At 63.7% G+C, this 55,655-nt stretch carries 55 protein-coding genes, 1 tRNA gene and 2 pseudogenes; 25 read left to right on the plus strand and 33 right to left on the minus strand.

The annotated features are described in order from the left end of the window. Positions 1-177: 177 nt before the first annotated feature. Both ACP96_RS04325 and ACP96_RS04330 read left to right on the plus strand, forming a co-directional pair. A complete protein-coding gene (locus ACP96_RS04325) occupies positions 178-519 on the plus strand; it encodes a DUF5827 family protein (protein ID WP_050032377.1) in 342 nt (113 codons plus the stop codon). After that, on the plus strand, positions 516-1,460 hold the full coding sequence (locus tag ACP96_RS04330) for an ATPase (RefSeq protein WP_050032378.1): 945 nt from the start codon (positions 516-518) through the stop codon (positions 1,458-1,460). The genes ACP96_RS04325 and ACP96_RS04330 overlap by 4 nt, the downstream gene beginning before the upstream one ends. Positions 1,461-1,519: 59 nt before the next feature. Here the strand turns inward: ACP96_RS04330 and ACP96_RS04335 are convergent, their stop codons facing one another. Beyond that, positions 1,520-2,008, minus strand: a complete 489-nt coding sequence (locus tag ACP96_RS04335) for a hypothetical protein (protein ID WP_050032379.1) — start codon at positions 2,006-2,008, stop codon at positions 1,520-1,522. 97 nt (positions 2,009-2,105) lie between these two features. Further along, positions 2,106-2,453, minus strand: a complete 348-nt coding sequence (locus ACP96_RS04340; protein ID WP_050032380.1) for a 4a-hydroxytetrahydrobiopterin dehydratase — start codon at positions 2,451-2,453, stop codon at positions 2,106-2,108. Between the two features lie 263 nt (positions 2,454-2,716). Here ACP96_RS04340 and ACP96_RS04345 point away from each other — a divergent pair, with 263 nt between their 5' ends. The 3 genes from ACP96_RS04345 (at position 2,717) to ACP96_RS18500 (ending at position 6,883) form a co-directional block, all read left to right on the plus strand. Continuing rightward, complete coding sequence (locus ACP96_RS04345; RefSeq protein WP_050032381.1) at positions 2,717-3,718, plus strand: tyrosine-type recombinase/integrase; 1,002 nt, start codon at positions 2,717-2,719, stop codon at positions 3,716-3,718. Positions 3,719-3,978: 260 nt separating this feature from the next. Beyond that, positions 3,979-5,598 carry a hypothetical protein gene (locus ACP96_RS04350; RefSeq protein WP_202593913.1) on the plus strand — a complete coding sequence of 540 codons (1,620 nt, stop codon included), beginning with the start codon at positions 3,979-3,981 and terminating at the stop codon, positions 5,596-5,598. Positions 5,599-5,824: 226 nt separating this feature from the next. Continuing rightward, positions 5,825-6,883, plus strand: coding sequence for a hypothetical protein (locus tag ACP96_RS18500; protein WP_154020402.1), 1,059 nt, complete (start codon positions 5,825-5,827; stop codon positions 6,881-6,883). A 1,197-nt stretch (positions 6,884-8,080) separates the two neighbouring features. Here ACP96_RS18500 and ACP96_RS04355 read toward each other — a convergent pair. Continuing rightward, positions 8,081-8,155, minus strand: a tRNA-Val gene (locus ACP96_RS04355). 169 nt (positions 8,156-8,324) lie between these two features. On the opposite strand from ACP96_RS04355, the gene ACP96_RS04360 reads away from it, so the two are divergent. Beyond that, complete coding sequence (locus tag ACP96_RS04360; RefSeq protein ID WP_050032382.1) at positions 8,325-9,446, plus strand: M24 family metallopeptidase; 1,122 nt, start codon at positions 8,325-8,327, stop codon at positions 9,444-9,446. A 36-nt stretch (positions 9,447-9,482) separates the two neighbouring features. On the opposite strand, the gene ACP96_RS04365 is transcribed toward ACP96_RS04360, so the two are convergent. Next, positions 9,483-10,871 (minus strand): NAD(P)/FAD-dependent oxidoreductase, encoded by a 1,389-nt coding sequence (locus ACP96_RS04365; protein ID WP_050032383.1) that lies wholly within the window; start codon positions 10,869-10,871, stop codon positions 9,483-9,485. 211 nt (positions 10,872-11,082) lie between these two features. Here ACP96_RS04365 and ACP96_RS04370 point away from each other — a divergent pair, with 211 nt between their 5' ends. Beyond that, positions 11,083-12,438: a sodium-dependent transporter gene (locus ACP96_RS04370; RefSeq protein ID WP_050032384.1), complete on the plus strand. Its 1,356-nt coding sequence runs from the start codon at positions 11,083-11,085 to the stop codon at positions 12,436-12,438. Between the two features lie 262 nt (positions 12,439-12,700). On the opposite strand, the gene ACP96_RS04375 is transcribed toward ACP96_RS04370, so the two are convergent. Then, a complete protein-coding gene (locus ACP96_RS04375; RefSeq protein WP_050025868.1) occupies positions 12,701-13,357 on the minus strand; it encodes an AIM24 family protein in 657 nt (218 codons plus the stop codon). Positions 13,358-13,551: 194 nt separating this feature from the next. Here ACP96_RS04375 and ACP96_RS04380 point away from each other — a divergent pair, with 194 nt between their 5' ends. Further along, entirely contained in the window at positions 13,552-13,878 is a 327-nt protein-coding gene (locus tag ACP96_RS04380; protein WP_050032385.1) for an ATP-binding protein, read from the plus strand. Between the two features lie 85 nt (positions 13,879-13,963). Then, a complete protein-coding gene (locus ACP96_RS04385) occupies positions 13,964-14,449 on the plus strand; it encodes a universal stress protein (protein ID WP_050032386.1) in 486 nt (161 codons plus the stop codon). A gap of 9 nt (positions 14,450-14,458) precedes the next feature. On the opposite strand, the gene ACP96_RS04390 is transcribed toward ACP96_RS04385, so the two are convergent. The 3 genes from ACP96_RS04390 to ACP96_RS04400 all read right to left on the minus strand — a co-directional run bounded on the left by ACP96_RS04390 (position 14,459) and on the right by ACP96_RS04400 (position 16,528). After that, positions 14,459-15,148 carry a DJ-1/PfpI family protein gene (locus tag ACP96_RS04390; RefSeq protein WP_050032387.1) on the minus strand — a complete coding sequence of 230 codons (690 nt, stop codon included), beginning with the start codon at positions 15,146-15,148 and terminating at the stop codon, positions 14,459-14,461. Between the two features lie 65 nt (positions 15,149-15,213). Continuing rightward, positions 15,214-15,915 (minus strand): SCO family protein, encoded by a 702-nt coding sequence (locus ACP96_RS04395; RefSeq protein ID WP_050032388.1) that lies wholly within the window; start codon positions 15,913-15,915, stop codon positions 15,214-15,216. A gap of 109 nt (positions 15,916-16,024) precedes the next feature. After that, positions 16,025-16,528: a winged helix-turn-helix transcriptional regulator gene (locus ACP96_RS04400; protein WP_050032389.1), complete on the minus strand. Its 504-nt coding sequence runs from the start codon at positions 16,526-16,528 to the stop codon at positions 16,025-16,027. Positions 16,529-16,642: 114 nt separating this feature from the next. Between ACP96_RS04400 and ACP96_RS04405 the strand changes: the two genes are divergently transcribed. Then, complete coding sequence (locus ACP96_RS04405; RefSeq protein WP_050032390.1) at positions 16,643-16,990, plus strand: DUF7471 family protein; 348 nt, start codon at positions 16,643-16,645, stop codon at positions 16,988-16,990. Positions 16,991-17,014: 24 nt separating this feature from the next. Here the strand turns inward: ACP96_RS04405 and ACP96_RS04410 are convergent, their stop codons facing one another. The 3 genes from ACP96_RS04410 to ACP96_RS04420 are packed head-to-tail and all read right to left on the minus strand — an operon-like array spanning position 17,015 to position 20,764. Next, the gene (locus ACP96_RS04410) at positions 17,015-17,878 is read right to left on the minus strand and encodes an ABC transporter permease subunit (protein ID WP_050032391.1); all 864 of its coding nucleotides are present in this window, start codon (positions 17,876-17,878) and stop codon (positions 17,015-17,017) included. Beyond that, positions 17,875-18,669, minus strand: a complete 795-nt coding sequence (locus ACP96_RS04415; RefSeq protein WP_050032392.1) for an ABC transporter ATP-binding protein — start codon at positions 18,667-18,669, stop codon at positions 17,875-17,877. The genes ACP96_RS04410 and ACP96_RS04415 overlap by 4 nt, the downstream gene beginning before the upstream one ends. Then, positions 18,662-20,764 carry a NosD domain-containing protein gene (locus tag ACP96_RS04420; protein ID WP_050032393.1) on the minus strand — a complete coding sequence of 701 codons (2,103 nt, stop codon included), beginning with the start codon at positions 20,762-20,764 and terminating at the stop codon, positions 18,662-18,664. The genes ACP96_RS04415 and ACP96_RS04420 overlap by 8 nt, the downstream gene beginning before the upstream one ends. Positions 20,765-20,870: 106 nt before the next feature. Between ACP96_RS04420 and ACP96_RS04425 the strand changes: the two genes are divergently transcribed. Then, the gene (locus ACP96_RS04425; RefSeq protein ID WP_050032395.1) at positions 20,871-21,440 is read left to right on the plus strand and encodes a nitrous oxide reductase accessory protein NosL; all 570 of its coding nucleotides are present in this window, start codon (positions 20,871-20,873) and stop codon (positions 21,438-21,440) included. 3 nt (positions 21,441-21,443) lie between these two features. Here the strand turns inward: ACP96_RS04425 and carB are convergent, their stop codons facing one another. Further along, a complete protein-coding gene (gene carB / locus ACP96_RS04430; RefSeq protein WP_050032396.1) occupies positions 21,444-24,668 on the minus strand; it encodes a carbamoyl-phosphate synthase large subunit in 3,225 nt (1,074 codons plus the stop codon). 234 nt (positions 24,669-24,902) lie between these two features. Between carB and ACP96_RS04435 the strand changes: the two genes are divergently transcribed. Continuing rightward, positions 24,903-25,913, plus strand: a complete 1,011-nt coding sequence (locus tag ACP96_RS04435; protein WP_050032397.1) for a hypothetical protein — start codon at positions 24,903-24,905, stop codon at positions 25,911-25,913. Between the two features lie 80 nt (positions 25,914-25,993). Here the strand turns inward: ACP96_RS04435 and ACP96_RS04440 are convergent, their stop codons facing one another. Then, a complete protein-coding gene (locus ACP96_RS04440) occupies positions 25,994-26,209 on the minus strand; it encodes a hypothetical protein (protein WP_050025325.1) in 216 nt (71 codons plus the stop codon). Between the two features lie 723 nt (positions 26,210-26,932). Here ACP96_RS04440 and ACP96_RS04445 point away from each other — a divergent pair. Then, entirely contained in the window at positions 26,933-28,324 is a 1,392-nt protein-coding gene (locus tag ACP96_RS04445) for an NAD-dependent succinate-semialdehyde dehydrogenase (RefSeq protein ID WP_050025323.1), read from the plus strand. Next, positions 28,321-29,895: an acetolactate synthase large subunit gene (locus ACP96_RS04450; protein ID WP_050032398.1), complete on the plus strand. Its 1,575-nt coding sequence runs from the start codon at positions 28,321-28,323 to the stop codon at positions 29,893-29,895. Before ACP96_RS04445 ends, ACP96_RS04450 begins: the two co-directional genes overlap by 4 nt. Before the next feature lie 26 nt (positions 29,896-29,921). Here the strand turns inward: ACP96_RS04450 and ACP96_RS04455 are convergent, their stop codons facing one another. The 8 genes and pseudogenes from ACP96_RS04455 to ACP96_RS04490 all read right to left on the minus strand — a co-directional run bounded on the left by ACP96_RS04455 (position 29,922) and on the right by ACP96_RS04490 (position 35,938). Beyond that, entirely contained in the window at positions 29,922-30,968 is a 1,047-nt protein-coding gene (locus ACP96_RS04455; protein WP_050032399.1) for an AI-2E family transporter, read from the minus strand. Between the two features lie 83 nt (positions 30,969-31,051). Continuing rightward, a complete protein-coding gene (locus tag ACP96_RS04460; protein ID WP_050032400.1) occupies positions 31,052-31,324 on the minus strand; it encodes a HalOD1 output domain-containing protein in 273 nt (90 codons plus the stop codon). 55 nt (positions 31,325-31,379) lie between these two features. Then, complete coding sequence (locus ACP96_RS04465; protein ID WP_050032401.1) at positions 31,380-31,736, minus strand: DUF7344 domain-containing protein; 357 nt, start codon at positions 31,734-31,736, stop codon at positions 31,380-31,382. Between the two features lie 169 nt (positions 31,737-31,905). Next, positions 31,906-32,421 (minus strand): Lrp/AsnC family transcriptional regulator, encoded by a 516-nt coding sequence (locus ACP96_RS04470; protein WP_050032402.1) that lies wholly within the window; start codon positions 32,419-32,421, stop codon positions 31,906-31,908. A 419-nt stretch (positions 32,422-32,840) separates the two neighbouring features. Further along, a complete protein-coding gene (locus tag ACP96_RS04475; protein ID WP_050032403.1) occupies positions 32,841-33,197 on the minus strand; it encodes a four-helix bundle copper-binding protein in 357 nt (118 codons plus the stop codon). 263 nt (positions 33,198-33,460) lie between these two features. Continuing rightward, positions 33,461-34,285 (minus strand): IS5-like element ISHalh2 family transposase, encoded by an 825-nt coding sequence (locus ACP96_RS04480; RefSeq protein WP_050032404.1) that lies wholly within the window; start codon positions 34,283-34,285, stop codon positions 33,461-33,463. Between the two features lie 74 nt (positions 34,286-34,359). Next, positions 34,360-34,785: pseudogene (locus ACP96_RS04485) on the minus strand (ferritin-like domain-containing protein); the annotation flags it as partial. Positions 34,786-34,924: 139 nt separating this feature from the next. After that, positions 34,925-35,938, minus strand: coding sequence for a hypothetical protein (locus ACP96_RS04490; RefSeq protein ID WP_050032405.1), 1,014 nt, complete (start codon positions 35,936-35,938; stop codon positions 34,925-34,927). Between the two features lie 440 nt (positions 35,939-36,378). Between ACP96_RS04490 and ACP96_RS04495 the strand changes: the two genes are divergently transcribed. The 5 genes from ACP96_RS04495 to ACP96_RS04515 all read left to right on the plus strand — a co-directional run bounded on the left by ACP96_RS04495 (position 36,379) and on the right by ACP96_RS04515 (position 42,976). Continuing rightward, positions 36,379-37,272 carry a mechanosensitive ion channel family protein gene (locus tag ACP96_RS04495; protein ID WP_050032406.1) on the plus strand — a complete coding sequence of 298 codons (894 nt, stop codon included), beginning with the start codon at positions 36,379-36,381 and terminating at the stop codon, positions 37,270-37,272. 156 nt (positions 37,273-37,428) lie between these two features. Next, entirely contained in the window at positions 37,429-39,336 is a 1,908-nt protein-coding gene (locus ACP96_RS04500) for a PAS domain-containing sensor histidine kinase (RefSeq protein ID WP_082222466.1), read from the plus strand. Next, a complete protein-coding gene (locus ACP96_RS19865; protein WP_050032407.1) occupies positions 39,323-39,796 on the plus strand; it encodes a response regulator in 474 nt (157 codons plus the stop codon). Before ACP96_RS04500 ends, ACP96_RS19865 begins: the two co-directional genes overlap by 14 nt. After that, a complete protein-coding gene (locus tag ACP96_RS04510; RefSeq protein WP_050032408.1) occupies positions 39,789-41,495 on the plus strand; it encodes a bacterio-opsin activator domain-containing protein in 1,707 nt (568 codons plus the stop codon). The genes ACP96_RS19865 and ACP96_RS04510 overlap by 8 nt, the downstream gene beginning before the upstream one ends. A gap of 569 nt (positions 41,496-42,064) precedes the next feature. Continuing rightward, positions 42,065-42,976, plus strand: a complete 912-nt coding sequence (locus ACP96_RS04515; RefSeq protein ID WP_050025310.1) for a diacylglycerol/lipid kinase family protein — start codon at positions 42,065-42,067, stop codon at positions 42,974-42,976. Between the two features lie 121 nt (positions 42,977-43,097). On the opposite strand, the gene ACP96_RS04520 is transcribed toward ACP96_RS04515, so the two are convergent. From ACP96_RS04520 to ACP96_RS04550, 7 genes are all read right to left on the minus strand, one after another. Further along, positions 43,098-43,628: a hypothetical protein gene (locus ACP96_RS04520; RefSeq protein ID WP_050032409.1), complete on the minus strand. Its 531-nt coding sequence runs from the start codon at positions 43,626-43,628 to the stop codon at positions 43,098-43,100. 115 nt (positions 43,629-43,743) lie between these two features. Beyond that, positions 43,744-43,947, minus strand: coding sequence for a hypothetical protein (locus ACP96_RS04525; protein ID WP_050032410.1), 204 nt, complete (start codon positions 43,945-43,947; stop codon positions 43,744-43,746). A gap of 4 nt (positions 43,948-43,951) precedes the next feature. Continuing rightward, positions 43,952-44,308 (minus strand): hypothetical protein, encoded by a 357-nt coding sequence (locus ACP96_RS04530; protein WP_050032411.1) that lies wholly within the window; start codon positions 44,306-44,308, stop codon positions 43,952-43,954. A 97-nt stretch (positions 44,309-44,405) separates the two neighbouring features. Further along, positions 44,406-45,644 carry a hypothetical protein gene (locus ACP96_RS04535; protein ID WP_237561612.1) on the minus strand — a complete coding sequence of 413 codons (1,239 nt, stop codon included), beginning with the start codon at positions 45,642-45,644 and terminating at the stop codon, positions 44,406-44,408. 16 nt (positions 45,645-45,660) lie between these two features. Then, entirely contained in the window at positions 45,661-46,410 is a 750-nt protein-coding gene (locus ACP96_RS04540; protein ID WP_050032412.1) for a GNAT family N-acetyltransferase, read from the minus strand. A gap of 117 nt (positions 46,411-46,527) precedes the next feature. Next, positions 46,528-46,770 carry a PRC-barrel domain-containing protein gene (locus ACP96_RS04545; protein WP_050025305.1) on the minus strand — a complete coding sequence of 81 codons (243 nt, stop codon included), beginning with the start codon at positions 46,768-46,770 and terminating at the stop codon, positions 46,528-46,530. Between the two features lie 178 nt (positions 46,771-46,948). Further along, on the minus strand, positions 46,949-47,278 hold the full coding sequence (locus ACP96_RS04550; protein WP_050032413.1) for a DUF5789 family protein: 330 nt from the start codon (positions 47,276-47,278) through the stop codon (positions 46,949-46,951). 148 nt (positions 47,279-47,426) lie between these two features. Here ACP96_RS04550 and ACP96_RS04555 point away from each other — a divergent pair, with 148 nt between their 5' ends. The 6 genes from ACP96_RS04555 to ACP96_RS04575 all read left to right on the plus strand — a co-directional run bounded on the left by ACP96_RS04555 (position 47,427) and on the right by ACP96_RS04575 (position 52,424). Further along, positions 47,427-47,726 carry a DUF7130 family rubredoxin-like protein gene (locus ACP96_RS04555; protein ID WP_050032414.1) on the plus strand — a complete coding sequence of 100 codons (300 nt, stop codon included), beginning with the start codon at positions 47,427-47,429 and terminating at the stop codon, positions 47,724-47,726. Positions 47,727-47,887: 161 nt separating this feature from the next. Continuing rightward, positions 47,888-48,880, plus strand: a complete 993-nt coding sequence (locus ACP96_RS04560) for a hypothetical protein (protein WP_050032415.1) — start codon at positions 47,888-47,890, stop codon at positions 48,878-48,880. Positions 48,881-49,169: 289 nt separating this feature from the next. Further along, on the plus strand, positions 49,170-49,301 hold the full coding sequence (locus ACP96_RS19710) for a hypothetical protein (RefSeq protein ID WP_272913217.1): 132 nt from the start codon (positions 49,170-49,172) through the stop codon (positions 49,299-49,301). Between the two features lie 2 nt (positions 49,302-49,303). Then, positions 49,304-50,404: a glutamate-cysteine ligase family protein gene (locus ACP96_RS04565; protein ID WP_050032416.1), complete on the plus strand. Its 1,101-nt coding sequence runs from the start codon at positions 49,304-49,306 to the stop codon at positions 50,402-50,404. Positions 50,405-50,795: 391 nt separating this feature from the next. Beyond that, a complete protein-coding gene (locus ACP96_RS04570) occupies positions 50,796-51,461 on the plus strand; it encodes a helix-turn-helix domain-containing protein (RefSeq protein WP_050032417.1) in 666 nt (221 codons plus the stop codon). 177 nt (positions 51,462-51,638) lie between these two features. Then, positions 51,639-52,424, plus strand: coding sequence for a YihY/virulence factor BrkB family protein (locus ACP96_RS04575; protein WP_161785350.1), 786 nt, complete (start codon positions 51,639-51,641; stop codon positions 52,422-52,424). Positions 52,425-52,447: 23 nt separating this feature from the next. Here the strand turns inward: ACP96_RS04575 and ACP96_RS04580 are convergent, their stop codons facing one another. From ACP96_RS04580 to ACP96_RS04600, 5 genes and pseudogenes are all read right to left on the minus strand, one after another. Next, positions 52,448-52,717, minus strand: coding sequence for a HalOD1 output domain-containing protein (locus ACP96_RS04580; RefSeq protein WP_050032419.1), 270 nt, complete (start codon positions 52,715-52,717; stop codon positions 52,448-52,450). Between the two features lie 250 nt (positions 52,718-52,967). Further along, positions 52,968-53,507 carry a metal-dependent hydrolase gene (locus tag ACP96_RS04585; RefSeq protein WP_050032420.1) on the minus strand — a complete coding sequence of 180 codons (540 nt, stop codon included), beginning with the start codon at positions 53,505-53,507 and terminating at the stop codon, positions 52,968-52,970. Positions 53,508-53,553: 46 nt separating this feature from the next. Continuing rightward, positions 53,554-54,135: a 20S proteasome subunit A/B gene (locus ACP96_RS04590; RefSeq protein ID WP_050032421.1), complete on the minus strand. Its 582-nt coding sequence runs from the start codon at positions 54,133-54,135 to the stop codon at positions 53,554-53,556. A 137-nt stretch (positions 54,136-54,272) separates the two neighbouring features. Next, positions 54,273-55,086 (minus strand): annotated as a pseudogene (locus tag ACP96_RS04595) (manganese catalase family protein). A 179-nt stretch (positions 55,087-55,265) separates the two neighbouring features. Then, complete coding sequence (locus ACP96_RS04600; protein ID WP_050032422.1) at positions 55,266-55,508, minus strand: hypothetical protein; 243 nt, start codon at positions 55,506-55,508, stop codon at positions 55,266-55,268. Between the last annotated feature and the right edge of the window lie 147 nt (positions 55,509-55,655).

The raw sequence follows: 55,655 nt of genomic DNA on the forward strand, positions 1-55,655 counted from the left end.
CCGTCGAGCTCTTCGAGTAACGTCTCACACCCGAACGCGCCGCGGCACGCGCGTCGAGATCCGCATTTTTTTCGCACCGCCGACCGCAAACCGACAGCCTCGTCTCTCGAAGCGAGGTGGATGCTCGGTGCCGCCCGTATCGGCAGCGTTTACGGACGCGACGCCGTACCGCCGGTCATGCCCGAGCCGAAGTCGACGTTCGACGCGACCTATCCGTGTGACTTCTACGAGCCCGCGGAGCTGTTCGAACCGGACCAGATGTACACGATTCCCGAAATCGCCCGGCTCCTTCAAGAGCTAGAGCCGGACGCCGAGGTCGACCCGGACACCGAGGCGGTGCTGATCGACTGGGCGATCCCGTGGGTGATGACCCACGCCGAGGACCTCGTGATCGCGGAGCCGCTGGAGGACGACGGTCCCGGCTACTACGGGGTCGCCCCGCACGCGGTCGAGGGTGAGGCGGGAGAAGGAGCGGCCGAAGAGGGGAGCGAAGACGCCGACTCGCACGACGGAGCGTGAGCCGGGAGCGATCCGACGCGCCGGTGGTCCTCGTCGCCGGCGGCGCCCGCGTCGACGCCGGCAAGACGACGTTCTCGACCGGGCTGGTCGCGAGCCTCGCCGCCCGCACCGGCGACGCGGTCGGGGTCAAACCCCGCGCCGGCAACGACTACTGGTACGACCACGACGACTACCGGATCGCGAGCGACTCCGGGCGGCTCTACGGCAAGGACGCGCGGCGCCTCGCGGCCGCGAGCAAGCGACCGCTCCCGGCCGTCGGCGGTCCGAAGGAGCGGGAGCCGACGGCCGGCGATCGGGGACGACGAGGTCGTCCCGGAGCGATCACCCCGGAGTCGATCAACTCCGTTCACCGGCTTTGGCGGCCGACGCCCGGCCGAACCGGCATGCTGGGCGACACGGACCGGACGTTCCTCTGCGACCGAGTGACGACCGAGGACGGCTCCCGGTTCGTCGTCAACGGGGCGGCCGAGGCGGCGGGACTGCTCCCCGACGGACTCGCCGACCGGCTCCCGCTCGCGGAGGCGACCCGCGTCGACGACGTGGCCGCGTTCAACGACGTGATGGCGGCCGACTACCTCCCCGCCTTCGACCGGGTCGCGGCGCGGGTCGCCGCGGCGTCGGTGCCCGTCGTCGTCGAGTCGTACGCGGACGTCGCCGGACCGCTCCCGAGAGACGGGCCAGTTGAGCCCGACGCGGTGGCGGTCGTCGACCCCGGCCGTGCGCGGATATACGCCGGCGACCGCTACGCGAAGGCGCGCTCGGTCGCGTCCGGCAGCCCGCGCGAGGGGACGATGGAAGAGCACACCGGAACCGTGACGGAGATGATCGAGCCGCTGGCGACCGTCGATCTGCCGGCGCTCTCGGGCGACGAGCGCGGCGATCCGAACCGCGTCGCGGAGCGCTACGGCCCCGCCTACGAGACGCTACTCGACGCGGTCTAGCGGGCAGTCGAAGTCGACCGGCGCGAGAAGGAAGTCGGAGAGAAACGAAGAGAACGCGCTTAGGCGTCGGCGTTCCGCTTCGAGTAGTGGTCGATGGCGGACTCGATCGAGGACAGCTCGGCGTTCACCCGGCTGTCGGCGACGCGCATGAAGCCGGGGGTGTACGACTTGGAGTAGTCGAAGATGGCGTTGACCGCGCGCTTCGGGGCGGCGACGGCCGTGAAGTCGGTGACCGTGTACACGCGCGTCGTGGGGAACGCGGTCCAGAAGGTGCTGGAGACCCAGCGGTCCTCGTCCTCGAAGGCCGTCCCGACGCGACCGGTGGCGAGGTACTCGTCGTCGTGGTAGAAGAGGAGGAGGTCGCCCTCCTCCATCCGCTCGAACGTCGAGCCGTTTCCGCTGTCGTCGTCGACGGCCCACAGACGGGCCTCGTCGAGGTCGGCGAGGGTGCCCGGGCGGTCGTCGTACTCGGTGAGGTCGACCGCGGACCGGACCGTTCGATCGAAGTTCTCCGGGTCGATCGGGACCAGGAAGACGTTCGCGCTCATTACCCCTATTTCCATCGGGAGGGGTTTAAAGCCGTTCGTTGCCTCGCCGGTCCTTCGGTGACCGCTCGGCGGGAGCCCGGTTCCGACTGGTCCCGGCTCAGTCGTCGTCCCCGTCGTAGATCCGGTCCATCCGCGCGGCCATCACGAAGTCGGACACGTGGAGCCCGCCGATATCGTGGCTCCACATCTCGACGCCCACCTCGCCCCACGAGAGGTGGATGTCGGGGTGGTGCCACTCTTTCTCGGCCAGCTCGCCGATCTCGTTCGTGAACGCCAGCGCGTCCGCGAAGTCGTCGAACTCGTAGGTCGCTTCGAGGTGGTGGTCGTCGACGACCTCCCACGCCGGGCCGAGTTCGGCGAGGTACTCTGCGTACTCGTCGTCGGTTAACGGCTCGGTCCCCTCGTCGGCCGGCTCGACCGGCTCGTCCGCGAGCGGTGATGACATATCGCACCTTTGGGCGACGAGCGGCTTGTACCTTCCGCGGGTCGCTTTCGGAGAACGAATACGTCTCTCACGCCGATCGGCGAAAATACGGGCGACTAACGGATTGAAGCTGAGGCAGAAGTGGGTTGGGGCGGATTTGAACCGCCGGCCTCCTCAGCGCCTCTCGTGCCCGCCTGCGGCGAATTCGGCGCTCCAGCCGAGTCAAGATCTGCGGTATAACGCCGCGCACGTACCACACAGGGTCGGGCGATTCGGAAACACCGATGACCCGACAAATCGAACCCGGACACGCAGTAGAACGGTATCTAAACGAACGCCGGGCAGACATTTCCGAGTCCACCTATTACAACCACTCATCCCTCCTGTCACAGTTCATTGAGTGGTGTGAGGCCGAAGATCTGGACTACGTCAACGAACTCGACGGGTTCCATATCTCCGACTTTAAGATCCACCGCCGGGACGAGGACGGTATCAACAAAGTCACACTCTACAACCAGATGACTGTCCTCCGCGTCTTTCTCCGATGGTGTGAATCACGCAGTCTGGTTGAAGGCCTCGCGGAGAACATCCTAATGCCGGTTCCCGAAGAGGACTCTCGGGACACGATGATCGACTCGGAGACGGCGGCACAGATCCTCCAGTACCTCCAGAAGTACGAACACGGGACGTTGAAACATACGGTGTTCTCGCTCCTATGGGACACGGGGTTCCGTGTAGGAACTCTCCGAGCGATCGATCTCGAAGACTACCACTCAGAGGAACAGTTCATTGAGGTGGAGCATCGTGCGGAGACTGGTACACCGCTCAAGAACAAGTACGGAGCCGAACGTGAAGTGAACCTCCACGAGTGGGTGTGCGACGTGATCGACGACTACGTCGAGATGTACAGGCACGACGTAACCGATGATCACGGACGAGAACCGCTGATCACTACGCAACAAGGTCGACCCGTTCGATCGAACATTCGCGGCCACATCAACTCGATGACGCGGCCCTGCGTGTACGCGGACAGCTGTCCTCACGATAGAGATCCGGATAGTTGCGAAGCCGCACAGCGACGGGACGCGGCGGCACAGTGTCCCGTTTCGGTTCCGCCTCACGCAATTCGTCGTTCTGCGATCACGGCATGGCTCAACGACGGCCACACGAAGGAACTCCTCTCCGATAGGATGAACGTCTCCGTAAAGACGCTGGAGAAGCACTACGACGCTCGGACGGAGAGCGAAAAGCGGGAACTTCGCCGCGAGGAGTTCGGGATGGGTTAGAGGAGTCGTTTCTCCAAGCACATCCTGCCCGCAACTCCGGGGGTTTGACCATCCAAGATCCCCCTTTAGAAATTGTACATAATCCACGCCATCATGCGAATTTCGGTATCTATTTCCCCTTGGACGTTGTCTGAAGAGTGAAGGCAGAATTCTCGCGGGAATCTCAACTTACGAGTCGCAACTATCGGGTTCCTCTCGGTGTATCAACGCATTGAGGGGGAGAGGATAACGAACCGCTGAGAGCTTCAGTACATCCTATAATGGCTATTGACGTATCTACGCGCACGACAGCGAATAGTGGCAAGACACCTGTTACTGGCTGGTTCAAGACGGCTCATCCGAATACGACACCACTCGTTCGGTATGGGTTTCCACGGGACGAGGGCGGCCAGACGCAAGAACTGAAACTCCGGTCGCTGTATGAGCCTGTTCCTGAGGGGGCAATTACATCGAGCGCGATCTACTTCGTCACGGACGACCAACTCGCTCGGCTGGAGAAATTCGCTGACTCCCCCTACGCAATCAAAGGGAGTGTGAACATCGTCAAGGAAATCCAAGGCGAATGTGAGGACGCTGGCCGCGTCCGTTATCCTGTCTATGCCGAGAGTGACGCTCGCGATGACGGCGTCGCCTTCCCTACGATGGTCGAGTGGATTCGGGAGTTCGTGGGGGACGAACTGAGTGTTTCTCCCGCTGAGTGTACGTTCTGGTACTCGGGTAGTCGGTCGATTCACGTTCATATCCCGAAATTCCTCACACATACGCAGTTGACGGAAATTCGGGGGAGAGCCGAACAGTTCTGTGAGGAGACTGGTGCGGAACTCGACACGGGTATCTACAAGCCGAAACAGCAATTCCGACTCCCCGGAGCAACCCACCGAAAAAGTGCTGGCGAGTTCCAAAAGGTGCGAATCGATCCGACATGGGAGAACGACCGGATCATCCGAACTGCTGGTGAAGACCACGAGTATCCCGAGTCGTACCTCGATATGATCGAAACGACGTTCTCTCCACAAGTGGACGGGGAAGAGTTCGCGCTCACTCTGGACAGTCCTGAGGACGACATTGAGACTCCACTCATTGAGCAGAGGGAATATCCCGAGAATACCTACGATGTACCAGAGTGGTCGATGTACAACGCGAAGGAGTTCTCGCCGTACGCACACGCAGGAAGAAATCCCCGGAGTCTTGCGGTAGTGGAGGTAAAGGGTGGAGTATTCGTTCAAGAGGATCGTCGCTCCCGTGCGCCGATGGTGCCAGTTCGGTTCATCGAGGCGGTTGGTTGTGATGAGAGCTTCACGAAAGAGTCAGAACACGGCCCACTCCAGCTTTCAGAGGGAACGGGAAAGGACTACGAGAAGTGGATCAACGGCGATTATCGAACTGGTGATTACGTCGTAATTCACGGTGGTCGAAGTCGAAGTTCCATCATCCACTCAGTCACGAAGATCGAGGCGCTAAAGGCAGGCTTTCACCTTAGCCGTGAAGACGGAGGCCGTGATGCCGCTCGTAAGTACCTCTCTGACCAAGGGTACGACGTTGGTGCGTCTGGTTCAGAAACGACGGTCACGTCGAGCGTAGGATCATCTACCAGCGAATCCAAGGAGATCTGGCCGGCGAGAAAGAACTCGGGCAATCCGGCTGAAGACCTCCAACGAAAGGCCGAACTGGATGACATTGAGTCACTTACGCATCAAGAACGGATACGTGTAGCCTGTCGTCACCTCCTCCAAGGTTGGCAACCGACGTGGGACTGGTTTGAGGAACAGTATGGGTCGGACTTCAAGCCGAATGTTACATGGGAGTTCCTCCGAGGGATCGTAGAGGAACCGGAGTTCAACGAATACGAAGACGTTGATGTTCCAGACAAACCCATCTAACCTCCTGTACACACAACACACACATCCAACAACCACTAAGTTATGTTGCGAAACCGCTGTACTGCGTCGGGGTGTGTCTCTCTGTTGTTGCTATCACTTATAAAAGAACAAGAGACTTCCAGCGGATAACGTCCAAACAGAGAATGACTCACCTGTCTGGTTGCTTCGTCTACAATATTTAAGTACAGTATCGCACACATGTAGGATAACGAACCCAACCTGAGAGATGACTGGAAAACAACCGAGTTCAGACAGGAGGTCGTTCGGAAGAGGAGTTCTTACAGTCGCCGGAGCAGGAGCAATAGCAGGTTGTACCGGAAATACCGGTTCCACTGAAGAGGGGGAAAGTAGTGAGCCGCGAGAATCCGACACAGATCCTGCTGGCAATGGTTCAGATACAGGTGAGTCCGAAGCTGGAGGAAACAGTTCTGAGCCAGAGGAAGGACGGGACGAACAAGAGCAGACACCTCAGTGGGAGAAGAATACTCGCAACGGAATACCACTGAACGGTCTTGGGGCCTACACCGATCAGATGCTCGAAGCGGGACCTGTATCGGCAGCAAAAGCAGGAACAATTAACAACGCACTGAAAGGAGCGGAAACCGTAGAAGAGGAAAGAGACGCACTGGCACAGACACTCACACCAGGAAACTACACACTCCTCATGTCAGAATACCACAGACAAAGAGGAGAACAAGGAAACACAGAAAACCAAGTCGTAGTCAACCAAAACTGGAGCTTCACCAGCGACAGCGAACCAATATTAGAACTATACAAAGTAGAAAACGGCAACCTACAAAGCCAACCAGTAATCGTAGACGCAAACCACAAATACCAGAGACAAACCAACAAACCTGGAAGCGGAGAACCCCCGTATTTAGCAGGACTGAGAAACCAAGAAAATGATGTACGTTTTACATCACAGGCATATCAATCAATTCAGAATAAAATAGAAGAAGGAATAAAAGAAGAGAATGTCTCAGAGATTAATGTTAAACAATTCAGGTACAATTTTCTTCAAGACTGGAGCCGTGTAATGTTTGGGGTTGATGATGAGCCGGATGTAAGACCTTATGATGTAGAGACGGCAGATATTGTTTTTGAAGCAATGTACGGTGATGGAGATGGAGGAATACTGGCCGACTTATCAAATAAGATCTATGAGGAGGATTACGATACAGATACGCTGGTAGAAGTGGAATTTAGAAATAGTGAATGGAATTTCCACACACCAAAAAATAGGGATATGGGAGATCCCCTTGTCGGGGAAAAAGAGAGATTCTGAACTCGCGTTTAATTATTAAATTTATTTACTAACTAAAGCCACTTTTTGTCAACTTCTATGTCGGGAGAGTTCACTGCCGACGTTGGGAGGTTGTTGAATACTGAGTCGGTGGATACCGTTCCTATGTTCTGGCTGTGTTCCCTATTTAGATATTTCGTCGGTTACATTCTTTCAGACCATTCAATTCTACGGTAGGAAAATCATAGTAGATTCATATTGTTTGAAGTTTGATTTGTAATGCTGGTATCAAAACACAAAATTAAATTCGGTATAACCTACCGAGTTTCAAACCTTTGAGTCGCAGTAGTTTCCCTCAATGTATCTTCATTCCGCAGAATCAGATCTCTTCCAATGTATCCGTCACCCCTACTGTTTCCATCATACACACACACCTCCCCTAACTAAGTTATGTTGCGAGAACCGCAGTAAGGCAGAGGGGTTCTCTCTTCTATCGTCAGATCTGCTTATAAACAAATAGGAGGCTTTCAGCGGCCATCTTCCCTCAGAGAGAATGGTAGTCACTACGCGCCAACAGAAGGCTACTCACACCGTCTAAATGCTCCACGATGCTTCCCTGGTGGCACGTCATGGGAACTGCGTGAGAGGAAAGCAGAGAGCTGTCACGAGCTTCCATGCTCCCCGTTTCGATTATCTCCTATACGGGGAGTAATGACGCACTCAGTAGCCCAAATTCCAGACTCCAGACGAGAAATTGCTCGGAGAGACTTACTCTATAACTTGATGATACATCCGGGTAGTGTTCTATCCGGTGGGTCGATTCATTGAGTCGGAGTAGATGCCACACGTTTCGTCGGGTTTCCCTCTACTCTTAGTATGGATCTACAACTCCCATATCCACACAACACACACCCCACAACCTCACTAAGTTATGTTGCGAGAATCGCAGTAAGGCAGAGGGATAGCAAAATATAGAGAAAATATTGCTTATAAAAGAACACACTCAGATGCGGCTTGTCGAACGTGGTCGGTTGGCTGTGAGGAGATCGTCAATAATCACCCTCAATGCGCACTTATCGGCAGTTTATTAACAGTATCGCGTCTCCTTGATAGTGAATCGCTGTACGGCCCTGTGGTGAGACGTGAAGCGTTGCTCCGCAGTTCAATTGAGAACGCTGGAAGGAACAAACCCCGGTACGGCGCGGGGATTGTCTCCTTGAGAAACGCGCGCAGCGCAAGTGGGTTGGGGCGGATTTGAACCGCCGGCCTCCTCCATGTCAAGGAGGTGTCATAACCGGACTAGACTACCAACCCGCAGGGGCTTACTGACGCATTTCCTCGTATCCCGGGGATACAATTGAACCTTTCGTTTCGGTCGCCGACGCGGGGGTGCGGTCGGCCGATTCGCCGGTTTCGCTTCGCTATTTCCCGCGGACCGGTGCGGTTTCGACCGGTTTTACTGGCTCCGGGAAAGTCGTCGGATATGGTCGATCTCGCCGCCCGCACCGAGAGGCTCGACGCGTACCTCGACGAGCGCGGGCTCGAAGCGGTCTGGTTCGCCAAGCCGAACGGGTTCGCGTGGCTCACCGGCGGCGACAACGTCGTCGACGCCGACGCCGACCTCGGGGTCGCCGCCGCCGGCTACGACGGCGAACTCCGAGTGATCACCGACGACATCGAGGCGGGCCGACTCGCCGACGAGGAGCTCCCCGACGCCGTCGCCGTCGAGTCGTTCCCGTGGTACGCGAACTCGCTGGTCGAAGCGGTCGCCGAGCGCTCGCCCGCGCCCGCGGCCGCCGACTTTGACGTGCCGAGCTTCGAGCGCGTCGACGGGAGCCGTCTCCGCCAGCCGCTCACCGACGACGACGTGGAGCGCTACCGCGAACTCGGCCGGGAGACGGCCGCCGCCCTCGAGACTGTCTGCCGCAACCTCGAACCGGAGGACCCGGAGTACGAGGTCGCCGCAGGCGTCGACATCTCGCTCGCGTCCCGCGATGTCGACACCCCGGTCGTGCTCGTCGGCGGCGCGGGGCGCGCCCAGAAGTACCGCCACTACACCCCGAGCGACGCGACGCTCGGCGACTACGCCCTCGTCTCCGTCACCGCCGAGCGCGGCGGGCTGTACGCCTCCCTCACCCGCACCGTCGCGTTCGACGCCCCAGACTGGCTGGAAGAGCGTCACCGCGCGGCCGCCCGCGTGGAGGCGACCGCGCTCGCCGCGACCGAGGCCGCCGCGGCCGGGGACCTCGCTGACTCCGACGCCACCGACACCGCGGGCGACGTGTTCGACGCGATCCGCGAGGCGTACGACGCCGTCGGCTTCGCGGGGGAGTGGCGCGAGCACCACCAGGGCGGCGCGGCGGGGTTCTCTGGTCGCGAGTGGCTCGCGACGCCGGAGAGCGACGAGCCGGTCCGGTGGCCGATGGGCTATGCGTGGAACCCGACCGTGCAGGGAGCCAAAAGCGAGGACACCCACCTCGTGACGCCCGACCGGACCGAGACGCTGACGAAGACGGGTCAGTGGCCGACCCACGAGGTGGAGCCGGTCGACGTCGACGGGATCGCGACCGACCCGCGGGAGCTGTCCGCGCCGGTCATCCGGTAGGCCGCCCCGACGGCCGCAAAAAGCGACCGCACCGCGTCAGTAGACGTACTCGCTCTCGTCGATACCGACGTAGTCCTTCTTCACGCGGCGCTTGTTCCACTTATAGCCGAGCAGCAGCTTCACCGACTCCCAGCCGGAGCGATACGGCTGCGAGAGGAGCCCGCCGCCGGAATCGGCCGCGAGCATCGCGTCGGCCGCGCCGATGATCCGGTTCCAGTCGTCGGGGTCGTAGTCGGCGACCATGTCCGCCATCGTCACGTTCCGGACGATCTCGTCGCCGATCGCTTCCTTCCACCGCCGGTTGTAGGGGGCCATGTCGCCCGCGGCGGCGAGCTCCCCCGCGATCGCGCCGGTGCGGACCGCGACGTGGTCGCCGCCCTCGTGGAAGGCCGAGGTGGTGCCCATCGCGCCGCCGGTGACCGCGATCCCGGCCTTGGTCGGCGAGTCGATGGGGCGCGTTGAGGAGATCGGGTACGTCTCGGTCCCGTTCCGCTTGCCGGCGTCCTCGACAATCGGGAACTCCTCCTCGACGTCGTACTCGTCGCCGTACTGCCACTCGAGGAGGCGGCGGACGTACTCGCCGCCCTGGGGGATCGACTCGTCGTCGGCGTCGAGCAGCGCGTAGTCGTCGCGGTCGAACTCGTCGATGTCGAGCCCGATCGGCATCGTCAGCCCGATCCGGCAGACGCGGTCGTCGTTCGGGAAGATCCACGGGTACGCGGTCTCGCCGGGCATCACGCCCCACCAGAAGACGAGCGCGTCGTTCACATCCTCGTAGACTTCCTCGGGGACGCGGCGGTACTCCTGGTACGCGATGTGGTTCGCCGTCCGGGATGCGAGCCGGTCGGAGGCGGCCGCGTCCGCGGGGAGGTACTCGTCGAGCACCTTGTTCGTCACCGTTCGCTGGGGGCCGTCCGCGAGCACGACGAACTCCGCGCCGACCGTCTCACCGGAGGCGAGCTCGACGCGGTGGCGGGGCTCGTCGCTCCCGGGCGATATCGCGGGGTCGGTGTCGACGCCGCGGACCGACACGCCGGCGCGGTACTCGGCGCCGGCGTCCTCGGCACGGTCGCGGAGCCAGTCGTCGAAGCGGGCGCGGTGGAAAGTGTAGCCGAACTCGTCGTACGAGGAGTCGATCCCGGTGCTCGTAAGCGTCGCCGACTCGTCCGGGCCGCGGAACTCCGCACGGCTCAGTTCGCGCTGGACCACCCCGTCGTCGAACTCGTCGGGATGGATCCCCATGATGTCGACCCAGTAGTCGAGGATGCCCGCGGCGTCGGTCGAGTCCGGACCGAGTCGGCCCCGGTCGGCGCGGGGAACCCCCTTTTCGAGCACGATCGCGTCGGCGCCGCCGGTCGCGGCCGCGTGCGCTGCGGCAGACCCGGCCGGACCGCCACCTACGATCGCGACGTCTACGCGTTCCATACCCGGTGAGGTTGCCGTCCGGCTATTAAATTCACGGTCCCCGACGGGACTCGAACGCCACTTCGTCTCGACGGCGCCGCGCCACGCCGAACCGCTACTGCAACCCCACCGGTACCGCACGGGTGACCAATTGATCATGTTTGATGATTATCGGTTACAGCGCCGGAGAGACACGTTTTTAGGGAGTCCCGAGTTTCGATCCTGCACACCAATGGCACGCGAGACATGGGCCACGCGGATGGGATTTATCCTCGCCGCGGTCGGCAGCGCGGTGGGGCTCGGGAACATCTGGCGGTTCCCCTTCATCACCGGCCAGTACGGCGGGTCGTCGTTTCTGATCACCTACCTGGCGTTCGTCGCGCTGATCGGCTTTCCGGCGATCCTCGTCGAGTTCGTGATCGGGCGGTACACCAACCTCAACCCGGTCGGCGCGATACGGGAACTCGGCAGCGGGGCGTGGAACTACCTCGGCTGGCTGTTCGTCGCGATCGGCTTCGTCATCCTCTCGTACTACAGCGTCGTCGCCGGCTGGTTCCTCCGGTACACTCTGATCGGAGTCATCGACGGGTACACGCTCGCGGGGCCTGAGGAGGCCGGTCAGCTGTTCGGCACCGTCACAACGGGACTCGACTCCCTGCTCTTCCACGCCGTGTTCATGGCGCTCGTCATCGGGATCATCGCCGCCGGTGTGCGGAAAGGTATCGAGGTCGGCGTGAAGGTGATGGTGCCGGCGATCATCGCCCTGCTCGTCGGGCTCGCGGCGTACGCGTTCACGCTCGACGCCTCCGGGGCGGCGTACAGCTACTACCTCTCGCCGGACTTCGAGTACCTCCTCGCGAACTGGACGAGCATCCTGCCGGCCGCCGCCGGACAGGCCTTCTTCACGCTCTCGCTCGGGATGGGCGTGATGATCACCTACGCCTCCTACCTCGGCGAGGACCGGAACCTCGCGTCCGACGCCGGCGTGATCGTCGCGCTCGACACGCTCATCGCCGTGATCGTCGGCTTCGTCGTCTTCCCGTTCCTCTTCGCGGCCGGGATCGAGCCCGGCGGCCCCGGCGCAAGCGCTATCTTCGTGAGCCTCACGTCGGCGTTCTCTACCATCCCCGGCGGTCGGCTCATCGGGATCGTGTTCTTCGCGATGGTCGGGATCGCGGCGCTGTCGTCCGCGATCAGCATCCTCGAAGTCCTCGTCTCGTACCTGATCGACGAGGCCGGCGTCTCGCGCGTTCCCGCCGCGACGGCCATCGGCGTCGCCGTCTTCCTGCTCGGCGTCCCGGTGACGGTCGACCTGATCTTCCTCGACCTGTACGACAAGCTGGCCGACGGTATCCTGCTCGTGCTCGGCTCGCTGCTGCTCGCGCTGTTCGTCGGCTGGGTGATCCCCGACATCGCCCGCGAGGAACTGCAGAAGGGGATCGGCGACCTCGGCGGGCTCGGGACCGCGTGGATCTGGATCGTCCGGGTCCCGATCGTGATCGTCGTCGTCGTCTCGCTGTACCTCGGGATCGTCGACTACGCCGACTTCCTCACCGGAAGCTTCGCCGAGTGGCTGGCGGCGCGGTAGGCTGACCGAGGTATCCCCGTTCTTTCCGTTTTCGGCTTTTTCCGACGACCGAGTAGTCCGTGATCACGCCGTCGACGCCGGCCGCCGCGAGCCGATCGGCTTGGTAACCACATCTCGACCGTCCAGGCGTTCACCGCGCGCCCGGCGTCGCGCGCGATCCCGACCACGTCGGCGTCACCGAACCGCGACGCGTCGAAGAACGGCGTCTCTCGGACCGGTCGATCGGCGGCTCGGTGCCTCGAGGAAAAAAGATGACCGTCGGTCAGACGTGCTCCTCACGCGGCTGGACCACGACGAACCCGTCCGGTCCGTCGAACCGCATCTGGTAGCGCTCGCCCGACTCCTGGCCGATCATGTCCGAGAGGCTCCGGTTCACCTCGATGTCGGGCGAAGTGCCACCCCACGCGACGGTCGCGCTCGGATCGGTCGCGACCGGCGGCTCCAAGACGATCGGGTCGCCGTGAGTGGTGAGCGCCACGTAGCCCGGGCCCTCGAGGTAGACGTTGCTGAACCCGCCCGCGAGCGCCCCGGCGAGGCTGTCGATGGTGCTGATCTCGTAGGAGAGCGACTCCTCGAACGCGAGCACGTCCTCGCCGTTGACCGTGATCGACTCGCCGGCGCCGAGTTCGACGACCTGTACCTTCTTGCCGTCGTCCGCGAAGTAGACGTGACCGTCGCCCTCGACGGCCATGATGGGCGTTCCCTCGCCCGTCGTCGCCTCTTTGAGGAAGCCCTTGAGTCCGCCTTCGGCCGAGGCCTTCCCGGTGAACGAGACGTCGCCCGTGTACGCGATCATCGACCCGGCCTTCGCCATCACGGTGCCGTCGACGTCGACGTCTAAGGTGTAGCTGTTTTCGCGTTGGAACGACTCGTCGCTCGCTGTCGGCGCGTTTTCGGCGGTGAACTGATCGAGATTCATGTTGCGGGGACCGAACGCGTCGGTTCGGCCGGCCGGTAGTTCCACGCCGTCGATTATGAATATGGGGATCGGCCGGTTTCCGGCAAGGAGTCATATGCCTGGAGAAGTGACAGTACCCGCATGATCCCGTCGTCAGAGTCGCTTTCCCTTCGCGAACGGTTGGATATACTGGCCAATCGGCGGGGGACATCACTATGCTTCACGTCGACGACGAGTCGGAGTTCGCGGAGCTCGTGTCCATCGACCTCGAACGCGACGGCGAGGCGCTGGAGGTCGTCACCGAGACCAGCGTCGAGGCCGGACTCGACCGGATCGAGACGGAGGCCGTCGACTGTATCGTCACCGATTACTCGACGAAAGTGACCGACGGCGGGTTCGGGATGGCGAGCGTCCGCCAACTGGTGCTCGCACACGGCTGGGAGATCACGGCGGCCGAGGGGGAGGCGGGCGGCGCCCGCTTCGAGGTAACGGACGCCGACATCGAGCCCGAGGGCGGAGTCGCGCTTCCGGCGGACGAGTAAACCCGTCCGAATGCGGTGGCCCCGATTCTCAATCTCGTCACTCGCACCGACAGCGTATTTATCCCCCGCATGCAACCGTAGAGACATGACCCTCGTCGTGGTGCCGGTCCGGTTCCCGCCGTCGTCCCACTCCGCGGCGACGCTGCGGGAGGCCGTCCGCGTCGCCGAGGAGCGGGACGCCGACCTCACGATCCTCCACGTCGATCTGTACCAGAACTCGGGCGGCGTCTCCCGCAGCGACCTGAAACGCGCCGTCGAGGAGCGGATCGGTCGGCTGGACCGCGCGCGGTACGTCGTCCGTCGGGGCTTCCTCGTCGAGGAGACCATCCTCGAGGAGATCGTCGCCGAGGGCGCCGACGTGGTCGTCATCGGCTCGAAGCAGGCCGGTCGCTGGCGGCGCATGGTCCAGAAGCTCCTCTCCGATCCCGACATCGACTCGTTCCTCCGCGACGAGCTCGACTGCACCGTGATCACGGTCGACGCCGAGGGCGACGTGACGACCAACGAGACCACCGAAACCGCCGAGACCGACGACGACGCACCGCTGCCCGAGGACGGCGCGAACGACTGACTGACGAACTCAGGCGCTTCCGTCGCCGGCGACCTCGTACCGACGCTCGTACTCGATGACAGTCGCGACGCGATCGGCGATCGTCTCACCGAACTCCCGCTCGACGAGATAGAGAGCGAGGTCGATTCCGGAGGTCACGCCGCCCGCGGTGAGCAGGTCCCCGTCGTCGACGACGCGCGCGTCCACGACCTCGGCGCCCGACTCGCGGAGCTCGTCGATCGCGGAGGCGTGGGTGACCGCGCGTCGCCCCTCGGTGACGCCGGCCTCTGCGAGCAGCATCGCTCCGGTACAGACCGCGGCGGTCCGGACGCCCGCGGTGTGATACTCGCCGAGCGCGCGCGGCACGTCGCCCTTCTGCGCCTCCGCCCACGCGCTCGCGCCTTCGTCGCGCGCGGTCCAGCCCCCGCCGGGGACGACGAGCAGGTCCGGGGCCTCGTCGCTATCCGGGTCCGGGAGCACGCCGTCGACGCCGACGCGCGTGCCGTGGCTCGCGGTCACCCAGTCGCGCTCGTCGAGGGTGACGTACCGGACGCGCCCCGGTCGGTCGACGGACTCGTCGGTCGCGTCGTCGCCCGATCCGTCCGTCCCTCCCTCTCTCGCCTCTTCCGCGGCGTAGCCGAGCGCGTAGTCGAACACCTCGTACGGGCCGATTCCGTCCAGTTCGTCGAACCCGTCGTACAGCAGAATGTCAACGTCCATTGCCGGAACCGTACGCGCTCGGTCGTGATGTGCGTTCCCCCGGCGACGGTGCGTTCCGCCGAGCCTCACTCGTCTGCGAACCCCTCGACGACCGTCTCGACGTCGCCGGCGACGCGGTCGCGATCGATCGTCTCGCCTCGGTAGGCGCGCTCGACGACGCCGTCCGGGTTGACGAGCAGGGTGAGAACGGTGTGCGTGAAGTCGTACCCCTGCAGCCGGTCGCTCTCGGTCGTTCGCTCGAACCCGATTCCGAGCCGGTCCTCCACGACGGCTTTCGCTCGCTCCGGAGTCTCCGGCCGGAGGTAGCGCCAGTTCCCCGCGTCGAGATCGACCCCTACCGACTCAGCGTTGTCGCGGAGCGCCGCCTCGTCGTCGCGCTCGGGATCGAACGTGATCGGAAGGAACTGGGTCTCGTCGGTTAGTCCCGCGTCGGCGACGCGTCTCTGCACCGCGACCAGTCGTCGGAGGAGGATTCCGCACTCCGCGGGACAGAAGGTGAACACCCCGGTTACGATCGCGGTCCGGTCGATGGCCTCGCTGTCGACGGTGACCCCGGCGATCGGGTCCCGTAGTTCGAACGGCGGTAGCGGCTCGCCGTACGCGGGGTACCCGAGGTCCTCGCTGTCCGCGATCTGGTCCTCCTGCGGGTCGAGCACGACGCCCTCCGGCTCGCCGCCGATGACCGACGTGCATCCGGCGGTCGCGCCGATCGTCGCCGCGCCGATCACCGCCTCGCTGATCCCGCCGAGCAGCGCTCGTCGTCGCATACCGAAACCGACGGCTTACGGGCGCATAACCGGTCTGGTGCGGGCGTCGAACGGTACGGTCGTCGAACGGTGCGGCGACGAGAGGGGGCGGCGGACGAGAGAGACCCGGTCACTCGAACAGGCTGTCGACGGTGCGGACGAACCGGTCGACGATCCGGTCCGGGAGCGACGCCGACACCTCGTCGAGGAGCGCTGCGGTCCGCTTGGGACGTGCGAGCGAGAGGCGCATGGGCCGGTCGTCGGATTTCTCGACGATCCCGCTCTCGACGAGGTTCGAGACGTGCCACGAGACGGTGCTGCGCGCGAGGTCCAACTCGTCGGCGAGCTCGGCCGGCCGGGTCGGGCCGGCGGCGTGGAGTCGGACGAGAATCCCGCGGGCAGTCTCCCGCCGCAGGAAGGCGAGCGCTCGCCGCTCCCACGGGTCGAACGTCGGGTCGAAGTAGTGGGCTCGGCCACCGATCCGCTCCACCGCGACTTCGTCGTCGCGGACGAGCCGGCGGAGGTGGTACTGCGCCTGTCCGGTGGCGATGTCGAGGTCGCGGCTCACCCGGTTGAAGTGAACGCCCGGCGTGTCCCGGACGTGCCGGCGGACGCGGGTTCTGGTGTCCGGCATGGGTACTTGCCGTCACCTACCGGATCGGTATTTAAAACGGTCGCGGGCGTTCCCTCCGCGCGGGAGCGGTCGGGGCGTGTATTCTTGTCGCCCGCGACACTACGACTCGGTAGCGTGATTCCGATTTCCGCGAGCGCGACCGTCGACGGGTGGGGCGTAGAGGGGTCGCTGCCGCTACTCGCCGTCGTGTTCGTCGCCGGCGTCGGCACCGGACTCCTCTTTCTCGTCAGTCTCGTCGCGTACCGCCGCCGCCGGAGCGCGCAGTACGGGCTTATCAGCGTCGCCGTCGGCGCGCTCCTCGCCCGCTCGGTCGTGGGCGCGGGCACCGTCTTCGGCGTCGTGCCGATGCCGGTCCACCACTTCCTCGAACACAGTCTCGACTTCCTGATCGCCGCGGTCGTCCTCTACGCGGTGTACGCGCACGCTCCGGGGTCCGTCGGCGACGACTCGGCGTCGGACTGAGCGGGGAGCGGATCGGTCAGCGTCTCAGCCGCCGAAACCGCCGCGGATCTCCTCGATGGCCGCGTCGACGCGACGGCCGTACGCCAGCGCCGAACCCGAGACGACGGCGCCGAGGAGCGTCCAGACGATCAGCGAGGCGACCGCGCGCCCCGTCGCGACGAACTCCCCCTCCGGCGCGAACGCGACGGCGATCACGTGCTCGAAGACGAGCCCGCGGAACGCCCCGTTCGGCGTGAGCGCGATCGACTCCGGGATCGCCGTCGGCGACCCCCCGGCCGCGAGCGATCGGAGCAACGCGAGGTCGCCGCCGAGCACCCCCGCGACGAGCGCGAGGACCCCGAGCGCGATCGCGCTGCGGCGGCTCGCGGCGAGCGCGGAGACGGCCGCCGCGAGCGACACGTACGCCGCGCCCAAGAGGAGGACGAACGCGAGGAATCGGACGAACAGCGCCGGCGAGTCGACGCCGGTGTGGGTCGCGAAGATCCCCGTGTCCGGCGCGGCGGTCAGCCAGACGACGCCGCCGACCAGCGCGTACGGGACGCCCACCACGGCGACCAGCGCGACCGTCCGCGCCAGCAACACCCCCGCGACATACTCGCCGACGCGCACCGGATACGTCCGGATCACCGCCAGCTCCCCGCTCTCGGCGTCGGAAAGCAGCGCGCGGTAGCCCAACACCACCGCGACGAGCGGGACGAGCACCTCCGTCGGGAGGAGCAGATCGACGACCGCCGGCACGAACCCGGTCGCACCGCCGCCGCCCGCCGCGAGGAGGCCGGCGACGACGAGGAGCAGCCCGACCGCGAGCACGCCGTATCCGGGCGTCCGGACCACCGTCGCGAGCTCGCGCCGGAACACGGTCGCGACCCCGGAGAGCGAACCGGTCATCGGTCCGACACTCCCGTGACGTGGACCGCCGGCTCCGTCTCGTCGCCGTCGTCGTCGCTTCCGCTCCCGTCGCTCCCGTCTCCTTCGTCCCGAGCCAGCGCACTCGTTTCGCCGACCACGACGCGGTACAGCTCCCTCGCGTCGGCGGCGTCGTGCTCGTCGAGCAGCCGGTCCAGCGGGCCCGCGACGGCGACCTCCCCGCGGTGGAGGAGCACGACGCGGTCGGCGTGCTCGTCGACGAGGTCGAGCGCGTGCGAGCAGACGACGACCGCCGTGTCGGCGTCGGCCCGCTCGGCGGCCGCGCGGAACGCGCGCTCGCGCATCCCCGGGTCGAGACCGCTCGCCGGCTCGTCTAAGGCGACGAGCGAGGGGTCGCCGAGGACCGACTGCGCGATGCCGAGCAGTCGCCGCATCCCGCCCGAGAGCGCCTCGACCCGCCTGTCGCCGGCGTCGCCGAGGCCGACCCGTTCGAGCGCCGCATCCGGGTCGTCGCCGACGAGCCGGGCGTAGAACGCGAGCGTCTCGCGGGCGGTGAACCCCTCGCGGAACGGCACCCGCTGCGGGAGGTACCCGATCGGCTTCGGGCCGGTCGCGCCGGGGAGCGTCACCTCGCCTCCGGTCGGCTCCGTCGCGCCGACGAGGACCCTGAGCAGGGTCGACTTCCCGGAGCCGTTCGGGCCGACGACGGCGGTGACGCCGGGGTCGACCGAGAGCGACACCGATTCGAGCACCGACACGCCGCCGTACGTTCGGGAGACCCCCGAGAGGGCCGCGACGGGCTCGTCAGACATCCGCGACGCCTCCCGCCGTCGGCGCGGTCGTCTCCTCGCCCGGTCGCGCTCGCGGATCGATACTCCCGTCCGTCGCGTTCTCATCGCGTGTGTCCATCGTCGTGGCCTCGGTGTCCTCGTCTAGTTCTGCTCGCCAGTCGGCGCCCACCGGCCCCGCGTCCGGACCGAGCGCGGCCGCCACCCGGTCCGGCGAATACGGCTCCGCCGCCGGCGCCGGGTCGATGATGCTCCCCGAGCGCGCCCCGGGGACGGTTCCGCGGAGGCGGTCGAGGAGCGCGACCGCGGGCGACTCGCGCACGGCGACCGCGGCGACCTCGCGGTGGAGCGCGGCGTCGACCGGCGAGGTCGGGCGGTAGGCGCGCTCGCCGGGCTCGTGGGTCCCGACGTTCGCCCCCTCCCAGTAGTTCCCGCGGTCGCCGTCGGCCCAGATCCGGAGCGCGCCCGCCCCGGCGGACGCGTGGTCGGCGTTGCCGACGAAGTCGTTCGCGACGATCCGGCTCGACGGAACGACCGTGGTCGCGCGGGCGCCCAGTTCGTTTTCGGCGGCCACGTTGCGCTCGTACAGCGATCCCCGCGAACTGGTCGAGAAGCCGAGCTCGTTTCCGACGAGGGTGTTGTACCCGACGTACGACCGGGTGCCCGACGCCTGGATCCCTGCGCTGGAGTTCCGCACGTCGTTGCCGACGATCGCGTTGCCCGAGGGACGCGTCATCACGGTGACCCCGCCGAACAGCTCGTTTCGGAACGCGTTGTCGGCGACCAGCGCGTCGCCCGTGTACATGAGGTGCGCCCCGTACCGGTTGTCCGCGAACGTCGAGTTCCGGACGACCGAGCCGTCGGCGCGGTGGAGGTAGATCCCGTCGCGGCCCCCCTCGAAGACGCTGTCGGTCACCGTCACGCGCGACCCCATCCCCGTTATCCCCATGAACCCGTCCTGCCACTCGTCCGTCCCGTCGACCCGGAGGTCCCGAATCACCGCGTGGGATCCCTCCCGCAAGAGCAGGCCGCTCGCGTTCGCCTCGACCGTCACGTCGTCGACGACGAGCCCCGGCGCGTCGATCGCCCGAATCCCCGCGTCGCCGTGGCCGTAGCCGAGCTGGATGTTGGTGTCCCACACCTCGCCGGCGTCCGACTCGCCGTTTCCGCCACCGCCCTCGCGACCCTCGCGCGCCGCGTCCGGGTCGCGCGTCTGTCCCCCGCTCCCGTCCACGGTGAGCCCAGTGATCGCCACGTCCCGCGCCCGCACCGTGATCACCGACCCGTCGCCGTCGCCGCGAATCCGCGCGTCCTCTCCGGCGATCGTGACCGACTCGTTCACCGTCAGGGTTTCTTCGTAGGTCCCCGGCGGGACGACGACGGTCGTGTTCGCCGGCGCGGTCGCGGCCGCGGCCTCGACCGTCGGCGCGTCCTCCCCGACGACGACCGAGACCGGCCTGTCGGCGCGGCGCTCGGCGGCCGCGATCCGGTCGTCGGCCGCGGCCCACCGCTCGGGAGCCATCGCGCGCACCGTCGCCGCGGGGTCGGCGTCGAACGACCGGCTCCGGACCGCCTCCCAGTCGACCGCCCGCCCGCCGTGCTCGGCGACGAACGCCTCGGCGGCGTCGCGCTCGCGGAACGGGACGACCGTCTCGCCGGCTGGGCTCCGCGCATCGCTGCCGACGACGTACACCGCCTCTTCCGCCGGCGTCCACTCCCCGGCGAGTTCCGACTCGAACAGCCCTGCGTCGGTGGTCCCCGGCCGGGCGGCGTCGAACGTCTCGACGTAGACGGCGATCGGGTAGCCGAACTGGCGCTCGATTCGGTCGTCGCCGACCGTCGCCGCGAAGGACTCGACGCCGTTGTAGCCGACGACGTACTGGAGCTGCGAGTAGAACACCTGCGTCCGCGGCACCCTAGCCGTCCCGGCCATCAGCGCGTCCGTCTCCGAGGAGAGCCCGAGCTCGACCACGTCGTCGTAGGCGACCGGCGACGGCGCGGCCGACCCGGGGTCGGCCGCGAACGCCCCCGCGGTCGCGACGGCAGCGACGAGGAGGAACGCGACGAGCGCGAGCCGGACCGCGAGCGACGGGTCGTCGTAGGGATCGAAACGCGCCACGGACGGTCTTCGATGGCGTGGGGTTTATCGGATCTGGTTCGTTCCTCGAACGGCCGCCTGAATCGGTTCCGAGGGCCTAAGGCGGCCGTGTCCGAACTGACGATCGATGACTCAACTCGAACGGCCGTCGGCATCGCGTCGGCATCTGCTCGCCGGCGTCGGCGCGGGCCTCTCGCTCGCGGCCGCCGGCTGTCTGGGCGACGAGAGCGCGTCGATCACTCCGGTCTCGCTCGACGGCGAGCGGGCCTGCGACCAGTGCGGCATGATCGTCGAAGACCACCCTGGCCCGGTCGGACAGCTCCACTTCGAGGACGACGAGCCGGAGGGGGGCCGACCGGGGCAGTTCTGCAGCAGCGTCTGCACGTACACCTACCGGTTCGACGCCGAGGACGCGGGACGGACCGTGCGGGCAACGTTCCTCACCGACTACTCGCTCGTCGATCAGGAGGTGTTCGAGGAGGGATCAGACACCATGTTCTCCTCGCACGTCGAGAGCGAGGCGTTCTCGCGGACGACCGACCTCACCGTCGTCGCGCGCAGCGAGGTCATCGGCTCCATGGGACCGGACCTGATCCCGTTCGGCGACGACGGGGACGTGGAGTCGTTCGTCGAGGAGTACGGCGGCGAGCCGATGTCGGCCGAGGACGTGGACCGGGGAACGCTGGAAGCCCTGTGAGCGCTACTCGCTCGCGCCCCAGTTCTCGACGCGCTTCGGCCGGTCGGAGACCGCCATCACGTCGATGTCGTCGGCCTTGTGCTCGATGGCCTCTAAGGCCGCCTTCGCGGAGGCGTGCGTCGAGAAGTAGGTGATCTCCTCCTCGACGGCGACCTCCAACAGGTCGCGCTGGCGCGAGACGATGAGGTCGATCTCGCCGCGCTTCGCGGCCTCGATCAGGTCCGTCGCCTCGCTCAGATCGAAGTGCTCGGCGTACCCCGTGACGAGGGCCTCGCCGGCCTCGGTGTCCGGGTCCGGGAACTCGTCGGCCGAGAGGTCGACGACGGCGGTGCCGGCCTCGGGGATCGGCTTGTTCGTCGCGTCCTGCGCCTTGTCGTACGCCTTCCCGAACGAGCGGGCCGTCCCCATCACCTCGCCGGTCGACTTCATCTCCGGGCCGAGCCGCGGGTCGGAGCCCGGCAGGCGGTCGAACGGGAGGACGACCTCCTTCACGCTGCGGTGCTCCGGGATCTGCTCGTCGACGTCGAGGTCGTCGAGCGAGAGATCGTCGGTCATCACCTTCGCCGCGAGCTTCGCGATGGGGACGCCCGTCGCCTTCGAGACGAAGGGGACGGTCCGCGAGGAGCGCGGGTTCGCCTCCAGCACGTACACCTCGCTTTCGGCGTCGTCGTCGCCCACGCCCGTCACCGCGAGCTGGACGTTGAGGAGGCCGACCGTGTCGAGCGCGCGGGCGATGTCCTCAGTGACCTCGCGGACCCGGCCGAGCGTCTCGTCGTCGAGCGAGCGCGGCGGGATCATGCACGCGGAGTCGCCCGAGTGGACGCCCGCGCTCTCGACGTGTTCCATCACCCCGCCGAGCAGCACGTCCTCACCGTCGGCGACGGCGTCGACGTCCAGTTCGACCGCGTCGTCGAGGAACTGGTCGACGAGGATCGGCTTGTCCGGTGAGACCCGGACCGCCTCCTCGATGTACTCCTCCAGCTCCGCGTCGTTCTCGACGACGCGCATCGCGCGTCCGCCCAGCACGTAGGAGGGGCGCACGAGGACGGGGTAGCCGATGTCGTGAGCCAGCTCCAGCGCCTCGCTCTCGCTCGTCGCGGTGCCGCCCTCGGGTTGGGCGACGCCCATCTCGTCCATCAGGACGTTGAACCGGTCGCGGTCCTCCGCGAGGTCCATCGCCTCGACGCTCGTACCCAGTATCTCGCAGTCGAGCCCGCGGCGCTCGAGCTCCGCCTCGAGCGGTTCGCCGATGTTGACCGAGGTCTGCCCGCCGAACTGGACCATCACGCCGTCGGCGCCGGTCGCCTCGGCCACGTCGGCGACCTCCTCGGCGGTGATCGGGTCGAAGAAGAGCCCGTCGGAGGTGTCGTAGTCGGTCGAGACGGTCTCGGGGTTGTTGTTGACGACGTGCGCCTCGATGCCGAGCTCGCGGAGCGCCTGGATCGCGTGGACCGAGCAGTAGTCGAACTCGACGCCCTGCCCGATCCGGATCGGACCGCCGCCGACGACGACCACGCTGTCGACGCTCTTGTCGACGACGAGCTCGCCCGCCGCGGCGTCGCCCTTCAGCGGTCCGCGCTCGAACTCCGACTGACGCGCGGAGTAGTAGTACGGGGTCTCGGCGGCGAACTCGCCGGCGCAGGTGTCGACCTGCTTGTACGTCCGGCCGGGCACGTCCGCCTCCACGGCGTCGACGTCGGTCCCGCCGCCGGCGAGGGCGGCGATCTCGGCGTTCGTGTGGCCCGCGGTGGCCGCCTGCGCGAACTCGCCGTTCTGGGCGGCCTGCGCCGAGTCGCTGACGCGTTTGAACCGCTCGAGGTACCACGGCTTGATCCCGGTCAGATCCTCGATGTCCGCGACGGTGTAGCCGCGATCGAACGCCTCGAAGATCGCGTACGGGCGGTCCGGCGTGGGGCGTTCGAGGTACTCGGTCTCGAGGGCGTCGTCGCCGACCGTCTCCCACTCGACCGCCGGGTCGTACTCGGAGGAGCGGAGCGACTTCAGCAGGCTCTCCTCGAAGTTCCGGCCGATGGACATCGCCTCTCCAGTCGACTTCATCGCCGTGCCGAGCTCGAAGTCCACGTCGTCGAACTTGTCGATGGGCCACCGAGGCACCTTCGTCACCACGTAGTCGATGGCGGGCTCGAAGGCGGCGGTGGTCTCGCCGGTGATCTCGTTGTCGATCTCGTGAAGCCGCTTGCCGAGCGCGACCTTCGCGGTGACGCGGGCGATCGGGTAGCCGGTCGCCTTCGACGCGAGCGCGGAGGAGCGCGACACGCGCGGGTTCACTTCCACCACGCGGTACTCGCCGCCCGGGGTGCCGTCGTCGTGCCACGCGAACTGGATGTTACAGCCGCCCTCGATACCCAGGTCGCGGATCACCTCGAGCGCCGCGTCGCGCATCTCCTGGTGCCCGTCGTCGGGGATCACCTGTGATGGGGTGACGACCGTCGACTCCCCGGTGTGGATCCCCATCGGGTCGATGTTCTCCATGTTGCAGATGATGATACAGGAGTCGTCGGCGTCCCGCATCACCTCGTACTCCAGTTCCACCCAGCCCGCGATGGACTCGGTGATGAGCACCTCGCTGTTCCGCGAGAGGCGGAGCCCCTTGCGGACGCGCTCGACGAGCTCCTCGAAGTCGTCGACGACCCCCGAGCCGGAGCCCCCGAGGGTGTACGTCGTTCGGGCGATGACGGGGAGCCCGCCGACCGAGTCGACCGCCTCCTGGACACGCCCGCGGAGGGCCGCCTCGTCGAAGTCGGTGACCGACTCGCCCTCGTCGAGCGAGATGGTCGTCGACTTGGGGACCGGCTGGTCCAGCCCCTCCATCCGCTGGCGGAACAGGTCGCGGTCCTCCGTCGCGTAGATGGTGTCGAGCGGCGTCCCCATCACCTCCACGTCGTACTCCTCCAGAATGCCCTCCTCGGCGAGCTCGGCGGTGACGTTGAGTCCGGTCTGGCCGCCGAGTCCCGCGATGACGCCGTCGGGCTCCTCGATCCGGATGACCTCCGAGATCGCCTCGGGCGTGATCGGCTCGATGTACACCCGGTCCGCCGTCTCCGGGTCGGTCATGATCGTCGCCGGGTTGGAATTCACCAGGACGACCCGAGCGCCCTCCTCCTGCAGCGCGCGGCACGCCTGTGCGCCGGAGTAGTCGAACTCGGCCGCCTGTCCGATCTGGATCGGTCCGCTACCGATGAGTAGTATGGTCCGGTCCTCGCTCATTATCGCGACGGAGTACGCTCATCGTAATAAGGTCGGCGATAGAATACGAATCTCGCAGCAAGTTTGCGATTTTCGCAAGTTAGATAGTACCACGGTAGTTGGTGATATGACTCACAGTAGTAGGCAAGGAGAACACTGTGATCGCTTCGCAGTGTCGTGTCGGATATTCCGGATCGGCGGTACGAGAGGGTCACCACAAGGAATTTACCGAGAAGCCGAAAATCCCGGGACGGAATGACTTGTTCCCGCCGCCGCGCCCTCCAACTGCTCGGCGCCTCCGCCGCGACCGCCGCGACTGCAGGGTGTCTGAGCCCCGGTAGCCTCGATTCGTACGCGCTCATCGGCGACGAACTGGACCTCTCGTCGATCGGCCGGCCGTACCTGTGGCCCGACCCGACCGAGATCGACGCCGTGACCCGCGTCGACTTCGCGACCGAGACGAAAACCGCGCACCTCTCGGAGCTGTTCGAGACCGGCAGCGTGACCGTCAGACAGTGGCCGCTCGTCGGCCGCGACTCGTGGGGGACCGAGACGCGACCGCGGCCGACGTTCCTCCACCGAGACGGAACCTACTACGAGGTGCGCATCGCCGAGGAACGACACCTCGAACGGGAGCGGTGGCACGTCGCGCTCGAACGAATCGACGAAACGCCGCCCGACGACGCGACGGTCGCGCGTCCTCCGTTTGACCTCTCCGAACAGGACGAGCGCGTGCTCGACGCGGCGCTCGACGCGGTGTACGCAGGCCACGACGGCTTCCTCGGCGATCCCGAGTTCGACGAGCTACAGACCGTCGAGTACCACCACGAACTCGACGCCGAGGCCAGCGCTCTCGTCCCGACGCCGACGTTCGATTTTCTCGAGTACGAAGACGAGTACTTCCGTCTTGTCGCGGAGCAGCGGACCGTTCACGTTCCGGAGTGGACGTACACCGTCAGCGAAATCGCGGACAGGCGAGTGGAGTTCACCGAATACGCGAGAGGAGTGATCGTCGAACGCGAACTTCACTCCGCCGGGCTCTCGGAGTCCGCTCGCGAGGTGATGGATGACGCTATCGCTGAGGACCCGCGCCGCTACGAGGAGGGCGCCCCGCCCTCGGACGGGCTCGACGACGCGCTCGGCGCGCTCGGTATCGCGGGCGACCTCCAACCGATAGACAGCTACGACGAGCGGGTCGACTTCCGGAACGTCGTCGTCGAGTACCGAGACGCAGTCTATCGGTTCGATCTGATCGTGACGCCATAGGGGAATCGCGAGTTGGCGTCGGACGACCGCGCACTTGCCCCTCGACGCGGGCGGAGCGGGTTTCGGTTCCGAGCCGACCCTTAGGTCTCCAGCCGGTACCGGTACGGTCGTTCGGCGATGACTTCGACCTCACCGCGTTCGGCCCACCGACCCAACACGGTGGCGACGCGGTGGGGACTATCGATATCCTCGCATTCCCCGGCGAGTGCCAGGATCTCTCGCGCCGTCAGCGGCTCGTCGGCCTCGGCGAGCACGCCGCGGATCCGGTCGTACCGGTCGTATTCGCCGGCGCTCATACGTCTTACGTACGGTCCCCGAATATATAGGGTTCAGTGAGACACGAGTCAGACATTCGTCAGACACATCCCCAGAAACGGTCGTTTTCGGCACTTACAGCCGTCGATCGGGGGCGATATCGAGATCCGCCATCGCCGACCGACGACGCGTCGCGCGCGCGGGCGGAATCGGCTGCGGGAGTTTGCGGAGCGAAAGCAGACACGCCACCGGCCATCGACCACGCTTCGCTGAATTACCGCTTTCGAATACTACACTGGATTCTGATATATTTGAGATAATGCGGACGGCGATCCGTACTCGGGAACTGACGGCCAGCGACGACCGCCTGACAATGCGATCCCGAACGACGTGCGATCCGTGACTCCTCAGTTCAGATCGATTCGGAGATTGCGTCGAGATGTCTCTAGAACCACCAATATCAACTGTGAACTTGCCGGCTATATTTAAATACGACAGTTAGTTACCGCTTCCATGAAATAGTTTCGAACGAATATCTCGAAACCGATAGACGGTTTCTCGTCGACGCCCGCGGACACCTCAAAGGGACACTCCCCGACCCCTCGCTCCAGTTTCAGATTCTTCGGTACAGATTCCGGGTGCTACTAAATATATTTATAAATAGGTGTTGCTAAAACCATATTTTTTCATAAATATTTAGAGATCGTTTATCAAGAAGAGAGATAGTACCGAACACTAAGTCACTGTGTACCAAACACCCAGTGATGGACGTGATCGATCCGGCGACAGACGAAGTGATCGAATCGTACGAGGAACACTCGCCGTCCAACGTGGACGAGATGCTCGGAGCCGCGACGACCGCGTTCGAGACGTGGAGCCGGCGCCCGCTGGCCGAGCGGGAGCGACTGCTTGCGTCGGCCGGGGAGGTGCTCAGAGAGAACGCCGGCGAGTACGCCGAGACGATGACGCGCGAAATGGGCAAGCCGATCACGCAGGCCGAGGCCGAGGTCGAGAAGTGCGCGCGGGTCTGCGACCACTACGCCGAGTACGCGAGCGCCTACCTCGAACCCGAGCACCACCCGAGTCCGCCGGGGACAGCGGTCAAGACGGTTCACGAACCGCTGGGTCCCGTGCTGGCGGTGATGCCGTGGAACTTCCCGTTCTGGCAGGTGTTCCGGTTCGCCGCGCCGTACCTCACGGCGGGCAACGTCGGCCTGCTGAAACACGCCTCGAACGTCCCCGGGTGCGCGCTCGCCATCGAGGAGGTGTTCCGGGAGGCGGGCTACCCGGAGGAGGTGTTCCAGTCGCTTTTGATCCCGTCCGACCGCGTCGAGGACGTGGTCGCCGACGACCGCGCGGCGGCCGCGACCCTCACCGGAAGCGAGGCCGCGGGGCGTGCCGTCGCCGCGACCGCCGGCGAGAACCTGAAGAAGACGGTGTTGGAACTCGGCGGGAGCGACCCGTTCGTCGTCTTCGCGGACGCCGACGTAGAGGCCGCGGCGACGACCGGCGCGTGGGCGCGCAACCAGAACGGCGGGCAGTCGTGCATCGCCGCGAAGCGGTTCGTCGTCGTCGCCGACGCGTACGACGAGTTCCTCGACCGGTTCGTGGAGGGGGTCGAGTCGCTCGCCGTCGGTGACCCGACGGATCCCGAGACGGACGTGGGACCGCAGGCTCGCAAAGATCTGCTCGACGAGGTACACGAGCAGGTGCGGGACAGCGTCGAGGCCGGGGCGACGCTCGTCACCGGCGGCGAGCCCCTCGACCGCGAGGGCACGTACTACCCGCCGACGGTCCTCACGGATATTCCGGCGGGCTGTCCCGTGGACACGGAGGAGGTGTTCGGTCCCGTGGCGACGGTGTACCGCGTCGCCGACGAGGCGGCCGCCGTCGAGAAGGCGAACGACACCGAGTTCGGGCTGGGGGCCAGCGTGTGGACGACCGACCGCGAGCGGGGCGAGCGGCTCGCCGGCGACATCGACGCCGGCTGCGTCTACGTGAACGAACTCGTGAAGTCCGACCCGCGCGTCCCGTTCGGCGGGGTCGGCGTCTCGGGGTACGGCCGCGAGCTCTCCGAGGCCGGGATCAAGGAGTTCGTCAACCGCAAGACCGTCTGGGTCGCCGACGAGCCGGGAGACGAAACGGTGGTCGAATGAAGGCATCCGACTTGCTGGTTCAGTGTCTCGAGGCGGAAGGCGTCGAGTACGTCTTCGGCTTGCCCGGCGAGGAGCTCGAGGACCTACTGTTCTCGCTACAGAAATCCGATATCGAGTTCATCCCCACGCGCCACGAGCAGGGGGCGGCGTTCATGGCCGACGTTCACGGACGACTGACGGGCAAAGCCGGCATCTGTCTGGCGACGCTCGGCCCGGGGGCGTCCAACCTCATCACCGGCGTCGCCGACGCCCAGCTCGACAAATCGCCGCTGGTGGCGATCACGGGGCAGGGCGGGCGTGAGCGACTACATAAGGAGAGCCATCAGGCGCTGGACATCGTGCAGATGTTCGAGCCGGTGGTCAAGTGGAACAACCAGATCGCCGAGGCCGAAACGATCCCCGAGTCGGTGCGGAAGGCGTTCAAACTGGCGCAGTACGAGAAGCCGGGCGCGACCCACCTCGAGTTCCCCGAAGACGTGGCCGCCGAGACGATCGAGGCGGCGCCGCTCCCGACCCGAAAGCGGGTGTGTCGACCGGATCCGGACCGGACCTCGCTGGACCGGGCGGCCGACCTCGTTTCGGCCGCGGAGGCGCCGCTGGTACTCGCCGGCAACGGCGCCGTCCGCACCCCCGCCGCCCGCCGACTGCGGGAGCTGGTCGAACAGGTCGGTATCCCGGTCGTTTCGACGTACATGGGAAAGGGAGCGGTGTCGGACCGGCTCGACGCGTCGCTGATGACGCTGGACTCCGGGCCGGACCGGGAGGGGGCCACCGCGATCGAGCGGGCCGACTGCGTGCTCGCGGTCGGGTACGACATCGCCGAGCACGATCCGAAGTCGTGGAATCCCGACCGCGACAAGACGATCGTCCACGTGGATCACGAGCCGGCGGAGGTGTACGAGCACTACAATCCCGACGTCGAGATCGTGGCGGACATCTCCGCGACGCTTCGCGACCTCCGTGAGCAGTTGGACGGCGTGACGGCCCCGTCGTGGTGTCGAGACCTGCACGAGCGGGTCGTCGACGACGTCTCCCGCGAACCCGCCCCCAACGATCCGTTCTCGGTGGAGGGGACGCTCCCGTACCTCCGGGCGGCGATGGCCGACGAAGACGTGCTGATCTCGGACGTGGGAAGCCACAAAGTGGCTATCGCACAGCAGTTCCGCACCTACGAGCCGAACACCTGCATCATCTCGAACGGACTCGCGAGCATGGGAATCGCCGTCCCCGGCGGCGTCGCGGCCGACCTCGCCGTCGACGCCAACGTGGTGGTGGGAACCGGCGACGGCGGATTCCTGATGAACGCCGCGGAGATCGAGACCGCGACCCGACTCGGCTTAGGGTTCACGATCGTCGTCTTCACCGACGACGACTACGGGCTCATCTCGCAGAAGCAGATCGACCACACGGGCGAGCAGTTCGGGACCGAACTGACGAATCCCGACTTTCGGTCGTTCGCAGAGAGCTTCGGGATCGACGGGTACCGGCCCGAGACGTGGAGCGACGTCGAGTCGACGCTTCAGGAGGTCGTCCCCGGGGACGAGATGGCGCTTGTCGAGATCAGGCTCTAGCGCGGTCACGTGACCTGACGGGCCGGTCACGCGGTCGTCGCCTCCGCTCCGAGGAGGGCCGGGAGGATGTCCTCGACGAAGTGGATGAAGACGACCAGCAGGATCGGGGCCAGGAACACCCCGTACCAGCCGAACGCCACCGCGCCGAGGACGTACATCAGTAGTATCAGCCCCATGTTTATCTCGCCCTTCGAGAGGTACGACCGGATGAAGATATCGGGGAAGACGTCGACGACGGCCGCCGTCACGACGAGGAAGACGACCGGGAACCAGAGCGGTGTCCCCCCACCTGACACGCTTTGCCAGCCGAGATAGGCGGTATAGGGGACGTAGACCAGCTTCATACCGACGGACGGAATGAGCGTGGCCACGCCGGTCAGGAGGCCGAGGAGGATCGGGAACTGGATGCCGACCCCGGCCGGAGCGACGAAGTCCAGGCCGTAGTAGACGACCACGGCGAGGAGACCGCTCACTCCGATCGTGAGGAGGTTCCCCGTGTAGATCGTGGTGAGATCGTCGTCCACTCGTTCCATGAAGTCCACGGCGGAGGGCTGGTTCTCGAAGCTGTGCCGGAACCAGCGTGCCATCTTGTGATCGTCGCGCAGGAGGTAGAATGCGAGCGTGAAGGCCACGAAGAGACGTAACATCCAGGTCAGGGCCCCGGTGGCGAACCCACGTACCCTGGAGACGTTGTTACGGAAGACGCCGAGTAAACTCTGGTCCTCGCTTCCCGACACGAGGTTGAGGTAGGGCTCCAACGCCGTCCTGAAATACTGGAGGTCCGCGGCCGCGAAAAACCGATCGGCCTCTTGGATCCCGGTGAACACGGCGTACGCTAGGATGAAGAGAATCGGTAGGCCGACGGTCAGGAGCGTGACCGTCGAGCTGACGTTCGGGTGGTCGACCCGCTCGTCCAGCCAGTGGTAGATCGGTCGCGTGGCGTAGTAGAGGAAGATGCCGATCACGATCGCACCGATGAACGAGTAGAGGGTGAACGCCACCACCACCGTGATCAGAACACCGACGAGAATCCAAGCGATCGATCTGTAACCACCCCGCAGAGAGGACACCATACGACGCAGATGAACCCCCGAGGGTAACAGCTATCGGCCTAAGTGCTTTCCCTGGTGTCTCTGTCTGGGGTGGGTGACAGCGGTCACGCGACGTGGATGAAATCCGCGGTGCCACTCTGCTTGACGGTAATGCGGTAGCCGCCGTACGTGAACTCCACCGCCATCTGTGCCTCTGGTGACGGCGGATTCGAATACAACTCCGACAGCATCCCGTCGATACAGTCGTAGATCGGTGTCAGTTCGTCCGCCTGCTTTCCCTCGAGGTCAGCGATGGCCTCTACTATCGCAATAGAGGGCTTCTCTCTGTCGCTGTTCAACTCCCGGTGAACGATTTCGTCGTCGTGGGTTTCTGTCATGGTGGCTCTGTCGTTCGGCGTCGTGGACGGTAGAGACGTGATCGAGACACTGTTCTCAATCGCCGGTGGCGGGCAGTGCGTAGCCGTCGATGCGCGCCGCTTGATCGATGACTTGCCCGTAGCCGTGTATCTCGCCGAGTTCGATCGATCGTCTGTCCTGAGCGAACGTGATGAGGCCGGCATCGGCGAGTTTCGGGAGGTGCATATGATGAAGGGCGATCTCGATGCGTTCGGCCGTGTCGCTCCCGGGCGTCGCGGATGACCCTTCCAGTTCGTTGGTGAGCATCGCTGTGAGGGTATCGACGGAGACGACCCCGGAGTGCGTTCGCAGGTAGTACAACACGTATCGCCGGTAAGGATGCGTCAACAGGTCGAACGTCTCACCCAACCCCGTTTTGTTCGATGATGCCATTGCGTCCTCTTCAGGCCGAATTGACTTAACCTCTTTTTTCATATAATTCAATATGAGTGATAATATCGAGCGAAACCGGGGCTCGGCTTGACTTCTCCAAGGAGGCGGATCAGCAACTGGGCGGCGCGACTACGCGTTCAGCACCTCGACTACTCTGTTCATTTCGGGGCTACTCTTCGGGCGAACCGATCTCCTCGGCCACATCGGCGTCCTCGCCGGCGAACTCCTGGTGGAAGTGATTCCACGGTCGGACGTGTTCTTCTGCCAGAATGTCGCTACTCACGATTCGCAGGCCGAGATCGGCCAACTGGTCGGTGCTCTCCTCGATCTCGGAGGTCGATTCGGCGACGACCTCGACGTGGAGGTTCTCCTCGCCGGACAGCATCTCTCGGACGTTGACGACACCCCGGACTTCGAGGGCCTTCTCCGCCATCTCCGTCCGGCGAGAGAGATCGGTCGAGCAGACGAACAACACCTGCATCGGATACCCCGCCTTCTCGTAGTCGAGTTCAGGATTGTAGCCGAGAATGATACCGGCCTCCTCCAGTTGCTTGATCCGGTTGTGGACGGTCGTTCCGGTCACGTCCGTTTCCTTCGCGATGTCCGTGTCGGAGGCCCCGCGAGCGTCTATCTGCAACAGGTGCAGGATTCGGCGGTCGAGATTGTCGAGTGGGATATCGCTCATGAGGGCCTGTTCGTCACCGGGTCAAATGAATCGGTCGCCCGGATCGGACGCGCGTGGACCCTCACCTCGTTGCGGTTCGAACTACCTGCGACCCTACATTCGAACGCACGAGACGAGAACATCGACTCTGTGAAACTCCCGTTAATCCGGTATTATTCGGGGAAACACGCCGGAGGGAGTGTGAACCGATCAAACAGTGTGGCTAACTATTTCGGTCGATACCGAAGGTGAAATATGGCGATTCGAACCACGATAGGGTGGTCGCTCATCACGTCCGGCGTGGTAACGCTTCTGCTCGCGTATCTTCCGTATCCGTCCGTTTACTGGGGAATCTTGCTCCTTATCGTCGGCATCTTCATCTTCGTCACTCGACGGACGTTCTGACGCCGGCGAGCGAGCGTCGACGCCGTAGTCGCCGCTTAGTTCTCAGCCATGCGCCGGCAGGAGTCGGCGCATTCCCGGAGGACCTCCGCGCAGGCCTGACAGTGGTCGGCGTCGTGGTCCTCACACTCCGCGGCGCACTCCTCACACGCGTCGGCACACGCCCGAGCGAGTTGCGCGCTGTTGCTCGAACCGCGGGCCATGAAGCGCGCGTGGAGAGATGCGAGATCGGCGACGTCTCGGCAAAGTCGCGCGCACTCCTCCATCTCTTCGCTCCCGAGGCACTCGTCGGCGCACCATTCGCAGACCTGAGAGGCCTCGGAACAGTTCTCGATGCAGTCGCGTTGTTCGTCACTCAGGCCGTTGATTCTTGAGACGGTTTCTGAAAGGGACATCGCACGTGAGACGATGTCCAGCAACTGAATAAGCGATGAGTTTGCTACTGAAAGGAATTTAAATACATTCTTGCAGACGCGGGGCTTCGGCGAGTCACCGCCGTCGACGACGCGGGGACGTCGATGGGCGAGCTAGCCAAGTCCCCCTCTGCGTTCACTCGCGCTCGTCGAGGGGACGAACGCGCTGGCCGCCCGTCACTCGTTCCGGTACTCCTTCTGAAACCCTTTAAACTCTGCTGTGTTGAATAGATGTTGAGTCACGGTTACAGCGGCTCACACAGTGGTTCTATGTTGGTGATGGCGAACATCAAGACGATCTCACGGAACTGCCGATACCAGCCCAGCGCTCGCACGGCATCGCCGAGCGAGCGCTTCGTTGTTGAGTACGATGTTTCGGCCATCCACCGCTGAGAGTAGCCATTTGCTCGGTTGAGCGCGTTGTTCGCGGCTGCTTTCGCTGACGAGCCGCGGTAATGAACAAGGTACTCAACGTCATGTGCGGCGATTTCGTACTCGGTATGCCAGTCTTGGAAGCCGTTGTCGGCGGCGACGGACTGCAGGTCGTCCGCGTTTCGGCGGACGACCTGCGGTCCGGTCTTCGTATCATGCTTCCACCGAGCTGCGATGTGAACATCAAGAACAGCCAGCGATTCCACATCAGTCAATGTCGTCACTTTTAGCGTCTGTATCGTCCGTCCTGCCCGTTGACGAAAGTACGAGGACGCACGTCGGCGATCGAAGAACGTGCTGTCGAGAGCGGCGTGGCCCGACTGCGGGTGCTGCTGCGCGGAAACGCGCAGCAGCGCCCGCCACACCCACATTTTTAGCCGATCAAACGACTTGTAGATCGTCGTGTGATCGGGGAGACCGCCCCGATCTAAATCGAGAGCGTCACGAACTTCAGCCATGTACTTCAGCCGATTCGGCGTTTCACGGTAGCTGTGGCCGTCTTCGAGCCGAAAACAGTGTAGGACGACGTGAATCCAGCGGGCGAACCCGCCGCTGGCGGGCTCGCCCGCGCGCTTCCCCAACGCTTGTTTAGCTAGGTCACGACACTGCTCAATGAAGTCGAGGATATCGATTTCCATATCAACTTCGATTTCCTCGGCTTCACCCTTCTAAACTGGTGATATCGGCAGATAAGATCGCTATTCAACAGAGCATTAAACTCGGCTCTGTGGGCCTCCTCGTCGGCGAGAATCTCGACTGCGAGGTCCTCGGTCACCGGATCGTCCGCTTCCTCCGCGGCGTCTATCAGATCGTGATAAGTCGAAATCGCGGCCTCTTCCGCGTCGAGGACGCCCTCGATAACCGCGAGCACGTCCGTCGAGTCCTCAGGCGGTTGGAGCGAATCCTGTCGGGCCGTGAAATCCTTCGATGACGGGGGTCGCGCACCCAACTGCTTGAGGCGCTGGCCGAGTTTGTTCGAATGAGCGAGTTCCGCCTGGATATCCTCCTGTAGGCTTTCCTTGATCTCCTCGGCCCGAACGCCTTCGAGGATGATCGCGTTCGTCTGGTAGTTCATCACGGTCTCGATCTCGTCCTCGTAGCTCCGCCGTAGCAGCTCGACGGTACGGTCTGTAGACATAGCACCTGATCGTCGACTAGACGCTGTATAATTATACTCGGTGTAATCGAAATTATATACCGAGGAGTTTACAATAATCTCGGAGAAGTAAGGGTGCAATCACCGTACGAATCGAAGTGAGACCGGTCACCGCTGGAGATCAGTTCAGCGAGAAAATCCCGGCGGACGACGTCAGTCGTGCAACTGCGGAGAGTCGAAGCATATAGGCGGTTAGCACCAAGTACGGCGCGAGTGAGATGGTAAACGTTGCAGCGACGAACGCTTGCAGCGGCGGGAGACCCAACAGCCAGAAATCCGGGAAAACTCCGGCGTCTATCGCCAGGATCGTCGTTGCATTGATTAAGATGGCCGGGAGCGTAATCACCAACAACGTCTGTGAGAGCTTCGACACCTCTCGGGTGTAATAGAGCGTCTTGAAATACTCCTTACCGATCGCGAACAGCTCCAACGCAGCCATGAAATGGTCGATCCGATCTCCGAGGTGATCGGATTCCTCGCCTCCGTACGCCGATTTGAGCTTCCCCGCTCGTTCCATCTCCGCGCCGTACCTGAACTCCATTCCCTTCCAGAGAACGCCGAATTCGGCCCCGCTCATGTCATCAATGCTCCCTAGTGATTCAGCCTTTTCCGCGACAGACGAGACGTAGTCTCGAATCTCTTCGGCATCGTCCGGGTCGATCCCTTCGGTGTCGTCGTCGATGTGTTGTGCACGCTCGCGAATCGTCCGTGACATGACCTTCAGGAATGCCGCCGGTTCAGACGGATTTTCGTCCGGTCCGGAGAGCGCGCTCAGGTCCTTCCGGAAACTCGACGCTCCTTTAACCCGATCCTCTTGGTTGCTGACGGAGCTCATATCGTGCGACAACACGATCGAGTTGATGGATACGACGATCGAAACGAGGAGAATCATACCGCTCAAGAGCGTGTTGAGAACCGTCTGGACCGCCGAGGTGTCCGTTAGCAGATTCTGCATCTCGAACGTCCAGATGTTGCCTAACACGATGAACGAGACGAAGACGAACGTGAGCAGTGCCCCCGTTACGGCCATCCGATTGGCCTCTAATAGCACCCACCGCTTGATACCGAAATCACCCCCCGCCGTCGGAGTCGGGAACCAGTCGCGCCACCGGCGAACCGTACTTCCCTGACTCATGGGTGATCGATCCGCCGAGCCATATCGATCATCGAATGAGCATTCGCCTGCATAGCACCAACACGAGAGAAGAGACGTAAAACGTTGCGGCCAATATACTTGTACCCTCGAGGTCCCCGTTTGAGGTGGCCGCGGGCTTTGCCCTCTCTGCAGCGACCGGTTTGGCGTTCAGTCCGCGATCGAAGTTTCGTTCCGCCGGATCGGGTCTGTGGCGCGGACCTTGCAAAGAGGCGATTCGAGGCGGCTGTGCTTCGATAGGTCGTGATTACTTAATTTGCCCGAGTGCGCAACTCGGCTATGAACTTCGAGGCCCGGAGGGCGAGTCCGACGGGTGGCCAGGCGGCGGATCGAGCCGATAACGAGTGGGTCTTCGAGAGCGATCGACGGCTTCTCGCGTCCGGAGTGAGGTCGAAGCGCCCGAGCAACCCACCGGGAAACCGATGACTGGGGGGCCGCTCGCGGTGCTCCAACAGGCTCCCGAGCCGGACCCCGGTCCGGAAGAACTGGTCGTGTTTTGGCCGCTTCTCGTTCAACTCGGGTGGTTTCTCGTCGGCTTCTTGGCGGTCGTCCTGATCGGATGGCTGCTCGTCCAACCGGTTCTCAGGCGAGCCGTCCGACGACGGAACCGCAACAACGCGACCCTCCAAGCGGCCATCGTCCTGTACTTCCGTCTGGTCGTGGTCCTGGTGGGGACGCTCGTCGGGCTGGCGGTCGCCGGCTACGGGGAGTTCCTCAGCGACTCCGCGCTCGTCATCAGCGCGGTCGCGCTGGCGGTGGGGATCGCCGCACGCGAGGTGATCGGGTCGCTCGTCAGCGGGGTCGCGCTGGTTCTCGATCCGGAGTTCAACGTCGGCGACCACATCGTGTGGAACGACGGGGAGGGGGTCGTGCAGTCGATCGCGCTCCGAATCACTCGCGTCGAGACCGCCGACGGCGAGCTCGTGACCATCCCGAACACGATACTGACCGCACACGAGATCACCCGCCCCTACGGACGAGGAAATCATCGGATCGTGCAGAAACTCGGCGTCGGCTACGGAAACGACCTCGACGACGTGCTCCACCATCTCACCGACGTCGCCGGTGAGACGAAGGGGATTCTCGCGGACCCGTCCCCGACCGCGTACGTCGACGAGCTCGGCGGCGACGGGGTTTCGATCCGGGTCCACTACTGGATCACCGACCCGACCCGACGCGACGTGTTCGCGATCCGGTCGGCGTACGCTCGGGCCGTCAAAGACCGGCTCGAAGCCGAAGGGATCGACGTCAGCCCGCCGGCTGAACGCGAGCTCTCCGGTCAAATTCGCCTTCGCGACCCCTCAGAACGGGACTGATCGACTGGCGCCCCGCGCTACGTCGGGACACCGTCTCGGGTAGCCGGTCCCACGTGGACCCGAGCGCTCAACGCCCATACGGAAACGGGGTCAGACGTGATTAGACAGGCGTTACGGTGTGTGTATTTAAATGGTCTCGACAAGTAATCGGGTATCATGAGCCCACCGCCGGGTAGTAGCGACGGGGATTTTTTCGCAGACACCGTCGACAGGGTAGCCCGTCAGGGGTCCCGTACTCTCGCTGAGAATCTTGCTGAGATGGTGAGTGACGGGGTCTATCAGTTGAGTTCCGATCTGCGCTTCGTCGCAGTCAACGAAGCGTTCGCGGCGATGACGGGGTACTCCCGGAACGAACTGCTCGAAGAGCACCTTTCAGTTCTGTTCAGTGACGAGAGCACCGAGCGTCTGGAAGATGAAATCGCGCAGCAGCGCGAGTTGCTTCCTCCCACCCCGATCGAACTATCGGGGCACGCTGCTCAGGGAGAACCGATCGAGTGTCTCGTCCGCGTGAGCGTGTTGTCTTCGGACACCGGACAGGGATCGCTCGGTGTCGTTCGGTCCGACGACGTGACGTATCCGTCCCCTCACGAGTCGACGCCGCGGGCCGACGATGTCCTGCCGAGTCCTCTCGAAGAGGAGGAAAGCGAACTGCGTCACGTCCTCGACCGCGTCTCGGACGGCTTTTTCGGACTCGACGACGAGTGGCGATTCACCTATCTCAACGACCGTGCAGCCGAAGTTCTCGGATTTTCTCCCGAGAACGCCACCGGAGAGGTACTCTGGGACCTGTTCCCGGAGGCCGTCGGCTCCCCCTTCCGGCGGAACTGTCTGCGAGCGATGCGCGAGCAGGAGTCCGCCTCGTTCGAGGCGTTCTTCCCGCCGCTGAACTCGTGGTTCGAGGTGTCGGTCTCCCCCTCCGTGACCGGACTCTCGGTGTACTTCCGCGACGTCACCGAACGGCGGGAACGTCAGCAAGCGGTCCGCGACCGAGAACGGGAGCTCGAGGCGCACAAAGACTACGTCAACGACGTTCTGAACGCGATCGACGATCTGTTCTACGTCATCGACAGAGCGGGGCGTTTCCGGCGGTGGAACGAGAGTGTCCGTTCCGTCACCGGCTACTCGGACGAGGAACTCGAGGAGATGGGTCCGCTCGGCTTCATCGTCGAGGCAGATCGAGAGCGGGTCGCCGGCAGCATCGGCGAGACGTTCAAGACCGGAAACGGACGCGTCGAGGCGTCTATCAGGACGAAAGGCGGAGAGACTGTTCCGATAGAGTTCGTCGCGTCGGTGATAGAGACGCCCGCTGACGAACGCATGATCGCGGGTATCGGGCGGGACATCAGCGAGCGCAACCAACGCCAACGACGGCTCGAAGAGTCCAACGAACGGCTCGAACAGTTCGCGTACGCCGCGTCTCACGACCTCCAAGAGCCCCTTCGGATGGTCTCCAGCTACCTCCAGCTCATCGAAGAGCGGTACGGGGACGCGCTCGACGACGACGGACAGGAGTTCCTCGACTTCGCCGTCGACGGCGCCGACAGAATGTGCGAAATGATAGACGGCCTGTTGGCGTACTCGCGGATCGAATCGGAGGGCGATTCGTTCGAGCCCGTCGAACTGGAGGCGGTCATCGAAGACGTCCAAGACGCCCTTCAGATGATGTGTGACGAGCACCGGGCCGAGATCACGACGGACTCCCTGCCACACGTCGAGGGAGACCGCGGACAGCTGCGGCAACTGTTCCAAAACCTGTTGGACAACGCGATGGCGAACAGCGGCGACGCCCCGCCGGAGATACACGTCTCCGCCGAACGAGTCGGTGAGCGGTGGCTGGTCTCCGTTCGCGACGAGGGGATCGGGATCGATCCCGCCGACGCCGATCGCATCTTCGAGGTGTTCCAGAGCCTCGACGGTCCGGACGAGAACGGGTCGGGGATCGGACTGGCGCTCTGTAAGCGAATCGTCGAGCGTCACGGGGGCAGTATCTGGGTCGACTCACAGGTGGGAGATGGGGCGACCTTTTCGTTTACCCTCCCGGCCGTCGGTGATGACGGTGAGTGAGCAGCTCCGTCAGCGCACCGCGGTTGATATCCTGCTGATCGAGGATAACCCGGGCGATATCCGTCTCACTCAAGAGGCGTTCGACGAGAGTCCCATCGCCAACACCCTCCACGTCGTGAACGACGGGGTCGACGCCTTGGCGTTCCTGAACAAGCGCGGCGACTACGAGGACGTCCCGCGGCCCGATCTCATCCTCCTCGATCTCAATCTCCCTAGGAAAAACGGGGACGAGTTCCTCGAAGAGCTCCACGAGACGGCGCCTCGACTCGCGCGTATCCCGGTGATCGTGTTGACGAGCTCCCAAGCCGAAGAGGACATCGTCACGTCCTACGAGCTACAGGCCAACGCCTATCTGACGGAGCCGGTGGACCCGTCCGAATTCATCGCTACCATTCAGTCGTTCGAAGAGTTCTGGATCGAGGTCGCTCGTCTCCCGTCACCCCGTGATACCCATGACTAACGACACGCTCGATGTCCTTCTCATCGAGGACAATCCCGGCGATACCCGCCTCGTCGAGGAGATGCTCAAAAGTGCGGGGACGAGGCTCGATCGAATCGATCTCGACGGGTCGACTCCCGCGGAGTCGTCGATCCACCACGAATCGACCCTCAAAGCGGGGGTGGAACGACTGTCCGAACGGGACGTTGACGTGATACTGCTCGACTTGGGACTTCCCGATAGCGCCGGCTTCGACACGCTCGTCAGCGTCGTCGACGTGGCCGAGTTCACGCCCGTCGTCGTGCTTACGGGACAGGACGATCGCGATCTCGGAGTCCAGACGATCCAGCACGGGGCCCGCGACTACCTGGTGAAAGACGAGGTGACGAGCGACCTGCTGGTGCATTCGATCCAGTACGCGATCGAGCAGTCCCGCCAGGAGCGCGAGCGGATTCGGCACCGCGAGCAGCTGGAGGCGTTCAACCGACTGTACGGAATCAGCCAGGACGTTATCCACGCGCTCATAACGAAATCGACGCGCGGGGGCCTCGAACGAGCGGTCTGTGAGAGACTCGTCGAATCCGACGCGTACGACTTCGCGTGGATAGGAGAGGTGAAACACTCGACCGATCGGTTCTCGATCCGCGAATCCGCACCTGCAGACTGCGAATTCGACGCGGCGTCGATTCCGTTCGACGGCGACGCTGACGGGGAGCGGGCCGAAGCCAAAGCCGTTCGCACCCGAGCGGTACAGGTCGTCGGGGACATCGAAACGGCCGCCGATCCCGAACGCCGCCAAGAGCAGATTCGAGCGTGTGGGTATCGAACTGTGGCCGCGATACCCGTCGCCTACGGAAACGTCTTCTACGGCATTTTAGCGGTCTACGACGAGTTGCCGAACGTCTTCACCGAGGCCGACCGAGAGAACCTCTCGCGGCTAGGAGAGATCATCGGTCACGCCATTACCGCCGTCGAACGCAAAGACGCCCTGATGGGTGATACGGTGCTTCAGTTGACGTTCAGTCTGGGAGGCGAGACCGAAGGACTCGTCGCCGCATCGGCGCAGGGGTGGACCCTCGCGATCGAGCACCTCATCCGAACCGATCCCGGTATTCTCGCGTACGGGAGCGTCGAAGGGATCTCGAAGGCGGACTTTCACGAGGTCGTCGATCGCTCGACGCTGGTCGAAGACCTCCGAGTTCTCTCGCCCGAAGGCGACACGTTCAAAATCGAACTCACCACGAACTGGGGGGAGAAGCTGGTGCCGGAACTCGCGAAACACGGCGCCATCGTCACCGAGATCACCGTCGCAGACGGCGAGTTTCAGTTCGTCGTCGACGTTCCCCCGGGACGAAATAAACACCAGTTGGTCGAAATCGTCCAAGACCACTACCCGGACGCGACGCTTCGTGCCCAGTGGACGGTCGCCCGTGACGAACCGTCGATCGCCGACTTCCATTTGGCGTTCGAAAACCAACTCACCAAAAAACAACGCGCCGTGCTCAAGACGGCGTTCCACGCCGGCTACTTCGACTGGCCGCGACAGAGCACCGGCGAAGAGGTGGCCGAGCTCCTCGGTGTCACGCAGGCGACGTTCAGCGAGCACTTCCGGGGAGCCGAGCGTACGCTGTTCGAAGCGGTGTTTGAGGGCATCGAGAGCGACGACGCGACGCCGGACTCGCCGTGGGAGCGGTCCGACCCGGACACGAACCACCAGTGATCGCTCGCACCCGTTGCGCTCGGGCGGGGCGAGCGGTCCGATCGACCACGTCGACGTTTTCGATCCGGGTCTCGAATGGGATCTAAATGTTACTTTTCATATCAATATTAAGTCAGTATTACGGGACACATAACCGAAGATATCCCGCCAGACCGCGAATGGTATTTAAACCATAACAAAAATACGAGTGTAATGGAAACGGTTCCTCACTTTAGCCTCTCCCACCTCGGTATGTCCGATCCTAATCGGGACTTGTCCGCGCCCGAGCGAGTGGTGACGATGTGACCTCGGTAACGGATCGAGGCCGCTCGATGGCTCGAACGGGCGGGCGTCGGCGTCAAACAGTCGCAGCTGGTCGACGACGTAACGGGTGCCATGAGAAGCCGAGTGCGAGACCGTGCCTTCGCATGGCCCGGGCGTTGCGGATAATTCATACTTAGAAACACAGGAGACTACCTAACAATCCGATGGAGGCGCAATCGGAAGACAATGCTCCGAACGCCCTCGATCGATTTGGACGGGAGAATCCGGAGACCCAACGGTCCGACCGCGATCGGGGAAGCCTAAGCATGGCGGGGACGGTAATCGTTCACAACCCGGAGAGCGGAAGCGGCTCTCACACCGAGACGGTCCGGACTCGGGCGGATCTGTGTGGGTACGCGCTCGAACAGTCCGAGCAAGCCGGCGACGTGGTCGCGCTGACACGGGAGGCCGCCGAGGCCGGATACTCGACGATCGTGGCCGCCGGCGGCGACGGGACGGTCAACGAAGTCGTTCAGGGGATCGACCGAGCCGACGCGTTCGACGACGTCACGCTCGGCATTCTTCCGCTCGGGACGGGAAACAACTTCGCGAAACAGATCGGGATTACCGATATCGAGACGGCGTTTAGCGCCTTGGAGGACGGTGCCCGGCGGACCATCGATATCGGGATGGCGACCGATCGACCCTTCGTGAACTCCTGTGTCGCGGGGTTGACCGCCGAGTCGGTTAGTGGGACCTCCGGGGAGTCGAAGTCCCGCATCGGTGGGCTGGCGTACGTGCTCACGACACTTCGGACCGTGACGGAGTTCGATCCGCTGCACCTCACTGTTGACAGCGGGATGGGAGCGGGCGAACCCCCGACCTGGAGCGGCGAAGCGCTCTGTGTGATGGTCGGGAACGGCCGTCAGTTCGCGGCGGACGGGACCACACAGGCAAACATGGAAGACGGGCTCTTCGAGGTCGCGATCGTCAAGGACGTGCCCGCGATTGATCTGATGAGTGACGCGGTACTCGAGCGCCTGTTCGGACAGGATTCGGCGCACATTGACCGGTTCCAGGCCGCATCGGTGGATATCAGGGGCCACTCAGCAGACCCCGTCAGATTCACTGTGGACGGGGATATCATCCAGCATCACGAACTCGATCTCAGCGTCCGATCGAACGTCCTGCAGCTCGTCGTCGGGGAGGAGTACGATCCCGTCCCGATGGACGCGTGAGGCCGCCCAGTCGGTCTGCGGCTCACAGGTCGACGAACTCACGAGAACGAGGGTCGGGCACGTGTATCGATACTCGCGATCGCAGTACAGCAGCCGAACCTCCCCGCCGAACCCGGACTCCTCACTCGTAGGCCTCGCCGGACCGTTTCTCGAAGCTCACCCACGTCCCCAGCGTCAGTCCGTACACGACGTGTCCCACGTGGAATATCACCGCCTCGTCCGGCTCAAGCTCCTCGTCGAGGAGACGCTGAAAGACGAATCGGGTCCCGAAGACGGACAGGGCGAGACTGTACACGAGGGAGAGTGCGATCACGCTCAGGCCGTTCTCGCCTTCGGTATCGCAGCCCAGCGCGTCGATCACGACGCCGAACAGACCGCCCGCGACGCCCCCGTACAGGAAGTGCAGGACGAGGCCGATGCCGAGATGCGTTTCCGGAGTCTCGCCGCCGCCGACGTATTTCGCCCAGAAGTCGGCGGTAGGCGGCAACGCGCGGAAGACCGGGAATCGGTAGAGGGTCATCAGCGCCGTGGCGATCAGGCCCCCGACGACGCCTCGAACGAGCCGCCGAAGGGGATGTACTCCGGAACTGGAGGCGATGTCGGATTCCGCGTCGGGTCCCTGGGGACTCGCGTCTGGAGAGTGAGTAGTCACAGGAGTACGTGTCTCACACGTCGGAATAGCCGTGCTCCCAATAAGCGTTAATTCCGAAGGAGCCTGCCGTACTGGACGCTACGAGGGCCTTGGTGTCGGGTCGCCGTCGAGCCGGTTATTCGGTGTCGGAGAGTTTCTCGCGTTTCGCATTTTTCGCGATGCCCGCGAGTGCCGGGAACTTCCCGGCTAACCACGGCGTGAGATAAACCATCGCACCGATTACGACGGCAGTGACGAGCACGGCGCCGACCGGACCGACTCGCTTGCTCGCCAGCTTCCAGACCGTCCACGCGGTCCCGAGGAGTTGTAACGAGGCCATCGGATTATACCCCGGGAACCCCGAACGCACCGATTCCGAGGTCAAGCAGCCCGTTCAACACGTAGAGGATGGCAAGCGCTGAGAGCCAAGCGACCACGCCGATGAGGCCCGCCTGGAGCCAGCCGCCCGGGTACCGCCAGTTGATGACGGCGACGTACACGATCAGGGCGATGATGAGCCCGAAAATCGGTATCCAAGCCGTCAGCGCCCACGCGATGGCACCGATAAACGCGGTGATGACGGCGTGGCTATAGTCGTCAGTGTCCGCGATCACGCGGGCACTGATGTAGATCGCGAGTCCTCCGATTAAGAGCGCGACGATGAATGCAACTAACGAACCGACGATTCCTAGTGTTGTCACGCTTGGTCATCGCCGACCTACCAGCAAAAGACCAGAGCCAATATGTATTGGGTCGCCAGCGAGAATCGCCCGCCCTCGCGCATCGCGGCGGCCGGTCCTACGGCCGGTCACGGAAGAGCGCGAGGTGGCGGAGCGCCATGCGATTCTCGATCCCGCCCGCGAGGGCGCCCGACAGCACGCCCAGCGTGCTGATGAAGCCGCCGACACGGACGAGGTCGGGAAGCCCGACGCTGGGGTCCTCGAGGCTCGGCCAGTTCGTCATCAGGTTCGGCGGGAAGACGGCGAGTTCGATCAGGAGCATGATCGACCCGACGAGGACGAAGAGCCCGGTCATCGCCACGACAAGGATGAAAAACACCGTCACGTTCACCAGCGCCATGTGCTCGGTGATCACCTGGCTGCGCTCTCGCGGGAAGGACAGCCGCTGGACGTACAGGAGGTGGACGGCGGCGGCGACGATGCTCCCGACCGCGAACAGCGCCGTGACGCGGTTAGTCAGGTTCAGTCCGACATCCCACGCCTCGGCGCTGAACACCAAGATTAGCGTCGGCGTCACCGCGGCCGTCGAGAGGCGCGGAAGCGAGAACGGAAGCAGCGGCGCGCGGCTCTGCAGGAGCGTCGAGGCGACGGTCCACGGGTTCCGAACGAGGCTCAGGGCGTGAAACGCCAGCCGTCGGAGCCGTCCACGCGAGACGTTTTTCTCGGGGATTCGGGTGGCGATCTTCCCGAGGTGTTCGGTGACATCCACATCGAAGGGTGGGACGTTCCGCCGAGCGGGGTCGAACGAAAACGGCGCCATCACGCCGCCGTCACCGTGGTCCGCACCGAACACGTGCCCGAAGAGATGCACGAGGAGGGCAGCGGCGTTCCAGCGGACGGCCGCCGAATCGAGTGCCCGGACAGCCTCTAGACCGGGTCTCCGACGGAGCCGGCGCGTCGAAACGACGACCACGCGGGCGAGCGGGGACGCGAGCCCCTCGACGGACCGCTCCTCGCGCGTGGTCAGGGGCACGTCGGTCACGACGACCACGAGGTCGTACGGGCGCTTCACCATGTGAAGCGCGGCTTCGTCGAGGAACTCGGACGGCCGCCGCGGAGCGGCGTCGGCGAGCGGGTCCGGTTCGGCGCAGTGGACTCGCCAACTTGCGTCCGTGGCCGTCGCCAGCTCGTTGACGCCGTCGCGGGTCATCCGCTCGGCGAACGACTGCAGCGGCTCGACGTCCGCGCCCGGCGAATGCGCGATGAGGACCCCGACCTCGATCTGCGGCGCGGCCTCGCCGCCGCGTCGACCGTCCACTGTCTGCGGGTCGGACTGGACGGATTCGTCGTCAGTCATTGCTTAGTAGCTCGTGTCAGAGGTACGCGTCGTCCCACTCGTCGGCCAGATGAACGTTCCCACAGTTCCCGCATTCGAGCCTGTCGAGTCCGTCGGTGGAGACGTTCGTACCGCCGCACTGCGAACAGAAGTACCCGTACGCGTCCTCCTCGTCGTCCGCCGTGTACACGGTGAAGAACGGGGCCTCGCTGCCGGGAACGGTCTCGTCGCGATCGACGGGCCGGTCCGTCCCGTCGGCGGTGACGGACTCCGGGACCGCGACGGTCGGCTCGCTCGCCGACTCCGTCGATTGGCCTTCCGCGAACACGGTGACGTCGAACTCCTCCCCGCCGACCAGCATCTGTTCGTGACCGCTCTGTTTGAGGCCGAACCCTTCGAGGAACTCGCCCCCCTCGACGGCGTCGTCGAGGATGTACGCCGCGATCGGCTTTTCGGAAAACTGTTCGCGAACGCGGTCGAGCAGCGCCGTGGCGATACCCTCACCCCGCGCCGCCGGATCCACGTGGAGCCACCGAATCGTCGCCGCTGTTCCGAGTTCGACGGTGATGAACCCGCGGACGACTTCGTCGCCGTCGACCGTCTCTTCGACAACGAGCACAGTCATCTCCGCGTCGTCGAGCAGGTCGGTTATCGCCGCGTCGTCGAACTCCTCTTCGAGTATCGTCTCGATCTGTTCTGGACTGAGCGAATACGACGACTGCAGCGAGTCGCGCGTGATTGCTCTGATCTGTTCCCGGTCGTCCGACTCAGCAGCGCGAATATTCATGTGAGTTGATAACGTTTAGCTCGAATATAGTTGTTGTGACTGTGCATCAGCGCGCCGAGGTCCCACACTGAAAAGATGGTTCAGCAGGAGACGACTGGTGAAGGCCTGTGGGTACCGCTACCTACTCAGGTGAATCTCGTCGTCTGTGACAGTCTCGATGCTCGAGGTATTGAGCACGTAGTCCTCCTCGTCATCGTCGCCCCAGCCCAGTTTGGATCGGATCGTGTCGGCCAGCCCCGGGTCGGGATCGACGTGTGCCTTGCCGTGTTCCACGTTGGTGACGCGACCGATCTTGTCTCCGTCGGAGTTCACGACGTCCTTGCCTTCGTCGTCCGCAGTCAGCGTCTTGTCGTTTTGCATTGCGATCCAACCGATGACGCTTTCGACGCTAAGAGTTCTGCTTGCCTGTGACGGGTGTATATACGTGACTGGTCCGCCGCCCGAATCTGGCCCCGTTTCCGTCCGCTCTCGAACGCCCGGACAGCGCGATGGGAGCGAACGCCGATCGGAATTCCGAGGACGGACGCCGCGATGCGGTCTAGAACGACTGCGCTTCGGCCGAGTCCTCGTCGTCGTCGTCCTCGACGTTGCCGCCGCGGTCGGTGTAGTTCTCTCGGCCGACCGCTTCGTCCCCGACCATGTTGAGGATGGCTTGCTGGACGCCCTCCATGTCCTCGTACTCCCGTTCGGTGTCCGCGGAGAGCACCTCACGCACCGTGACTTCGCCGTCGACGAGTTCGAGTTCGCGATCCCCGTACCGGTCGAGGAGCGTCTCGTGCGACAGCGGGTACGACTCCGCTTCAAGATCCCCGGCTAGCTCGCCGAATTCGATACCGTGCTCTCGGGTGTTGTCAGGCTCGTCTGCCATACCGCACCTTCGACGAATGACCAGAGAAAGGCTTCTGCACGCACACGCAAGGTGATGTTACCGATCGGCCGGCAGCGATGCTCCGGATCGAGGGGAGTCCAAACATATTGGGCTCACGTTGATTACCCGAACGAACCACAATTGGCGTATGGGCGCCCAGAACAGAGTCCAGAGCGTGTCGATCGAACCGGGAGAGCTAGTGTACGACAGCGACAATCAGGTGGTCGGACGGGTGAGCGGCCTCATCGACGACGGGTTCGAAGTCGAGGCGGTGGAGTCTGACGAGAGCGAGGTCGAGGAGGTGCCGGGGAAGGAGTTCGGCGAGGGATACCTGATGTGGCGGTGCGGCGAGTGCGGGGAGATGGACGAACTGGAGGACGGGCTCCCGGAATCGTGTCCGAACTGTAGTGCTCCAAAGGAAGCGATCACCGCGGTCGAAGAGGACTGATCGCGACCCGGCCGCGTGCGACTCGGGTCGCGAACGTCCCGGGAACCTCATCCGAATCGCGGGAGGACCGCTCTCTCCGAGCGGTCGAGGAGCCGCCGCTGTCGGCGTCGATGTGACGGAGCAGCACGGGTGTTTATCCGTATTCTCGTCGTGTGACCGATATGGTCTCCGAACCCGAGACGGTGAGATCCGTACGCGATTCTGACACGGTACGGAAGCGAGCGGTGGACTGGGTGCTGCTCGACGGGGACCGGAGAGCCGTCGCGGGCTGTTTCGCCGCGCTCTGTGCGGGCGTCATGTGGACGCTTATCGCCGCCGGCGTACTGGCGGTGGGCCCAAGCAGTTCCGTGGCGAGCCTTTTCGGAAGCGGGCTCACCTCGGGAGTGATCACGCTCCTCACGATCGCTCTCTCGATCAATCAGCTCGTCCTCTCGCGCGTGTTCGGGTCCGTCAACGTCTTGGTAGACCGGCTCAACGGGTCACGAGAACTGCGGCAGACCGTCGAATCGATCGCCGGAGTCCCGTCGAGTCCAAACGACCCCGCGGACTTTCTCTCGTTGATCGCCACGACGCTCACTGACCGTGCCGATGGAGTGATAGCCGCCGGCGACGGTGCCGACTGGGATCCGCCGGAAGCGTTCACGAGCGCGTTGCGCGACATCGCCGCGTACGGGGACAACCTCGACGAAAATCTCGAATCTAACACGGATTTGAACTCCATTCTCGGCGTTATTTTGGGGACCGAATACGCGCAGAACATGACTGCAACCAGACACATCCGGAACGAGTACGCCGCGTCGATCCCCGAGGAGATATCGGAGGAGCTCAAAGCCATCGAGGAGCTCCTCGAGTCTATCGCCGTCGTTCGGCAGTTCTACAAGACGATCGCCATTCAGGAGGATCTCGCGACGCTCTCGCGACTGCTGGTCTACTCGGGGGTGACGGCCTTGGCGGCAGCGGTCACCGTGACGCTCGTCTATCGGACGAACTCCGTCACAATCCCGGTAGAGGCCCTTCCCGTCGTCGTGAGTGTCGCTATCGGGCTCATCGTCGCCCCGCTGGCGCTGTTCGTCGCGTACATTCTCCGGGCGGCGACCGTCGCTCGACAAACGGTCTCCGTCGGGCCGTTCATCCCGCCTCAAAATCGGGGCTAAACGGGATCGTTCGACGGCGACTTCAGAAGAATCGGCTCAACACCGGTTCTGAGGCCCACACACCGAAATTCGCCGTTCGTGGTCACGGTAGCTTCTGGGTCCAGAACGGGTCTCTCGCGGCTCCATTCTAAAGACTTAGGCGGAGCTTTCACCCGCCTCTCTCCGATATCTGCTATTGAGACAAAGTATGTCCGATATTACGGGGGAAGCCCGGATCCGAGTCGGGGGAACTGGTGATTGTCCACGGGCCGTGAGGGCGGGGTCGGTACCCGTCGACGTGCTCGGCCCCATGGCAGACGAGTACGGTCACCGCGTGCTCGCGGCGATCTCCGGAGCGTCGGCTGCGACGGATCTCTCGACGCTCGTCGAAGACGACCCCGAGAGCCAGACCACCGAGGCGATCCAAGCAATAGTGACCTAACCATGTATACACTCAGCGTCGGCATCGAACTGGAACTGTGGGTCGTCGACGAAACGGGACGACTGTGTGACGGAACGGAGATCACCCAAGCACATCAGCGGATAGAACCCGAATTCATCGACCCGCTCATCGAAGTAAAGACGGAGCCACACACCAGCGAACGCTCCCTGCGGCGTGAGCTTCAGTCGATCCTTCAAACGGCGATTCTGGCGGCAGAGGGGGCGAGTAAACGCCTCGTCCCGCTCGGGACGCCTTTGACCACTTCGGACGCCGCTCCGAACTGCGAGCGCGGTCGAGTGTTCGAAACCATCTACGGCAGCGGTGTCGAAAGCGCCAAGAACTGTGCCGGAGCGCACATCCACTTCGGGCAGGACGAGATCGTCGACCAACTCAACCTCCTGACCGCGCTCGATCCGGCGCTCGCGTTGGTGAGTTCCTCGTCCTATTACGCCGGGACCCACGGTGCAAACTCGTCTCGCGCGCTCGCGTATCGAACGGATTGCGGGGACGACTTCCGCTGTTACATGGATCTCTGTGAATACGAGGACAGCCTCGCGGAATGGCGGGACCGCGTCGACGAAAAGTACAGGCTATTCAAACGGTTGGCCGCCGACAAGGGAGTGTCTCCCGATACGGTCGAGGAGCTGTTCGCGCCCGAAGACACGGTGCTGAACCCAGTCCGCCTCCGGGAGTGTCAGCCGACGGTCGAGTGGCGGGCACCGGACGCCACGCTCCCCAGCCAGATCCTCCAACTCGCGACCGACGTCGAGGACCTCGTCTCGCGCACGCAAACGGCTTCCGTCGAGGTCGGGGAACCAGCGGCCGGAGAAGATTGCATCCAGATTCCGGAGTTTGAGACGCTTCAAGACCTGAGCTGGAAAGCGATCGAATCCGGGCTCGAATCCGCGGACGTCGAGTCGTACCTTCAGGACTTGGGGTTCGACACCTCGACGTACGACCCGCTTTCGTCGAGACTTCACGGGCCGTACCAGCTCAGTAACTCGGAGGCACGAACGCGACGGTTACAACAGGCCGGTCGGTTGCAGGCGGACGTCCAGAATCTGACTCCCGAAGAATCGCAGTATACGATGTTTCCGGCCTAAGTAGCAGTAGCTACGGCGACGACAGCCGCCCGCTCCCCGGTACCCACAGAACATTCCTTTCTCGCTTCTTCCCGCTTTCTCATCTGAGTCGAGGACCGGAATCCACCCCGGAATCAGGGCGACGCGAACCCTCGCGAACACAACTTCATGGTCCCGTTTTTCGCATTAAGCATAGCCACACTGCCAACGCGGTGTGATGGCAGACGTCCGTCGAACAGCATCACTTTGCGCGACCAGCTGGATTAAGTAAAGCGATACCGAAAATAAGGCCGCCGTATTTCCCCACGCGTAACGGGTCGTGGAAACCGTGTTTTGCCCCGTTAACGATCCACAAGCTGAATGAACGCATACGCTGCTTATACTAAAGCCCTCACGGGGACAGTGGGCGCACATGGAGACCGTCGTAGTTGCCACTATCCCGATCGACCAGTTCGTTCTCGAAGAAGCGATCGAGCGGGTCCCGGATGTCGAGTTCGAGTTCCTTCAGTCTGCCATCCACAGTTCGAAGAGTACGATACCCTTCCTCTGGACCTCGACGAGCCAGCCGGACGAACTCGACGCAGCTCTACAGAGAGATCCGTCCATAGACCGCGTCCGCCGCCTGTCCATGGACGACGATCGTGGCCTGTACGAAGTCGACTGGACGGCGTCCGCGGCGCGTCTCATCGACGAGTTCGCAGAGACCGGCTCGGTGCTCGACGTCCGAGGGACACCCGACCACTGGGAGTTCCAAATCCTGTTCCCCGACCGCGCGACGGCGTCGGAGACCTTCCAAGCCTGGCGTGACGACGGAATCGACCCATCGCTCTCTCGTATCGGCAATTTCTCCTGTCCAGAGGACAAAAAGGGAGGTCTATCGGCGACACAACACAGCACCATCACCCAAGCGTTCGAGGCGGATTACTACAAGGTCCCACGAGGCACGACGCTAGAGGAACTGTCCTCGGGCTTCGACGTGTCTCACCAAGCCGTCTCTGAACGCCTCAGGCGAGGTCACTCCCACCTCGTTGAGCAGTTGCTCTCGGAATCGACGACCGGAGCGGAAACTCGCCTGTGAGCATTGCTCTCCTCCGTCACCGGGGACAGAGATGAACCCGGGATCGGTCTCTTGCGGCTCCGGCCCGAAACCTCTAGCGAAGCGCTCACATAACGGATTCTGTCGCTACGTCACGAGTAAGAGATGAGGGATATGCGCTCACAAAACACTCACACAGCCGAACATTCGACCGAGGTCGTGCGGGGAATCATCCACGTCATTCGAACGAAGAACGTCCCGTTCATGGCAGGGAGCATCGCGTATTCGGCGTTCGTCTCGCTGCTTCCGCTTGTCCTGCTGTTGACGATCGCGGCGTCTATTCTCGGAGGCGAGGCGCTGGTCACTCGCGTCCAGGCCGTCACGGAGAACTACCTCACACCGAGCGGGCAGTCGCTGTTGATCGACAGTATCAGCCAAGCCGGGAGTCAAACGGGGCTTTCGATTCTGGGGTCCGTCGTACTGCTCTGGGGAATACTGCGAGTCTTCCGCGCGCTCGACACGGCCTTTTCGGCGATCTACGACACCCAGTGGAAGAACGATTTCGTCAATCAACTCAAAGACGGGATCGTGGTACTGGCGTCTCTGGGAGTCGCGTTGTTCGTCGTGGTCGGCGCGGGACTGGCCCTCCGTCTCGTCCCGGACCTCCCGTTCCCGACCCTGGCGAGAGGGGCGTTGCTGGTCTTCGGTCTCACGGTCGTGTTCCTTCCCATCTACTACGTGTTCCCCGACGCGGAGCTGTCTGTCAAGATGATTCTCCCGGGAACGGTGGTTGCGGCCGTCGGGTGGGCGCTGCTCAACGCCGGATTCGGCGTCTACGTCGCGTACTCGTCGACCCAGGATCTGTACGGCGTCATCGGCGGTGTGATACTCCTGATCACGTTCCTCTACTTCGGAGCGCTGGTGATCCTGATCGGAGCCGTTACGAACGTCGTGCTCATGGGAAGCCGCTCTTCCGCCTCGGACGATCCGGTGAGTACGAAGTAACCGTTAGCTCCGTCAACGGAGCTTCAGCGGTGTGACTCGATTTTGATGATCGGGTTCCCGCTCGTATCGGCGGTGATGGTGGCCGTCGTGGTATCTGCCTCAAACTGGAGCGTCATCTTGAGATTTCGTTCCTGAAAGAGGCCGTCAAGTGCGTCTGTATTAATATCGTCACTGATGAGCCACTTTTGATCGATCGCACCCTCGTCATGAGCCTTTGCGATCGCCGTTACGACTGCCGTACTCAGCTGTTCGCCTTCGTCTGGTTCGTAGTAAAACTCTTGCGTATCTCCCATTCGGCTAGCTTGTATTTCAACGCAAATATACATTGCTACTACATAGCATAATGTTGGCCGTATCGACTGCAGCTAGGTCAACGGGTATCGCTTACTGAGGATTTCACAGCGCATGATAGTTCGGACCGCGGACGGCAATTCCTGTCGACGTCACCGCGCGAATCGTGTCGATTCTCACTGCTGTTGGTAGCCGCGTCGGAGTCGAATTCGCCTGCCCCTAGCCGTATCTCGCCCAATCGGAGGCTTGCCCTCACTCAGACAGGGACGTATCGCCGACATGCAGGTACAGCCCGACGTTGACGAGGACGCCGGCGGCGAGGAGGCCCCAGTTGACCACGGGATCGTTGTACCAGACGAGGTCGATACCGAGCGAGCTCGGGTAAATCGGCCAGAACGGCTCGATGGAATCGGCGATATCCGGTGCCGAGAGTATATCTGCGAAGAGGTGAGCGAGTCCAGAGATCCAGACCGTCAGGAAGCCGAACCGGACACTGTGGCTCACCACCTCGGGGGACAGCCAGTCCGTCTCACCGTCGATCCACTCGAGGAACTTCCCGACAAGCGGGCCGATGACCGCGGCGAAGAGCGTCACCGCGAGGACGGTGTGGAACACCCCGTGGTGTTTGACGGTTGGAATGAGCCTCGGGAGCACCAAGTCGACGTCCGGCAGCATTCCGAAGGGAGTTCCGACTAAGACGAACGCCACCGCCGTTCTCCGGTAGTCGACGAGGAACCACACCGGGGCGAGCCAGAGCAGTGCCATACCCAAGTGGCCGCTCACGTCTACCATGCGAGAGATACCCCAAATGTAGTGGATTCCGGTCGGATACGACGAGTCACCGTTCCGCCTCCTCCCCGGAGCGGCGAACGTCCTGCTCGATCTGGTCGGCGCTCCCGAGGACCCAGACGGTGACCTCGCCACCGGTGGTGACATCTCGCTCGGTCACCGTCTCCAGTACGCTTCGTACCGCGGCGGCGGGATCGTTTGTCATCTCGTCCGCGTCGAGTGCCTCCAGCAATCCGAGGGCGACCTTCCTCCCGGAACCGAGAGCGATTTTACCGCCCTCGAGTACGCGCCCGTCGGAGGCGACCTCTCTGAGGCTCGCCGCCCCGTCGGCGTCGCGTGCGCCTATCACGGCGTCGACGCCCGCTTCCTGCGTCTCCCGGGCTGCGATGCGAGCGACGGCGTCGATGTCGGGGGCGTCACCGCTTCGCAGCCCGCGATCTCGGAGATCGACCTCGAACTGTCGGCGGAACTGCTGGATCGCCCCCGATTCACCCACGACGCCAACGCCGACGCCGTCGAGGCCGAACACGCGCCGGAACTGATCCGACGACACCGCTTCGCCGTCGACGACCCGTGTGTCTCCGGCGATGGCTACCCCTGTCGGCGTTTCGATCGCTACGACAGTGCTCATCGTTCATTGATGACTGCCGTTGGCCGGTTAACACCGTGGCCTGCGTGTGCAGGGTGAGGTGGAGACCGGGTCCGGATACTTGTTCGAGAGTGATCGATGGAAATGGGGGAGACGAGAGGTCAGTCGCGTTCGGCCGTTCACTGAACCTTGTTATACATCTCGTCGATCATCTCTTTGAGATCGGGAGTGCCACCGCCGGGCTGACGGGGCGTGTAGCTGAACTCCCCTTTGCCGTCGGGCGCTTCACCCTGCGTCCACGGCTGTTCCGGATCGTCCCGCTCCTCACGAGCGGTGGACATGAACGAGTAGTTATACTCCTGATTCTCCTGTTCCTGATCGAAGCTCGCCGGGACGGGACGATGGTCTCCGAGGCCCTCTAAGGCGGCGTGCCACTGGTTCTGATGCATCGTGTCTCGGGCGATGAGGTACTCCAGCATCTCTTTCATGCCCGGATCGTCGGTGAACTCGTAGAGCCGGGTCGCGAGCACGCGTCCCGTGGACTCGGCCATGACGTTCGCGTACATGTCGGCGGCCAGATTTCCGGAAGCAACCACGTAGTTCCCGGTGAACGGGACGCCGTTGCTGTCGACGGGCATCGCGTGTAACCCCGCTGAGAGGGCCTGTCGGGGTTGGCCAGAACGCATCATCTCGTCGATGATCGCGTCCTCGCGGGCGGACTCGCGAGCCTCCTCAGACGCTCCCTCGAGATTCTTCGTGACCGCAGTCGCAAGCATCTCGATGTGCCCGAGCTCCTCCGTCGCGGTCTCCATCAGGAACTGTCTGATCTCCTGTTTCTCGGCCGGAACCGCGAAGGCCTGAAACATGTATTGTAAGGCGACACGCATCTCACCCTCAGCACCACCGATGGCCTGCTGGAGCATCTTTGCGAAACGGGGGGTCGGGATTCTCGACTTCGACCTCGAACTGGAGCTGATTGTCGTGGTAGAACACGGCATGGAGGTGAACGTCAGGATCCGGCAATAGCGTCCTGCTTGCGAATGCCGGGGCCTTTTGATATCCCTCGTGTCTCACCCGTCAGACGGGGCGTCTCGCCGTTCATGGCCGGACGGATGTTCCTGATGGAACACGAGCCCGGTAGTCCGATCAGGAGCCCGGTGGTACCTCGGTCGTTAGAACCGGCGGAGACGGATCTCGTCGTCGGTGACTTCGCTCACTTCGCTGTCCTGAAGCGGATAGGTGTCGTCGTCGACGTCTTCCCAGCCCAACGACGCCTTGATCCGATCGAACATGTCCGGGTCGGGATCGACGCGCGGCGTTCCGTGTCGAACCGCCGTGACCGTACCGACGCGGTCGCCGTCCGCGGTCATAACGTACTTTCCGACGTCGCTGTCTGTGTATACCGTTTCTGCCATACTGTTACCACGTGAGGTACACGCATAAGGGCACAGCCTACTTACGGAAGCCCGTGCGTCAATCGGCCACTCCGCGATACCGTTCGTTCTCGTCAGTCGAGCTCGGCGCGACCCGATGTTCGCCAATACATCAATAAAGAAAACAGT

Source organism: Halorubrum halophilum (genome assembly GCF_000739595.1).
Classification (GTDB): Archaea; Halobacteriota; Halobacteria; order Halobacteriales; family Haloferacaceae; genus Halorubrum; species Halorubrum halophilum.

What these genes read in the sequence shown, in the direction of transcription:
- ACP96_RS18500 (WP_154020402.1), top strand. Translation starts at nt 5,825, where the DNA reads ATGACTGGAAAACAACCGAGTTCAGACAGGAGGTCGTTCGGAAGAGGA.
- ACP96_RS04370 (WP_050032384.1), top strand. Translation starts at nt 11,083, where the DNA reads ATGGCACGCGAGACATGGGCCACGCGGATGGGATTTATCCTCGCCGCG.
- ACP96_RS04570 (WP_050032417.1), top strand. Translation starts at nt 50,796, where the DNA reads ATGGAGACCGTCGTAGTTGCCACTATCCCGATCGACCAGTTCGTTCTC.
- ACP96_RS04475 (WP_050032403.1), bottom strand. Translation starts at nt 33,197, where the DNA reads ATGTCCCTTTCAGAAACCGTCTCAAGAATCAACGGCCTGAGTGACGAA.
- ACP96_RS04380 (WP_050032385.1), top strand. Translation starts at nt 13,552, where the DNA reads ATGCTTCACGTCGACGACGAGTCGGAGTTCGCGGAGCTCGTGTCCATC.
- ACP96_RS04335 (WP_050032379.1), bottom strand. Translation starts at nt 2,008, where the DNA reads ATGAGCGCGAACGTCTTCCTGGTCCCGATCGACCCGGAGAACTTCGAT.
- ACP96_RS04410 (WP_050032391.1), bottom strand. Translation starts at nt 17,878, where the DNA reads ATGACCGGTTCGCTCTCCGGGGTCGCGACCGTGTTCCGGCGCGAGCTC.
- ACP96_RS04375 (WP_050025868.1), bottom strand. Translation starts at nt 13,357, where the DNA reads ATGAATCTCGATCAGTTCACCGCCGAAAACGCGCCGACAGCGAGCGAC.
- ACP96_RS04415 (WP_050032392.1), bottom strand. Translation starts at nt 18,669, where the DNA reads ATGTCTGACGAGCCCGTCGCGGCCCTCTCGGGGGTCTCCCGAACGTAC.
- ACP96_RS04510 (WP_050032408.1), top strand. Translation starts at nt 39,789, where the DNA reads ATGACTAACGACACGCTCGATGTCCTTCTCATCGAGGACAATCCCGGC.
- ACP96_RS04450 (WP_050032398.1), top strand. Translation starts at nt 28,321, where the DNA reads ATGAAGGCATCCGACTTGCTGGTTCAGTGTCTCGAGGCGGAAGGCGTC.
- ACP96_RS04555 (WP_050032414.1), top strand. Translation starts at nt 47,427, where the DNA reads ATGGGCGCCCAGAACAGAGTCCAGAGCGTGTCGATCGAACCGGGAGAG.
- ACP96_RS04600 (WP_050032422.1), bottom strand. Translation starts at nt 55,508, where the DNA reads ATGGCAGAAACGGTATACACAGACAGCGACGTCGGAAAGTACGTTATG.
- ACP96_RS04340 (WP_050032380.1), bottom strand. Translation starts at nt 2,453, where the DNA reads ATGTCATCACCGCTCGCGGACGAGCCGGTCGAGCCGGCCGACGAGGGG.
- ACP96_RS19710 (WP_272913217.1), top strand. Translation starts at nt 49,170, where the DNA reads ATGGCAGACGAGTACGGTCACCGCGTGCTCGCGGCGATCTCCGGAGCG.
- ACP96_RS04400 (WP_050032389.1), bottom strand. Translation starts at nt 16,528, where the DNA reads ATGCCGGACACCAGAACCCGCGTCCGCCGGCACGTCCGGGACACGCCG.
- ACP96_RS04525 (WP_050032410.1), bottom strand. Translation starts at nt 43,947, where the DNA reads ATGGCCTCGTTACAACTCCTCGGGACCGCGTGGACGGTCTGGAAGCTG.
- ACP96_RS04535 (WP_237561612.1), bottom strand. Translation starts at nt 45,644, where the DNA reads ATGACTGACGACGAATCCGTCCAGTCCGACCCGCAGACAGTGGACGGT.
- ACP96_RS04480 (WP_050032404.1), bottom strand. Translation starts at nt 34,285, where the DNA reads ATGGAAATCGATATCCTCGACTTCATTGAGCAGTGTCGTGACCTAGCT.
- ACP96_RS04445 (WP_050025323.1), top strand. Translation starts at nt 26,933, where the DNA reads ATGGACGTGATCGATCCGGCGACAGACGAAGTGATCGAATCGTACGAG.
- ACP96_RS04455 (WP_050032399.1), bottom strand. Translation starts at nt 30,968, where the DNA reads ATGGTGTCCTCTCTGCGGGGTGGTTACAGATCGATCGCTTGGATTCTC.
- carB (WP_050032396.1), bottom strand. Translation starts at nt 24,668, where the DNA reads ATGAGCGAGGACCGGACCATACTACTCATCGGTAGCGGACCGATCCAG.
- ACP96_RS04540 (WP_050032412.1), bottom strand. Translation starts at nt 46,410, where the DNA reads ATGAATATTCGCGCTGCTGAGTCGGACGACCGGGAACAGATCAGAGCA.
- ACP96_RS19865 (WP_050032407.1), top strand. Translation starts at nt 39,323, where the DNA reads ATGACGGTGAGTGAGCAGCTCCGTCAGCGCACCGCGGTTGATATCCTG.
- ACP96_RS04565 (WP_050032416.1), top strand. Translation starts at nt 49,304, where the DNA reads ATGTATACACTCAGCGTCGGCATCGAACTGGAACTGTGGGTCGTCGAC.
- ACP96_RS04550 (WP_050032413.1), bottom strand. Translation starts at nt 47,278, where the DNA reads ATGGCAGACGAGCCTGACAACACCCGAGAGCACGGTATCGAATTCGGC.
- ACP96_RS04345 (WP_050032381.1), top strand. Translation starts at nt 2,717, where the DNA reads ATGACCCGACAAATCGAACCCGGACACGCAGTAGAACGGTATCTAAAC.
- ACP96_RS04580 (WP_050032419.1), bottom strand. Translation starts at nt 52,717, where the DNA reads ATGGGAGATACGCAAGAGTTTTACTACGAACCAGACGAAGGCGAACAG.
- ACP96_RS04515 (WP_050025310.1), top strand. Translation starts at nt 42,065, where the DNA reads ATGGCGGGGACGGTAATCGTTCACAACCCGGAGAGCGGAAGCGGCTCT.
- ACP96_RS04460 (WP_050032400.1), bottom strand. Translation starts at nt 31,324, where the DNA reads ATGACAGAAACCCACGACGACGAAATCGTTCACCGGGAGTTGAACAGC.
- ACP96_RS04365 (WP_050032383.1), bottom strand. Translation starts at nt 10,871, where the DNA reads ATGGAACGCGTAGACGTCGCGATCGTAGGTGGCGGTCCGGCCGGGTCT.
- ACP96_RS04350 (WP_202593913.1), top strand. Translation starts at nt 3,979, where the DNA reads ATGGCTATTGACGTATCTACGCGCACGACAGCGAATAGTGGCAAGACA.
- ACP96_RS04385 (WP_050032386.1), top strand. Translation starts at nt 13,964, where the DNA reads ATGACCCTCGTCGTGGTGCCGGTCCGGTTCCCGCCGTCGTCCCACTCC.
- ACP96_RS04495 (WP_050032406.1), top strand. Translation starts at nt 36,379, where the DNA reads ATGACTGGGGGGCCGCTCGCGGTGCTCCAACAGGCTCCCGAGCCGGAC.
- ACP96_RS04560 (WP_050032415.1), top strand. Translation starts at nt 47,888, where the DNA reads ATGGTCTCCGAACCCGAGACGGTGAGATCCGTACGCGATTCTGACACG.
- ACP96_RS04325 (WP_050032377.1), top strand. Translation starts at nt 178, where the DNA reads ATGCCCGAGCCGAAGTCGACGTTCGACGCGACCTATCCGTGTGACTTC.
- ACP96_RS04500 (WP_082222466.1), top strand. Translation starts at nt 37,429, where the DNA reads ATGAGCCCACCGCCGGGTAGTAGCGACGGGGATTTTTTCGCAGACACC.
- ACP96_RS04425 (WP_050032395.1), top strand. Translation starts at nt 20,871, where the DNA reads ATGACTCAACTCGAACGGCCGTCGGCATCGCGTCGGCATCTGCTCGCC.
- ACP96_RS04390 (WP_050032387.1), bottom strand. Translation starts at nt 15,148, where the DNA reads ATGGACGTTGACATTCTGCTGTACGACGGGTTCGACGAACTGGACGGA.
- ACP96_RS04360 (WP_050032382.1), top strand. Translation starts at nt 8,325, where the DNA reads ATGGTCGATCTCGCCGCCCGCACCGAGAGGCTCGACGCGTACCTCGAC.
- ACP96_RS04590 (WP_050032421.1), bottom strand. Translation starts at nt 54,135, where the DNA reads ATGAGCACTGTCGTAGCGATCGAAACGCCGACAGGGGTAGCCATCGCC.
- ACP96_RS04470 (WP_050032402.1), bottom strand. Translation starts at nt 32,421, where the DNA reads ATGAGCGATATCCCACTCGACAATCTCGACCGCCGAATCCTGCACCTG.
- ACP96_RS04585 (WP_050032420.1), bottom strand. Translation starts at nt 53,507, where the DNA reads ATGGTAGACGTGAGCGGCCACTTGGGTATGGCACTGCTCTGGCTCGCC.
- ACP96_RS04395 (WP_050032388.1), bottom strand. Translation starts at nt 15,915, where the DNA reads ATGCGACGACGAGCGCTGCTCGGCGGGATCAGCGAGGCGGTGATCGGC.
- ACP96_RS04545 (WP_050025305.1), bottom strand. Translation starts at nt 46,770, where the DNA reads ATGCAAAACGACAAGACGCTGACTGCGGACGACGAAGGCAAGGACGTC.
- ACP96_RS04435 (WP_050032397.1), top strand. Translation starts at nt 24,903, where the DNA reads ATGACTTGTTCCCGCCGCCGCGCCCTCCAACTGCTCGGCGCCTCCGCC.
- ACP96_RS04440 (WP_050025325.1), bottom strand. Translation starts at nt 26,209, where the DNA reads ATGAGCGCCGGCGAATACGACCGGTACGACCGGATCCGCGGCGTGCTC.
- ACP96_RS04465 (WP_050032401.1), bottom strand. Translation starts at nt 31,736, where the DNA reads ATGGCATCATCGAACAAAACGGGGTTGGGTGAGACGTTCGACCTGTTG.
- ACP96_RS04490 (WP_050032405.1), bottom strand. Translation starts at nt 35,938, where the DNA reads ATGAGTCAGGGAAGTACGGTTCGCCGGTGGCGCGACTGGTTCCCGACT.